The organism is Massilibacterium senegalense (genome assembly GCF_001375675.1).
GTDB classification, from domain to species: Bacteria; Bacillota; Bacilli; order Bacillales; family Massilibacteriaceae; genus Massilibacterium; species Massilibacterium senegalense.
On record NZ_LN831786.1, the window covers coordinates 1,711,851 to 1,769,521 of the forward strand.

Annotated in this window: 44 protein-coding genes and 1 pseudogene (1 of these 45 only partly in view); 10 read left to right on the plus strand and 35 right to left on the minus strand. The window is 32.8% G+C overall.

Annotated elements, in window-relative coordinates:
* Positions 1-66: 66 nt before the first annotated feature.
* The 14 genes from BN1372_RS11930 to BN1372_RS11995 form a co-directional block, all read right to left on the minus strand.
* Entirely contained in the window at positions 67-3,963 is a 3,897-nt protein-coding gene (locus BN1372_RS11930; RefSeq protein WP_062199767.1) for an N-acetylmuramoyl-L-alanine amidase, read from the minus strand.
* 179 nt (positions 3,964-4,142) lie between these two features.
* Positions 4,143-8,282 (minus strand): N-acetylmuramoyl-L-alanine amidase, encoded by a 4,140-nt coding sequence (locus BN1372_RS11935; protein WP_062199769.1) that lies wholly within the window; start codon positions 8,280-8,282, stop codon positions 4,143-4,145.
* A gap of 322 nt (positions 8,283-8,604) precedes the next feature.
* Entirely contained in the window at positions 8,605-9,954 is a 1,350-nt protein-coding gene (locus BN1372_RS11940) for an MBOAT family O-acyltransferase (RefSeq protein ID WP_147515381.1), read from the minus strand.
* 50 nt (positions 9,955-10,004) lie between these two features.
* Complete coding sequence (locus tag BN1372_RS11945; protein ID WP_062199773.1) at positions 10,005-11,060, minus strand: SGNH/GDSL hydrolase family protein; 1,056 nt, start codon at positions 11,058-11,060, stop codon at positions 10,005-10,007.
* A 365-nt stretch (positions 11,061-11,425) separates the two neighbouring features.
* Positions 11,426-12,559, minus strand: coding sequence for an O-antigen ligase family protein (locus tag BN1372_RS11950; RefSeq protein WP_062199775.1), 1,134 nt, complete (start codon positions 12,557-12,559; stop codon positions 11,426-11,428).
* An 8-nt stretch (positions 12,560-12,567) separates the two neighbouring features.
* A complete protein-coding gene (locus BN1372_RS11955) occupies positions 12,568-13,719 on the minus strand; it encodes a glycosyltransferase family 4 protein (protein ID WP_062199777.1) in 1,152 nt (383 codons plus the stop codon).
* A 64-nt stretch (positions 13,720-13,783) separates the two neighbouring features.
* Entirely contained in the window at positions 13,784-14,998 is a 1,215-nt protein-coding gene (locus BN1372_RS11960; protein WP_062199779.1) for a hypothetical protein, read from the minus strand.
* A gap of 94 nt (positions 14,999-15,092) precedes the next feature.
* Complete coding sequence (locus BN1372_RS11965; RefSeq protein WP_062199781.1) at positions 15,093-16,205, minus strand: glycosyltransferase family 4 protein; 1,113 nt, start codon at positions 16,203-16,205, stop codon at positions 15,093-15,095.
* Positions 16,202-17,050, minus strand: coding sequence for a glycosyltransferase family 2 protein (locus BN1372_RS11970; RefSeq protein WP_062199783.1), 849 nt, complete (start codon positions 17,048-17,050; stop codon positions 16,202-16,204). The genes BN1372_RS11965 and BN1372_RS11970 overlap by 4 nt, the downstream gene beginning before the upstream one ends.
* Before the next feature lie 49 nt (positions 17,051-17,099).
* Complete coding sequence (locus BN1372_RS11975) at positions 17,100-18,269, minus strand: glycosyltransferase (RefSeq protein WP_062199785.1); 1,170 nt, start codon at positions 18,267-18,269, stop codon at positions 17,100-17,102.
* A 378-nt stretch (positions 18,270-18,647) separates the two neighbouring features.
* The gene (locus BN1372_RS11980) at positions 18,648-19,583 is read right to left on the minus strand and encodes an SDR family NAD(P)-dependent oxidoreductase (protein WP_062199787.1); all 936 of its coding nucleotides are present in this window, start codon (positions 19,581-19,583) and stop codon (positions 18,648-18,650) included.
* An 18-nt stretch (positions 19,584-19,601) separates the two neighbouring features.
* Positions 19,602-20,252: a sugar transferase gene (locus tag BN1372_RS11985; RefSeq protein ID WP_062199789.1), complete on the minus strand. Its 651-nt coding sequence runs from the start codon at positions 20,250-20,252 to the stop codon at positions 19,602-19,604.
* A 165-nt stretch (positions 20,253-20,417) separates the two neighbouring features.
* On the minus strand, positions 20,418-21,842 hold the full coding sequence (locus BN1372_RS11990) for a flippase (RefSeq protein WP_062199791.1): 1,425 nt from the start codon (positions 21,840-21,842) through the stop codon (positions 20,418-20,420).
* Between the two features lie 360 nt (positions 21,843-22,202).
* Positions 22,203-23,402, minus strand: coding sequence for an IS256 family transposase (locus tag BN1372_RS11995; protein WP_062199792.1), 1,200 nt, complete (start codon positions 23,400-23,402; stop codon positions 22,203-22,205).
* A 1,124-nt stretch (positions 23,403-24,526) separates the two neighbouring features.
* Here BN1372_RS11995 and BN1372_RS12000 point away from each other — a divergent pair.
* Both BN1372_RS12000 and murJ (BN1372_RS12005) read left to right on the plus strand, forming a co-directional pair.
* The gene (locus BN1372_RS12000; protein ID WP_062199794.1) at positions 24,527-25,768 is read left to right on the plus strand and encodes a glycosyltransferase family protein; all 1,242 of its coding nucleotides are present in this window, start codon (positions 24,527-24,529) and stop codon (positions 25,766-25,768) included.
* A 14-nt stretch (positions 25,769-25,782) separates the two neighbouring features.
* Positions 25,783-27,315 carry a murein biosynthesis integral membrane protein MurJ gene (gene murJ / locus BN1372_RS12005; RefSeq protein ID WP_062199796.1) on the plus strand — a complete coding sequence of 511 codons (1,533 nt, stop codon included), beginning with the start codon at positions 25,783-25,785 and terminating at the stop codon, positions 27,313-27,315.
* 62 nt (positions 27,316-27,377) lie between these two features.
* Here the strand turns inward: murJ (BN1372_RS12005) and BN1372_RS12010 are convergent, their stop codons facing one another.
* The 3 genes from BN1372_RS12010 to BN1372_RS12020 all read right to left on the minus strand — a co-directional run bounded on the left by BN1372_RS12010 (position 27,378) and on the right by BN1372_RS12020 (position 32,053).
* Positions 27,378-27,935 (minus strand): hypothetical protein, encoded by a 558-nt coding sequence (locus BN1372_RS12010; RefSeq protein ID WP_062199799.1) that lies wholly within the window; start codon positions 27,933-27,935, stop codon positions 27,378-27,380.
* Positions 27,928-30,933 (minus strand): helicase-related protein, encoded by a 3,006-nt coding sequence (locus tag BN1372_RS12015; RefSeq protein ID WP_062199800.1) that lies wholly within the window; start codon positions 30,931-30,933, stop codon positions 27,928-27,930. The genes BN1372_RS12010 and BN1372_RS12015 overlap by 8 nt, the downstream gene beginning before the upstream one ends.
* 112 nt (positions 30,934-31,045) lie before the next feature.
* The gene (locus BN1372_RS12020; protein ID WP_062199802.1) at positions 31,046-32,053 is read right to left on the minus strand and encodes a hypothetical protein; all 1,008 of its coding nucleotides are present in this window, start codon (positions 32,051-32,053) and stop codon (positions 31,046-31,048) included.
* A 305-nt stretch (positions 32,054-32,358) separates the two neighbouring features.
* Here BN1372_RS12020 and BN1372_RS12025 point away from each other — a divergent pair, with 305 nt between their 5' ends.
* The 4 genes from BN1372_RS12025 to BN1372_RS15290 all read left to right on the plus strand — a co-directional run bounded on the left by BN1372_RS12025 (position 32,359) and on the right by BN1372_RS15290 (position 34,922).
* Entirely contained in the window at positions 32,359-32,682 is a 324-nt protein-coding gene (locus BN1372_RS12025) for a flagellin N-terminal helical domain-containing protein (RefSeq protein ID WP_062199804.1), read from the plus strand.
* Between the two features lie 107 nt (positions 32,683-32,789).
* Positions 32,790-33,410 (plus strand): hypothetical protein, encoded by a 621-nt coding sequence (locus tag BN1372_RS12030; RefSeq protein WP_062199806.1) that lies wholly within the window; start codon positions 32,790-32,792, stop codon positions 33,408-33,410.
* A 275-nt stretch (positions 33,411-33,685) separates the two neighbouring features.
* Complete coding sequence (locus tag BN1372_RS12035) at positions 33,686-34,723, plus strand: flagellin (RefSeq protein WP_062199808.1); 1,038 nt, start codon at positions 33,686-33,688, stop codon at positions 34,721-34,723.
* Positions 34,724-34,760: 37 nt separating this feature from the next.
* Positions 34,761-34,922 (plus strand): hypothetical protein, encoded by a 162-nt coding sequence (locus BN1372_RS15290; RefSeq protein ID WP_154662991.1) that lies wholly within the window; start codon positions 34,761-34,763, stop codon positions 34,920-34,922.
* Between the two features lie 107 nt (positions 34,923-35,029).
* Here the strand turns inward: BN1372_RS15290 and BN1372_RS12040 are convergent, their stop codons facing one another.
* The 3 genes from BN1372_RS12040 to BN1372_RS15600 all read right to left on the minus strand — a co-directional run bounded on the left by BN1372_RS12040 (position 35,030) and on the right by BN1372_RS15600 (position 37,292).
* Positions 35,030-35,761 (minus strand): DUF429 domain-containing protein, encoded by a 732-nt coding sequence (locus BN1372_RS12040; RefSeq protein WP_062199811.1) that lies wholly within the window; start codon positions 35,759-35,761, stop codon positions 35,030-35,032.
* A gap of 133 nt (positions 35,762-35,894) precedes the next feature.
* Positions 35,895-36,326, minus strand: a complete 432-nt coding sequence (locus tag BN1372_RS15595; RefSeq protein ID WP_062199812.1) for a Fic family protein — start codon at positions 36,324-36,326, stop codon at positions 35,895-35,897.
* Positions 36,327-37,292 carry a Fic family protein gene (locus tag BN1372_RS15600; RefSeq protein ID WP_062199815.1) on the minus strand — a complete coding sequence of 322 codons (966 nt, stop codon included), beginning with the start codon at positions 37,290-37,292 and terminating at the stop codon, positions 36,327-36,329. It lies immediately after the preceding gene.
* Positions 37,293-37,723: 431 nt separating this feature from the next.
* Between BN1372_RS15600 and BN1372_RS12055 the strand changes: the two genes are divergently transcribed.
* Together BN1372_RS12055 and BN1372_RS12060 are read left to right on the plus strand one after the other, a co-directional pair.
* Positions 37,724-38,296, plus strand: a complete 573-nt coding sequence (locus BN1372_RS12055) for a hypothetical protein (RefSeq protein ID WP_062199817.1) — start codon at positions 37,724-37,726, stop codon at positions 38,294-38,296.
* Positions 38,289-38,840 carry a hypothetical protein gene (locus BN1372_RS12060; RefSeq protein WP_062199819.1) on the plus strand — a complete coding sequence of 184 codons (552 nt, stop codon included), beginning with the start codon at positions 38,289-38,291 and terminating at the stop codon, positions 38,838-38,840. The genes BN1372_RS12055 and BN1372_RS12060 overlap by 8 nt, the downstream gene beginning before the upstream one ends.
* Here the strand turns inward: BN1372_RS12060 and BN1372_RS15300 are convergent.
* The 6 genes from BN1372_RS15300 to BN1372_RS12085 form a co-directional block, all read right to left on the minus strand.
* The gene (locus tag BN1372_RS15300; RefSeq protein ID WP_147515382.1) at positions 38,754-39,209 is read right to left on the minus strand and encodes a hypothetical protein; all 456 of its coding nucleotides are present in this window, start codon (positions 39,207-39,209) and stop codon (positions 38,754-38,756) included. The two genes, BN1372_RS12060 and BN1372_RS15300, sit on opposite strands and share 87 nt — an antisense overlap.
* A gap of 206 nt (positions 39,210-39,415) precedes the next feature.
* Positions 39,416-39,991, minus strand: a complete 576-nt coding sequence (locus BN1372_RS12065) for a hypothetical protein (protein WP_062199821.1) — start codon at positions 39,989-39,991, stop codon at positions 39,416-39,418.
* A 285-nt stretch (positions 39,992-40,276) separates the two neighbouring features.
* Positions 40,277-41,467: an MBL fold metallo-hydrolase gene (locus tag BN1372_RS12070; RefSeq protein WP_062199824.1), complete on the minus strand. Its 1,191-nt coding sequence runs from the start codon at positions 41,465-41,467 to the stop codon at positions 40,277-40,279.
* Positions 41,464-43,116, minus strand: a complete 1,653-nt coding sequence (locus BN1372_RS12075; protein WP_062199826.1) for an ABC transporter permease — start codon at positions 43,114-43,116, stop codon at positions 41,464-41,466. The genes BN1372_RS12070 and BN1372_RS12075 overlap by 4 nt, the downstream gene beginning before the upstream one ends.
* A 65-nt stretch (positions 43,117-43,181) precedes the next feature.
* Positions 43,182-44,207, minus strand: a complete 1,026-nt coding sequence (locus BN1372_RS12080) for an ABC transporter substrate-binding protein (RefSeq protein ID WP_062199828.1) — start codon at positions 44,205-44,207, stop codon at positions 43,182-43,184.
* Positions 44,204-45,172: an ABC transporter ATP-binding protein gene (locus BN1372_RS12085; protein ID WP_062199830.1), complete on the minus strand. Its 969-nt coding sequence runs from the start codon at positions 45,170-45,172 to the stop codon at positions 44,204-44,206. Before BN1372_RS12085 ends, BN1372_RS12080 begins: the two co-directional genes overlap by 4 nt.
* A 136-nt stretch (positions 45,173-45,308) precedes the next feature.
* On the opposite strand from BN1372_RS12085, the gene BN1372_RS12090 reads away from it, so the two are divergent.
* Both BN1372_RS12090 and BN1372_RS15305 read left to right on the plus strand, forming a co-directional pair.
* Entirely contained in the window at positions 45,309-46,211 is a 903-nt protein-coding gene (locus BN1372_RS12090; protein WP_062199832.1) for a LysR family transcriptional regulator, read from the plus strand.
* A 193-nt stretch (positions 46,212-46,404) separates the two neighbouring features.
* Positions 46,405-47,425 (plus strand): annotated as a pseudogene (locus BN1372_RS15305) (IS3 family transposase); the annotation flags it as partial.
* A 396-nt stretch (positions 47,426-47,821) separates the two neighbouring features.
* On the opposite strand, the gene pseG reads toward BN1372_RS15305, so the two are convergent.
* From pseG to wecB, 9 genes are all read right to left on the minus strand, one after another.
* Positions 47,822-48,910 carry a UDP-2,4-diacetamido-2,4,6-trideoxy-beta-L-altropyranose hydrolase gene (gene pseG / locus BN1372_RS12100; protein WP_074018186.1) on the minus strand — a complete coding sequence of 363 codons (1,089 nt, stop codon included), beginning with the start codon at positions 48,908-48,910 and terminating at the stop codon, positions 47,822-47,824.
* 403 nt (positions 48,911-49,313) lie between these two features.
* Positions 49,314-50,816: a murein biosynthesis integral membrane protein MurJ gene (murJ, locus tag BN1372_RS12105; RefSeq protein ID WP_062199833.1), complete on the minus strand. Its 1,503-nt coding sequence runs from the start codon at positions 50,814-50,816 to the stop codon at positions 49,314-49,316.
* 176 nt (positions 50,817-50,992) lie between these two features.
* The gene (pseI, locus tag BN1372_RS12110) at positions 50,993-52,048 is read right to left on the minus strand and encodes a pseudaminic acid synthase (protein WP_062199835.1); all 1,056 of its coding nucleotides are present in this window, start codon (positions 52,046-52,048) and stop codon (positions 50,993-50,995) included.
* 96 nt (positions 52,049-52,144) lie between these two features.
* Positions 52,145-52,699: a UDP-4-amino-4,6-dideoxy-N-acetyl-beta-L-altrosamine N-acetyltransferase gene (pseH, locus tag BN1372_RS12115; protein WP_062199837.1), complete on the minus strand. Its 555-nt coding sequence runs from the start codon at positions 52,697-52,699 to the stop codon at positions 52,145-52,147.
* Between the two features lie 3 nt (positions 52,700-52,702).
* Positions 52,703-53,437 carry a cytidylyltransferase domain-containing protein gene (locus BN1372_RS12120; protein ID WP_062201336.1) on the minus strand — a complete coding sequence of 245 codons (735 nt, stop codon included), beginning with the start codon at positions 53,435-53,437 and terminating at the stop codon, positions 52,703-52,705.
* 7 nt (positions 53,438-53,444) lie between these two features.
* Positions 53,445-54,635 (minus strand): UDP-4-amino-4,6-dideoxy-N-acetyl-beta-L-altrosamine transaminase, encoded by a 1,191-nt coding sequence (gene pseC / locus BN1372_RS12125; protein ID WP_062199838.1) that lies wholly within the window; start codon positions 54,633-54,635, stop codon positions 53,445-53,447.
* The gene (locus tag BN1372_RS12130; protein WP_062199840.1) at positions 54,617-55,789 is read right to left on the minus strand and encodes a hypothetical protein; all 1,173 of its coding nucleotides are present in this window, start codon (positions 55,787-55,789) and stop codon (positions 54,617-54,619) included. Before BN1372_RS12130 ends, pseC begins: the two co-directional genes overlap by 19 nt.
* Before the next feature lie 51 nt (positions 55,790-55,840).
* Positions 55,841-56,653, minus strand: a complete 813-nt coding sequence (locus BN1372_RS12135) for a 6-hydroxymethylpterin diphosphokinase MptE-like protein (protein ID WP_062199842.1) — start codon at positions 56,651-56,653, stop codon at positions 55,841-55,843.
* A protein-coding gene (wecB, locus tag BN1372_RS12140) for a non-hydrolyzing UDP-N-acetylglucosamine 2-epimerase (RefSeq protein WP_062199845.1) crosses the window boundary here: on the minus strand, positions 56,646-57,671 show its 3' portion. 111 nt of this gene lie beyond the right edge of the window; only the last 1,026 of its 1,137 coding nucleotides appear in the window; its start codon lies off the right edge, out of view; it ends in the stop codon at positions 56,646-56,648. Before wecB ends, BN1372_RS12135 begins: the two co-directional genes overlap by 8 nt.

The following is a 57,671-nucleotide window of genomic DNA, read 5'->3' on the forward strand; positions in this document are numbered from 1 at the left end:
ACTTAACGTAAAATTTCACTGGCTTTTTCAGTTCAGAGGAGGGTTTTGTCCCAGCCTCTTTAAACATTACTTTCTACGTAAACCAAGGAATTCTGCGATTCCATCTGCATGTGCTTTCGCTACTTGATTTCTAAACCATTCTTGTTTCATTTTTGCCATTTCTCGACTATTGTCCATATAACCATTTTCAGTTAAAATGGCTGGCATTGTTGTATTACGAAGAACAGAGAAATCAGCAGACTTTTTACCACGATCATTAATGCCGTTAGAAGTATAAACTGGAACAATATGTTTATGCATAATGTTTTGAAGTACAACGCCATTTGATTTATCTTCATGACGATAGTCTTCATATCCAGCGCCACCACCTGCATTTAAATGAATCGATACAAATACATCTGCACCTAAATTATTAGCAATTTCAGCACGTTTGATTAGATCATCCTTACGAACTTCTGCCAAATGTACATTACTTGTTCTTGTTAAGTACGTACTATGTCCAGAATAAAGTGTGTTTAAATAATACTCTACACGTTTAGCTAAATCTAAATTCATCGTTTCTTCTGCTAATCCATTACCACGAGCACCAGTAAATTTACCACCGTGACCTGGGTCTATAACAATTTTCTTTAATACTACCATAAAGATTGGTGAACCAATTGTAGATTCTCCTTTTGAAGGAGTTACATATTTTTTCTCAACATAAGCAATTTCAGAACCAGATTTAATTCGAATCCAGCGATTGTCAATATGGGCATCAATATGATAATCATGTCCCGCTTTTAAAGTTGCAATAGGTGAATAGCGAGTCGTATCTGTATATGCTTTTAAATCAGCGTAAGCATGAAAATACTTATGGTCGTTCGTAAATTCTGGATTCACCATATAACGATTGATATAGCCTTTTCGCCCTCCAAAGTCTACTAATACATAAAAGGATTCTGAATCATATGCACGAATATTACCTGCTTGTAATAGTTGACCAATCTCTTTAAATTTATTCCCTTCCTTACTATATACTTTTTGATTTATTGCGTACGCAACATCATAAAAGTTCGAATAAGCACCTGGTTTTAATAAAGATGATACAATAGAACCACCATTCGATGGAGTGACGTATTTCTTTTCAACGTAGACATTTCTATCTCCTACTTTGAGTTTTAGCCAATTATTATCAACATGTCCATCAATCCGATAATCTTCTCCAGCTTTTAACTTTGTTATGGAAGCATAATCTTTCGTGTTAGTATATGCGTTTAAATCTCCATAAACGAAAAAATAACCATGATATTTTGTAAATTCTGGAGTGACCATATATCGATTGATGTATCCTTTTCGGCCTCCAAAGTCTACTAATACATGATACCCTTCTGAACCATATGCTTTGACCATACCATCTTTCATAAACTGACCGATTTCTTTCCCATCTTGTCCGTAAACTTTTTGATTTGCTTTGTACGCTACATTGTAAAAGTTAAAATAAGTATTCGGTTTTAAAATAGACGATAAAATCGGTGCGCCATTTGATGGAGTAGTAGCTGATTTTTTTACATACGCTGTTTCACTACCTACTTTAATACGAATCCATTGATTATCTACCTGACTATCAATTCGATAATCTTCTCCCGCTTTCAAATAAGTAGTCACAGAAGATGCTGCTGTACTGCTATACGCTGGTAGTTCCGTATACGCATGGAAATAACCATGATACTTTGTAAATTCCGGTGTTACATTATTACGGTTCACATAGCCTTTTCGGCCTCCAAAATCAATTAATACATAATTCGATCCCGAACCATATGAACGTATTTTTCCATTTTTGGTAAATCGGCCAATTTCCTTTCCATCTGTTCCATATACCTTTTCATTTGCTTTATAAACTATGTTATAAAAGTTCCAATACGTATTTGGTTTTAATAAAGATGAAACAATAGGGCCACCATTTGACGGAGTTATAGCTGATTTTTTTACATACGCTGTTTCACTACCTACTTTAATACGAATCCATTGATTATCTACCTGACTATCAATTCGATAATCTTCTCCCGCTTTCAAATAAGTAGTCACAGAAGATGCTGCTGTACTGCTATACGCTGGTAGTTCCGTATACGCATGGAAATAACCGTGATACTTTGTAAATTCCGGTGTTACATTATTACGGTTCACATAGCCTTTTCGGCCTCCAAAATCAATTAATACATAATTCGATTCCGAACCATATGAACGTATTTTTCCATTTTTGGTAAATTGACCAATTTCTTTTCCATCTGTTCCATATACCTTTTCATTTGCTTTATAAGCTACAGTATAAAAGTTGAAATACGTATTTGGTTTTAATAAAGATGAAAGAATCGTGCCACCATTCGATGGAGTGACATACGCTTTCTCAACATAAGCAGTATCTGTACCTACCTTTACTTGAAGCCAAACACCGTCAGCTGTTTGTCCAGTGATTTTATAATCTTCTCCTGCTTTTAATGTTGTGATACCTACATAATTTTTCATATCGCTATATGCCTTAAGATCTCCGTATACATGAAAATAACCGTGGTATTTTGTAAAATTCGGTTTGACTATATATCGATTGATGTATCCTTTTCGGCCTCCGAAGTCTACTAACACATAATCATCTTCTGAACCATATGCTTTAACCGTACCACTCTTCAAGAAGCGACCGATTTCTTTTCCATTAGTTCCATATACCGCTTGATTTGCTTTATATGTTACATCATAGAAGTTAAAATACGTATTTGGTTTTAGTAAAGATGAAATGACTGTACTCCCATTTGATGGAGTTACGTAAGCTTTTTCTACATATGCGGTTTGTGTGCCTATTTTCACTTCTAACCAACGATTATCTACATGTTTATTAATACGGTAGTCTTCATCTGCTTTTAATGTACTTGCACCTGCGTAATTTTTCGTATCACTATATGCTTTGACGTCTCCATATACATGAAAATAACCATGATATTTCGTGAATTCCGGCGTTACCATATATCGATCAAGGTAACCTTTTCGACCACCAAAATCTACTAATACATGATAGTCTTCTGAACCATATGCTTTAATCGTACCATCATTCAACAATTGACCAATTTCCTTATACGTATTTCCTTCTTTTCCATATACCTTTTGGTTCGCTTTATACGATATATTATAAAAGTTAAAATCCGTTTGTGGGTTCACTAAAGAAGAAACAATCGACTGACCAGTGGAAGAAGTAGTATTTTTTCTTTCTATGTACACCTCTTGTCCACCAACTTTTATACGAATCCATTGATCATCGATATATTGATCAACTATATATTCGTTTCCACTTTTTAAAGAACCGAATTTCACATAGTTTGTTCCGGATTTCGTATACATTACAGCGTCAGTAGTAGCACGAAAATAAGGTGTTTGCGCATTTACTGCATTTACTACTAATACATTATTAGTAACGGTCTTGTTTTCATCAGCTTCACCTTGTTGAACTGACGTAGTTCTTAATTTTTCATCATTGTTATCCAAGGATTTTGTTTCTTTTATATCTGAAGGTTCTTGTAAGGAAGTAGAATTTAATTCTTGTTCACTACTACTTGGATTACTTAAAAAAATTTCCTCCTCACTCTTTCCTTCATCTATCGTATCGCTTAGTCCTTGTTCTTCCATAACGTTGTTTGAGGATTCCGAATTTTCTTTCGTTTGATTAGTTGTTTCATTCGTACTTACAGTTTCATTATAATTCACTATCTTCGATTCACCATATGTACTACCTATGCTATTATCATTCTCATCTATCTTACTTGAAGAGGATGAATCTTCTAATGAATTATGTTGTAACTGTACATTTTCCCCACTGTTATTGTCCGATATAATATCAATTTCTGAAGCTAAGGCAAATCTAGGAATAAAGAGAAAAAAGACGGTAAACATAAAAATGGCTATCCATGCAATATTCAATTGTTTTAGCGAATTCAATAAAATCCTCCTTTCGATGTAATTATTCACTATGATTATACCACTAATTATTTACTTTACACATAATATCCTATTAGTTTTTAGGTAAAAATACATATATAAGTAATTAAAATAGGGGTATCTTCTACTATTAAAAAGAAAAAGAGATAATCATCATTAAAATGATTATCTCTTTTAAACTACTTTCTAGATAAACTTAGAAATTCTGCAATAGCATTGACATGCGCTTTAGCAACTGCATTTTGGAAAGATTCCTGTTTCATTTTGGACATATCTTTTTCATTTGAAATGAAACCATTTTCAGTTAAAATGGCATCCATATTTGTACCATTTAATACTCGCAAGTCTATTCTTTCTCGTTTATGTCTAACTGTTAGACTATTTGCACTAAAAACATTTCCAACTTGTTGATGCATAATATCCTGAAGACGAGCAGTACTTGCAAAATTTCTGGAATAAATTATATCTTCATATCCAGAGGCACTTGAAGTAGATGAATTCAAATGAATTGATACAAATACATCTGCGCCCCAATTATTTGCCATCGCTACACGTTCATCTAACGTTGGATATGTGTCACTTGTTCTGGTTAGCTTCACTTCATGACCTGTATATAAAGTATTTAAATAATACTCTATTTTTTTAGATAATATTAAGGTTAGGTCCTTTTCCTGCAAATCATTCCCTACGGCTCCTGGATCTCTGCCACCATGACCTGGATCTATCACAATTTTTTTAATTGGTCCAGTTGGTTTTACTATAGGAGTTGGCGTAGGTGAAGTTACTATACTACTAGTTGGTTTATAGTTTAAAAAACTAGTAATATGCTGAGCAATTTTTACATGCCATGAACGGTCTGAAGCATATTCATATAGGTAGCCATTGTAAACCATTGCATCTAATGTCACTTGTTTCATCATGTTATTGTTACGAGTGGCTCTTGTATCTCCTTGGTATCGATCGTTAATCCACTTCACACCTTGAATAACTCCGTCTTTTGCAGAACTAAATGTATTCGCACAATCATAAGATGTACCTAATGAACAACGATCAACAGCTCCAATGCCAAAGAAATTATACTTACCATTCGCTAGTTTAGATGTACCCCAGGCACTTTCATGTCCAGCGTGTGCCATGATGTAAAGTGGGTTTAAGCCTGTTAACTTGCTAGCTTCTAAAATGGCACTACCCATCCCGAGCATTGCTGATGTTTCGTTAAAACGACTAGCTTGATATTGAATAAAACTATTAAGCTGGTCAGCAGTTACATTAGCTTTTGTGCGTAAATCGGTAAAAATGCCAATGTTTGATACAGTCGAACCTTGCGGATAACGAGTATCGTAACGAATTAAGTTAAATCCTTTATCATCTCGATATGGCGTATAGACTTGAGCACTAGTTTCTAGTGCTGCCCACATCCAACCTACTTGCCCGTCTGCTAAACGCACTTTTGCCCACGTTTTCGTTTTAATATTATTCGGTAAATATTCAATATCTAATACTTTTACAATGCTATTTTCTGAAACGTAACCAACTTTTGTTGCATTATCCATTGGTTGTTGACGAAGATTTCGTCCTTGTTTAACAAGCCAGTCAATCGCATTTAAATCTTTTACTAGATAATCGCTATACATCCACCCAACATTACCACTTAAAGCATCCATCACTACAGATACATAACCATCGCTCTCTAATACATTAACAGTGTTACCATAGTTAAGCATTTTCTGTAAATTATCTGTAGTAGCATAAGCAAGATAAGATGTGTTTTTAGCTGCTGCTTCATCTTTAAATAGCGGTAAATAATATGCAGCTACTTTATATGGGTCTCCAACTATTGCCGGAGTTACATAATACTTTTCAACGTATAGGTGCATATCACCATTTTTTATACGTATCCATGTATCATTAATTTGTTGATCAATCGTATAATTTTGGCCTGCTTTTAACAATGTAACTTCTTTAAATGAAGTCATATCACTATAAGCCTTTACATCTGCATACACATAAAAATGATGATGTGTATTATCAAAAGTAGGTTTTACCATATAACGATTAATACAACCTTTGCGACCACCAAAATCTACTAATACGTAATAACCTTCTGAGCCATACGCCCGAATTACTCCTGCATTCATTAATGGACCAATTTCTTTATACTCATTTCCTTCTTTGCTGTATACCATTTGATTGGCTTCGTAGGCTACATCATAGAAATTGAAATACGTATTTGGACGTAATATTGATGTTACAATTGGAGCACCGTTGGATGGAGTGACGTATGCCTTTTCAACATAGGCAACATCATCACCAATTTTAATTTTAAGCCACTTGTTATTGATTTGCTTATCAATTCGGTAATCTTCCCCAGCTTTTAAAGTCGTTACACCTTTATAGTTACTTGTGTCACTATATGCTTTTAGATCTGCATATACATGAAAATAACCATGATATTGTGTGAATTCTGGTGTGATCATATAGCGATTGATATATCCTTTACGACCACCAAAGTCTACTAATACGTAGTAATCTTCCGAGCCATATGAACGAATTTTTTTATCCCCTGTTCCATCATTTAACAATTGACCAATTTCCTTATACTCATTTCCTTCTTTGCTATATACCTTTTGAGTTACTTTGTATACTACATCGTAGAAGTTGAAATACGTATTTGGACGTAATATTGATGTTACAATTGGAGCACCGTTAGATGGAGTAACATACAGCTTTTCAACATATGCAGTTTGAGTTCCTACTTTGATTTGAAGCCAACGATTATCTATATGACTATCAATTCGGTAATCTTCTCCTGCTTTTAAAGTTGTCAACGGTTTATAACTCGTTGTATCACTATACGCCTTGAGGTCTCCATAAACATGGAAATAACCATGGTATTGTGTGAACTCTGGCATTACCATATAACGATTAATGTATCCTTTTCGTCCGCCAAACTCCACTAACACATAATAATCTTCCGATCCAAACGAACGAGTTGTTCCACCTTTCAATAATTGACCAATTTCTTTATACGTATTTCCTTCTTTTCCATATACCTTTTGGTTTGTTGAATAAGCTACGTTATAAAAGTTCCAATAAGTATTTGGTTGTAAAATAGAAGATAAAATTGGTCCACCGTTAGATGGAGTAACATATGGCTTTTCAACATATGCAGTTTGAGCTCCTACTTTGATTCGAAGCCAACGATTATCTATATGACTATCAATTCGATAATCTTCTCCTGCTTTTAAAGTCGTTACACCAACATAATTTTTTGTATCACTATACGCCTTGAGGTCTCCATAAACATGGAAATAACCATGATATTGTGTAAACTCTGGTGTTACCATATAGCGATTGATATAACCCTTGCGACCACCAAAGTCTACTAATACATAGTAACCTTCTGAACCAAATGATCGAATTGTTCCATCTTTTAATAATTGGCCCATTTCTTTTCCATCTTGTCCATACACCTTTTGGTTGGCATTGTACATTACATTGAAAAAGTTGAAATCTGTTTGCGGATTAATTAAAGAAGAAACAATAGATTCACCAGTGGATGCAGAAATATTTGCTCTTTCTACATATATTTCTTGTTCTCCAACTTTTATACGAATCCATTTATCGTCAATATATTGATCCACTACATACTCATTTCCGCTTTTTAACGTACCAACTTTTACGAAAGTTGTTCCAGACTTTGTATACATACCAGCATCATTCATAGTACGGAAATAAGGGGTTTGCGTATTTACCGTATTTACAACTAATGTATTATTGACAGCAATTTTGTTTTCATTCGTCACATTAACTTGATTTAATGATTCTGGTGTTTCTTCTACGTTATTTTCTGCTACGATTGTTTCATCTATATTTGAATTTTCTTGTATTGAAGTTGAAATTGTGTCTTGTTCATTAGGAGTTACGGTACTATCAGTTGGCTCTACTTCAACCGTACCTCCCGCAACATCTTCATTGAAACTTTGTTCTTCCAGTGCGTTACTATTAGAGTCTGAACTAGCAGAAGAAAGATTTTCTTCTTCCGTAACACTTGTGCTATCACCACTTATTAGGTTAGTAGGCGACGTTTCTTCAGGAACAACTTCATTTCCATCATTAGCAATAGTTGTCTCACCTTCTACGTTAGTAGTGTCTGAAATCAATTCTAATTCGTTATTAGAAACAGAAGAATTTTCTTCTACACTACTCAATGATGAATCTACTTCTGCAGCAAAAGTGAGATCAGGAAATAAAAAAGAAAATACAACAAATAATAAAATAGAGACCCATACAATATTCAGTTTTTTAAGTGAGTTCAATAAAATCCTCCTTTCTATGTATTTTTTACACTATGAGTATATCATTGTTTATTTTTTTTTTACATAGCCAGTAATCACACTTTAGAAAAGCTTTCTTTCATAAAAAAAGACTTCCCTAAAAAAAGTTACTTAAACGTAACATAGATAGAGGAAGTCTTTACTATAAAATGATGGATAAATAACATTTTTTCGCAATAAGAATTATTTTAGACAAACTTATTTATTAAAAATACAGAACATATAGTATATATTATATTGTTTATAAAATGACTAAAATACTACACTATTATGTGGTTGTATGTTTGAAAATATCATGTTCTTTTTAAAATTGGAAATAAATAAATGGTGATGAATTAACTGGAGTTAAAAATAATAAACCAAATAAGACAAAAAACAGAACAAAGAGACCTTTAAACGTATTTAACTTAAAATATGCATAATCTCCTAGTTTTTTTCCAATAAAATGAGCAATTACAATAACAGGTATGATAATAAATAACGACGTAGCATACCAGTTAATCCCTTCTACTCCATTCATAAAGAACATTTTTTGAATAATGATTAATGAATTTGTAAAATCCTTTGATCTGAAGAATACCCAAGCTATACAAATAAAAATAAAAGTTAGCAACCAACTAAAAAAGTTATACATATAACTTTCTTTTTGATTAGGCTGTCTAATATAATCCATATAAACCTTATGAATACCTAGTGCAACACCATGCAATCCACCCCAGATTACAAAATTCCAACTAGCACCATGCCATAGTCCACCTAATAACATAACAATCATTAGATTCATATATTGACGCACTTTACCTTTTCTGTTTCCACCTAAAGAAATATATAAATATTCTTTTAACCATGTTGATAATGAAATATGCCATCTTCGCCAAAATTCAGTCACACTTTTAGATACATAAGGCATATTGAAGTTTCTAGGAATATCAAAACCTAAACATTTCGCTGATCCTATTGCCATATCTGAGTAACCTGAAAAGTCACAATAAATTTGAATAGCATAAGCTATAACTGCTAACCAAATTGTAATAGAACTATAAATTTGAGGAGAGTCAAAAACTGGGCCCACAAATAAGGCTAATCGATCGGCTATTAATACCTTCTTTGCTAAACCAAATAAGAAAATTTGAATACCAACTTCGACATTACTCCACCGAATGATAATTTCTTTTTGTAATTGTGGGAAAAATTCTTTTGGTTTTAAAATTGGTCCTGCAATTAAGTGTGGGAAAAATGCAACCAAAAGAGCTAAATCCCAGAAATTATTAGGCGATTTATTCGTTTTACGATAAATATCAATCGTATAACTCATAACTTCAAACGTAATAAAAGAAATTCCTACTGGAAGGATAATCTCCAAATAAGGAAACCTAACTCCGAAATTATCCAACATGGTATTAGCAGATTCAATAAAAAAGTTAAAATATTTAAAAAATCCTAATATAGTTAAGTTAAAAACAACACTAGTTATTAACCAATTTTTTTTAACATTTTGTTTTTCACTATTTTCTATCTTTAGACCAAAATAATAGTTAACTAAAGACATAATAAACATCAAAAAGACAAAACGATAATCCCAGTATGCATAAAAATAATAACTAGCAACTAATAAAAAACCTTTTTTAATTTTATTTGATTTTACAAAAATCATAAAAAGTAAAACTACTATGAAAAAAATCAAATACTCTAGACTTGAAAAAATCAATCTACTAACCTACTTTCAAAGAAATTCGACAATTTCGTTGCTATCAGTTGATGGCCAATTTTATTCGTATGCCCCGTTCCTGGTGTTGTATTATGAAAACCATGCGCTGGAGTTTTATACTCTTCATAATAACTGATAAAGTCTTCTCGCATATTAATAAAATCTACATCATAATTTGCAGCATGTTTTTCCAATAACGTTTCTATTTCAGAAGGAGGAGTCTCCAAATCATAATAATTAATTTGCGGTATGTATAGCACTACAACATTAGGATATTTCTTTTTTAATTCTTCAATTGTCCATTCTACTAAAGAGTCATAATTTATAACTTCAATATCTTTTGAGTTGAAAGTAGTTGGTTTTTCGTTCGTTGTTTCATCAGATGAATCAGAAGATGAAGAGGAAGCTGCAATTTTTTGCGCTTTATCCGCCCCCAAACGAAATACAGTATACCCTGATAAATATTTTAGTTGAGGGAATTTCTGCACTAATGGGTTTGCACTTTGGAAATCTTGATTATGAACACTTTTGAATGTTTTTCCATCCTTTTCAACATAAAAGTTTCTTGTTTGATCTAACATATCTTCTACAAAATCACCGTCATTAAGTTGTATCACTGTATAATCTTGATGCAATGTATTTTGATAAAAATCAGCTAAATGAATATAATGCGCTGGACACGCACCACTTCTCCCTGCGTTTATTGTTTTTACATTAAAATTATTAACCTTTTTAAGATTACTTTCTAATTGAGTAGAATACATATATTTATCATGCACTTGAAATGCTTCTGTAAAAGAATCTCCCAAGGTCAATATCCGAAACTCATTCTTTTCTTTTTCAGTGATTTCTTCTTCTCTCATTCCTAAACTATTAATATGTGTGCGACTATATCCTTCCGTTGCATGTACATAAGTACCTTCTTTATAAATCCTACCTAAATCCGGATGCCCCTTATATCCTGTACTATCATTCACTGTATTCATAAGGATTACTTGCCAGCAAATAAGAGCAAGTATCACAGCAATACCCATTTTAAAAATAAGCTTCATTTTGCACACCACTTCCAAGTATTTCCTTTTTCAATAAACTCCTCTATTACAAACTGATAATTTTTTATCTGTACGCAATTTTTGGTATTTTATACAGATAAAAAACAAGAACAAACCTGTTATTTTCGAGGTTCTTATATCTTGGTACCTCTTATTAGCAGGTTTCCTTGCATTCCTTTTTATCTTTTATAACCATTTGCATTACTCTGTCAAAAAATGAAACATACAAAAAGAAATTCGACATGTATCGTCGAAATTTTCTTTTGCATGAATAACTATATCTTATTTTTAAATGAAAATAATAAAAAAATCTTCCGTTCATAAAGGCTAAATCCTTTATAACGTTTTTACATTAAGAATCAAATCTAGAAATTGTCTAAATATTTATTCCTCTCTGATTCATGTAAAGATCTACTAATAAATAAATTAACAGCAAACACAAACATAAAAAAGCAAAAATCAAAAAATGGAATAAATGATTCAGCAAATTGAACCGTCACCATAACAAATATAATTGCATCAGTTGGAAGTATTTTCTTAACTTTTTTAGGTACGGACATAATAATAAACATAATATACAAAAACAAACCTATTAATCCATTAAAAAATAACACGCTTACAAAATTATTATGTGGAGGCATATACGGTAAATTATATTTTTCTAATCCCTCAATAAGTACATTGCCTGTCCCAAATATGAACGTTGAAATTCCTCCAATGCTATCGATATATTCTTTCCACAAAATTGGTCTAAACGTTAAAAAATCATCTACTTTCGAAAATAGTGTAGGTGGTAAATTAACAATTACAAACACTAGTACATTCGCAAGTATCATATAAAATAATAGAACATACCGTAAATTATTATTTGCTTTTTTCACCACAAATATAAATAAAGGAAGAAGTACAAAGGCGAGAAAAGATGTTTTTCCATAACTAGCCAGCAATAATAAGGAACCTAACCCATATACAATCAACTTCACTTTTTGGGTGGAACTATTTATAAATAAATAAGTTAAATACGGAAGCATAAAAAATGCAACCACATTTTCGTTAATAATTTCCCCTCGAAGAGTGATTTTGAGATGAACAAACAGTGTAAGAATAACACCATAAACAAAATACAAAAAATATGTAACTTTTAGAGCCTGTTCAAATCGTTTTTTATCAACAAAAGCAACCATTAAAAATATTAATGTTAGGTAATAAAAGTTTCCAGTTAAACGAGCCAAAAAACCTTCACCCACATTGATATTTAATAAAGGATAAAAAAAGAATCCGATAATAAAACATGAGGCCAATACAATAATGACACTTCGCTGTCCATTAATATATTTTTTAAAATTTTGCTCAGGATATAAGTAACTTAAAGATAACGTCATTAAAGCTATAAACATAAAAGTTAAGTTATACCATGATTGATAATCCCCCATTGTAGGAAGCAAGTAACAATAATAGTATGTAAAGAAAGCTAAGACGATACCAACTACATATCTCATCCTTCTGTTCACCTGACTTTCTGATTACTATCAGCACTCTGTGTTAACATATTTTGATACACTTTTTCATAGTGCAATAATATATTTTTTAATTCATATTTTGAAGCTTCTTTTTTAGCATTTTCACCTAATTTTCTAATTAATGAGGGTTCTTTGATAATCGTTACAATGCTATTAATCAGTTGTGTATCATCATCTAAATTAATTAAAAAACCATTATATTGATCCTTTACAATATCCCGAGTTCCCCTTACGTTTGTTCCGATAATCGGTTTACCAAAACTAAGTGCTTCCATCAAACTTTTTGGAAGACCTTCTCTTTTAGATAACAACAATACTGCATCTGTATCCATTAGAATATTCGGAATATCACTTCTATACCCTAATATTTTGACATTTTGTAATTTTTCATCCTTAACATACTGATAATACTTTTCTTCATTCACACCATGACCAGCTAATAACAAGTACACATTTTTATTTCTTTGATATAACGTTTTCCAGTTCCTCAAAACATACATTTGATTTTTGTTATCATTTAACTCCGCTATACAAGAAAGAACAATGGCATCAGAAGGAATAGACAATTCTTTCCTAACCAATCCTTCTGAAACATTTTCTTTTAGTTTTTTAGAATCAATTCCTACACCATTTATAAAAAATAAATTTTTCTCATTCTCAAATCCCATTTTTTCTGCATTTTTAAAATCTTCACTGTTCATCACAATTAAACTATCTGTCCATTTTTTTGCTATTTTTTCACTTGGATAAAAAAGAAGCCAGTTGATAAAGGGAGCTCCTTTGAAAAAATGAAAACCATGAGCTGTGTAAACAACTTTCGTACTCGAATTTTTCCTTAATACAAATCTCGTTAAAAAACTAGCAATAGGAGTATGAACATGTACTAAATCGTAATGAGTGTTCTTAAAAAATGTAGATAAATCTTTTACAGCTTTAAAATGAGCCAAACTTAACATGCTACGTGAAAAATCAAAGTCATGACATACAACACCTAATTCTTCTATCTCATTCATTCTGCCTTCGTTGGAATTAGCTAAAGCATGAACTTCATATCCATGATTTGAAAAATATTGCATATATGGTTTATGAAAGTTTGCCAAATGTGTATATACAGTAGCTACAAATAATATTTTTCTCATATAAACACCTACATATTAATAATAAAATCTGCAAACATTATCCGATTTATATTTTCATTATCGTTTATTTAGCCTTATTAGAAAATGAAAATTTAAATTGGATTGGAGGATTGCTTAAAAGTATATTATACATCCCTCCGAAAAGCATAATGACTGAATATATGTTAACTACTTCTGGCCTTTGATAAATAGATGCAATAAATAAAAGAGCAAATAAAAATACCGTAAATTTGTTAAATTTATAAGCTACATATAGAATAAACCCAATCAAAAATACAAGATAAATGACACCATGAATAATAAATTCCTGTTTCCAACTATAAGATTTGGTATTTTTGAACTCTTCATAATAGTTTTCTGCACCTATGCCAAATAAAAATTTGGAAGTTGTTAAATCATTAAGATACTCTTGATATTTTACGTCAAATTCATCGGTAGTACGATTATCATTTTTTGTAAAAGGTAATTTTTGGGTAAAGTTATACCTAATTTGATGACCTAAATCTGTATTTTCTGGAATTAGCATCACGCTAAATGCTAATAACAAAATAACAATTAAAAATTTCTTTGTATTTACTACTAATAAATATAAAATAACAATAATAAAGAAGGCTGTAGAAAATGATAAAATTCCTGCAAGTAAATGAATTTTATTTCTATGCTTTTTTAATTTGAAATTATCCGCAATTAATAAAAAGGCACTACAAGTCCCTACTACACCTGGTTCATAAAACATTCCGTGAAATCGTTGTAAAATACCATAAGGTGCGAGTCTAATAACAGAACCAATATAATGGTTATATTTATTTCCGAAACTATTAATAATAGATTCGGGTTTAATATCAATATTTAACAATATTAAGATAAAAACAATTAAACCTGGTATATATGAAATAGCTATAATGGATGAAAAGAATGAGAAGATTTTTACCCAATCTTCTTTTTTAATAAATACCATCAATAATAATGATAAAGTAAAAACATTTGTAATAAAAAATGCTTTAAATCCTAGTGTAATTGTATATAATAATAACAACAAAGCTACACCAATTAACAAAGGACGATGCACAGCTAATAAATTTTTTTCACGATACACATATATCGCGATAACAGCAACATATAAAAGGAAAGCTGGCGCTAAAAATATAGTTTGATTGTTCCATATTACATATGGTTTTAAAAAAATAAATCCATACATACTAATAATGAAAGCAAAAATCACATAAAAATCAACGTTATTTTTCCACCATTCTTTATACTTATAAAAGAAATTCTTCATATAAATTTACCTCAACTTACTTTATATTCATTGCATGTACATGATTCATCTTATAAACATAAGGATTACTATGTATCGAATATGCATTGATCAATTATAAACTGGAGTACAACTCCAATAGCCTCTTTTCCATTTCATTCCATGAGTACTTGTTTTCATACACATTCAAAGCATTGTTAGACATCTCTTCTCTTAATTGTTTATTCTCATAAAGAACATGTAATGCTTCTTTTGTATCTGAAATGTTATGATAGTCCACTACAAATCCTATTTTTTCGTCGTCAACAATTTTATCAACACCAGTATTCTTTGCAACTAATAAAGGTTTCCCAAGCATCATTGCCTCATACATTTTATTGGGTGCTGAATACTTATGATTAGGGATATCTGGGTTATAAATACAAAATAGTACATCCGCCTCGTTAGATATTTCTAGTGATTTGGAGTAGTCTACTTTACCTAAAAAGTGAATATTAGGCGCGTCTTTTATATTATTTAAAATATCCTTTTCTCTCACCCCAAATCCAGCAATGTTTAATGTGAATTTTGGTTCACTCTTTACAATTTCAATCATTTCATCTAAAAAACGATCATTTTGTAAAACACCAACATAACTAATAACTAGTTGGTTTGTTTTTTTATTTATTTTCCCATTTATGGTAATGTTATCCGGTGTATTATGAATAAAAGCAATCTTCTTATATGTAGAACATCTAATTTGATCTAATCTATATTCAGTGGGTAGAATAATAGCATCTGCACTTTTAATTGCAAAACAATCTAATTTTAAAACTAATTTTTTTAACTTATTTGGTACCGGAAAAGAATCAACATAAAAATCATAAATATCGTACGTTACTTTTTTACGAAACAAAAGTTTCATCATTAAACTTGGTAAAATACTATCAAAGTTAGCAGCATGAATAATATCATATTGTTTTCGTTGTTTTATTAACATTTTTAATAAACTAAATTGCCACTTGATTAAAGGAATGAGATTTTTTTTACCCAATCCAAAATCTGATGGAATTCCCTTACGATAGACTTTGATATTTTCCCCTAACTTTCCTATTGTGTCTTGATCGCTAAATCGATCCCAGCCTATGGCAAATACATGATAATTATTTTTTTCTAAACTAATCATTTGTTTTTCTGCCCTTGGATCAGGATTAAAAGGATTGGCAGCAACAAAAACTACATTTTTCATTTTGATTTTAATCCCTTCATTTTACCTTTTAATACGACTAGATAGTACTTACTCTTTGTAAAATTTAATACTAAAACAGATTGAAGTAATCTTAAAATAGTTCTTGAAAGGTACTTCACTTTATCTAAGTAAGAAAATTGATGCTTAACCAATAAATATGCTTCACCTAATGCATAATTATATACTTTGATATAATCCATGTTGGAATAAGAAATATTAGGATATGGATGTTTTACTTGTACGCTAGGTACATACATAAAATCTTTGCTTTCTTTCAAAACCCTAATTGCAAAATCTGTATCTTCCCCTGAACCATAAATAGTGCCAGAACCAACGCCAAGTTCTTCATCAAAACCAACAATTGATTCTACTACTTCTCTCTTCACAAATAATGAAATAGAACACGTTTTTTTCATAATATTATCCATATCTAATCGGATTTGTTCATTATCAAAATAACCAACTTGGTCATTAGAAAGTGTATTCAAAACTTTTACAGATATCGCACTTTGTGCATGTTCATTAAAAAATTGATTTACATTTAATAAAGTATCTTCGCAATAAAGACAATCATCATCTGGAAAAACAACAATTTCCCCTTCTACATGTTTTAACCCAATATTTCTAGCTTGTGATAACCCTCTTGTTGTAATTTTAATATGCTTAATTATAAACTTTTTCTCATATGTTTCAATTAAATCCCTTAATAAATCATTGTTATTTTGATCTACAATAATCAATTCAAAGTTTTGGTATAGTTGTTCTTCTAACGATTTCAAAAACAATTCCAATTCTTCTTTTCGATTCAACGTGGCAACGATTAAGGACATTTTATAGTTTTTCACAAACATCATCCCCCTTTCTAACGGTTTCGTAATCAACGAGTTCATTTTATTATTTTTCTTTCCCTAATGATAAAAATTCTCGTTCTATTTTTGGAATAATATGTTCGACTGAAAAAAATTCCGCTCTTTTTTTACTTTCTAATTGTAGCATTTTTTGTAATGCTGGATTAGAAATAATTTTTGCAATTCCTTCTGCAATAGCCTCTGATGACCCTGGATAAACGAGCAATCCGCTTTTTTCATTTTCAACAATTTCTTTAGGACCTGTTGGACAGTTCGTTGCCACTGTACACTTACCTAACGCCATTGCTTCTATTAAAACTGTTGGTAGCCCTTCATATCTGGAACTTAAAACGAACATATCAGCTTTCTCCAAATATTTATAAGGATTTGATACGAACCCTAAAAGGTGGACACTATTTTCCACCGATAAATCTTTCGCTAATTTCCTTAAGTTCTCTTTTTCAGGTCCATCACCAAGAATAATTAAATTAGTTGGAATATCTGCTGTTAATAAATGATGGTGCGCTTTTATAAGTAAATCAAAACCTTTTACTTCGAGCAATCGACCTACTCCAATCAAGTTATACGCATCTTCTAAAAAAACATTTTTTTCTGTTATTGGCTCTTTAGATAACTTTCGTATCTCAGATAAATTATTTGGATTATAGATGACATTCATCTTGCTTTTGAGAACTGGGAATTGACGAATAGCAATTTCCATAGCTTCTCTAGAAACAGAAAAAACGGCATCTAATTTTCGGAAGGACCATTTACTCCATATGCGATGCTTAAATCCCCTAAATCCTTTTGGAAAATGATTATCTAAAGAAGTATGAATCCATCCAACAGATGATATATTTAACTTTCGACCAATAAGTGCTGCAAGGTAAGAGGATTCAAATTCTAAATATCCAACAACCAAATCACAATCCTTACAAAAAGAGGACGCGACTTTTGCTATCTTAAATATTTCTAATTCACTTTTGATTCTACTAATCTTTTTTGTTTTTCTTACTTCAATTTCTTGCTCATCTCGATATCCGAATACCTCTATATCTTCTGGTACTTCATTTAAATACTTTCCAAATTTATCAATCAAAAATAATTTTATGTTAAATTTATCTCTATCTAAAAATTTTAATATGTTAATTAAAATTCTTTCTGCTCCACCACCGGAAAGATTTTGCATCACAAAACAAACATTTGTTTTTTTCATATTTTTTACCTCGTAACATACAGAAATATTAATCATAAATTATCTATCTTCCAAAAATGGATAACGGATAACACGAAATACCCTATTTTTCATTAACAATAAAGAAAAACCCCCCATCAATTAGGGTTATCATTTTTCCTACACTGATAGTTAGATGAACTTATTTCACCTTTACGAAAAATTCAATTCCCCACTTAACTGTTTTACGAAGCTATCTTAATATTTTAAAATTGGGGTCTTACTCACCTTTAATAAGGGATAAAAAAACAAAAAAGGATTAGTTGAAACTAACCTATGGGTAAGATTACTTCAATAATCCTTCTGCATGTAAAATTTAAAAACATTACGTTACTTAAAGTTGTTTAAGATATCGTATCTTTAATTAATTTTTGCATAGCTCTTTTTATAAAACTCTAGTGTTCGATCTAAGCCCTCTTTTAACGTTACTAATGGACGCCAATTTAATTTTTCTAACGTTGTTGTGTAATCTAAAACACTATTTCTAATGTCTCCATCTCGTTCTTTTTTATAAATAGGAGCACATTTATTAGAGGAAGCTCCCATCATACAATCAAATAATTGATTAATGGTTATGTAGTTTCCTGAGGAAACATGGTACGTACCACTTTCGCTCGTTAATGCAGCTACGTTAGCTCTTGCAACATCACCTACAAAAATAAAATCTCTTGTTTGGTTACCATCACCAAAAATCGTTGGTTGTTCCCCATTAGATATTTTATCCGAGAAGATAGCAACCACTCCACCTTCTCCTTTAGAATCTTGGCGTGGTCCATACACATTACTATATCGTAAAACAGTATAATCAATACCGAATAACTCCTTGGAAATTCTTAAATACTCCTCTACTGTAAATTTAGAAAGTCCATAAGGGGAAGTTGGGTGAATAGGATGGGTTAAATCAATTGGTAAAAACTCAGGATTCCCATAAACAGCAGCTGAAGATGCAAAAACAATTTTCTTCACATTATATTTTTTAGCTGCTTCTATTATATTTAAAGAACCTTTAATATTTACTTCTTGATCAAAAAGGACATTATTTACAGATTCCGCAACACTTACTTGAGCCGCTTGATGGATGATATAATCTGGTTTTATTTCTTCCATAATGGTTAGAAATTTAGAAGAATCTAATATATCGCAATGAAAGAAATCAAGATTAGTTAAATTTAGATTTTCTACTTTACCAGTTGAAAGGTTATCGATGACCGCCACTTCATAACCTTTTTCCAAAAGCACTTCCACTATATGAGAACCTATAAATCCAGCCCCTCCAGTAACTAAAACTTTACTCACCTTGTATACCTCCTAAGATTATCTAGCTCCATTACCTGTAAAAACAATCACAATCGTTTTTAAACAAATTAAAAAGTCCATAATGAAACCTCTATTTTTTATGTAATACATGTCTAATTTGTATTTTTCTTCAGGTGTAATATCATATCCACCATTCACTTGTGCCCACCCTGTTAAACCTGGTTTAACTAATAACCGATTTACAAAGCCAGGTATCTCTTCATCGAATTGAGCTGTAAACACTGGTCTTTCTGGTCTTGGTCCAACTAAACTCATATCCCCTTTTAATACATTTATTAATTGAGGTAATTCATCAATTCTTGTTTTTCGAATAAAAAATCCTACTTTTGTAATTCTAGAATCATTTTTTTTTGCCCATTGCGCTCCATTTTTTTCTGCATCTATTACCATCGAACGCAACTTAATAAGGTTGAAATACCTTCCATCCTTACCCACCCTTTCTTGAATAAAGAAAGCCGGACCAGGTGACTCTAATTTAATTAACATTACAAATACTATAACAATTGGAAACGTAATGATTAAACCAACTAATGATAAAAAAACATCTAAAATCCTTTTTGTATAGTCATAAATCGTTCTATTAAGTTCAACTTCGTAGGTATGATAATTAGTTGAAGTATAAGTTTGAAAAAGATTTGTTGTCTTCAATTTTAACCCGCCTTAATAGTAAGTAATACACTGACTTTAATATTATACCATTTACTATTATATTTCTGAATAGATTTTTATTACAAGGAAAAGGTGTCATGTTTCCCATTCAACCTCTTCAATAAAAGTTACATATGACTAAATTCATAATAACAATATTTCCTTTTAGCTTTTTTTTCCACCTTTGAAATGAACTTTTCCTTTTATTTTATCAAGTCCTAATTCTCTTAATTCTCTATCTAAAACAAAAATAATCGCTAAAAAAAGGATTGGAAAAAACATTATAGATAACAATGGATTCATATCTGGTATTACTACATAATATAAAGTTATTACTAGTAAAAAACCTATGAAATTCAACATACACCCATTTACAAGCTTTTTGAATCCTTTTTTATTAAAGAATGTAAATCCAATTAGCATTGTCAACTCCACAATAACAGCCGAGATAGCAGCACCTACAGAGCCATATTTAGATCCAAAAAACAAAAAACAAAAAATACCAACAAATAATGCTACAATTAATATTTTTGTTCTTTTATTTTGGAGTCCTAAAGTTGTTAAACTATCTGCTAAAGGATAATTTATTGATTGAAAAATAATAGTAATTATTAAAATAGCTAAAACATCGGATGCTGTAGACCATTCGGAACCAAATAATAAATTGATAAAAAAATCTGCATTAAATAAAAATGGAATCGCCATAACAATACCTAACAAATTCATTATTTTTAATTCTAGAACATTTTTTTTATAATGTTCTTCAAAATCGCCTCTATTACCTAATTGGAATAAAAGAGGATAAAAGGCAACAGCTACAACCCCTGGTATTTGGTATAAAACTGCTGGAATTTTATATGATGCTGCATAATAACCCACTTCAAGAGTAGTTGATACTTTTTCTAGCAATATCGGACCTAGTTGAGGAATTAATAATACAATCATTCCACCAACTAAAAAAGAAGATATACCAATTAATATATCCCAATTCATCCTTTTCACAAATTTTATATTTTTATAAAAAACAAGCCAAACAGCAAATATACCTGTAAAAATATTTACAACACCATATAAAAAGGAAAGGGTAAATAAAGAAAATTGAAATGTTATCGATAATGTAATAACGATAACAATTAATAAACTAGTTAATGTGTTTATAATAGCTATGAATTGCATTTTTTGAATTAGTTGATAATACGCAATACCAACACCTTGAAGAGCAGCACCTAATGCGCCTGGAACAGCAATTAATAAAATAGTCCATTGTAACGCTGGGTTATAATCATAAAAAAAGGAAACAATTAAAAAAATCAAAAGGCCTGCTATAATCGAAAATAATAAACGAATTTTTAATAGTGATGAAGTAAGTAATTCAACATCAGCATTTTCTTTTGTTGCTTCTCTAATATATGTTTGAGTCAGTCCAATATCAGTGAAATAAAGTGCTATTGAGGTAAAAGCTAAAGCAACCCCAAAAACACCATACTCTTCAGCCCCCATATATCTAGCTAGAAAAATAGTCGCTATAGCAGTGATTAATCGAATTACCACATTCGATATAAATAAATATGATGCATTTTTAAAAATCATAATTAACTCCTATTTTATGAATTTTATTTTAGAATAACATACTTAATCTTAGTATTTCCTAAAATTTCTTGGATTAATTTGGTAGTGTCAAGAATTTTGTGTAAATCCCTTTTTAATAGATTAAGTTAATTGCGATATTACGATTTAAAAAATTCTTATTATGATTGTCTTTTTTACTGCGTTGGCTGCTTACTTTGAACTTATGGTCTCTTTTTAGTGAGATTAAATTAATATGAATTTAGAAGGGATTGTGCCATGGTACCATCCATAGATAAATGTAGCTCTTTCGAGCTGCACTTCAATCAGCCACCACTAATTTTTATCACAGCACTTATCGTATATCCGGTTGAGGATGGTGGATTATACTGTTACACCAGCTTCTAACTTATCAAACATCTCGATAAGTTCAGCTCTAGCTTGATCAAATCCACGATGACACCGCATTGAAAATTTTTGATTATACTCTAAAAAACGCGTGACAAGAAAGCGTTCGAGTGAATCTTCATTTGGAAACTGCTCTTTTCGTTTGACATGACGCTTTACATCTTTATTGAATCCTTCGATTAAATTCGTTGAATAGATACTACGACGAATAGCTGACGGAAAATCATAAAAGACAAGTAATGGTTGATTATTCATAATATTTCCAATGACCCTTGGATACGTTTTCTCCCAATTGAGTTTAAAAGTTTCCAAGGCTTCACAGGCAAGTTCATCGTTATCAGATTGATAAACGGCTTTAAAATCATGAAGAATTTCTTTGCGATCTTTGACACGTACTTTGGAAGAAATTTGTCTTGAAACATGAACAAGACAAATCTGATGTTTCGCTTTAGGATACACACGATGAAGGGCATCCGTCATGCCAGTTAAACCATCAGAAATAAAGAGTAATATGTGTTCAACACCACGTTGTTTAAAGCCATAGACAAGCTCTTCCCAAACATGTGCAGATTCCGTTGGTGCGATAGTAAAGTCTAACACTTCTTTTTTTCCATCTTCTGTGATGCCAACGGCAATATAGACAGCTTCTTTTTCCACTGTTTGACGTCGAATTGGGATATACGTGGCATCTAAATAGATACATACATATCTATTTTCAAGCTTACGCTCGTGAAAAGCTTTTACATCTTCAGCAACAAATTGTGACAAATTAGAAATCGTCTGTTTAGAATAATGGTGACCATACATTTTCTCGATGAGTTCTGTAATCTCAGACGTTGTGATTCCTTTTTGATACATGTGAATAACAAACTGTTCAAGTGTATCATTTGAACGCTTGTAAGGAGCGATGGTCCGTTGTTCAAATTCTCCATTACGATCTCTAGGAATCCGAAGATTTAACTCGCCATATTCCGTTTTAAAAGAACGGTCATAGTAACCATTTCGAGAGTTACCAGAATGAAATCCTTTACGCTCATAAGGCTCGTAATCAAGAAAACAAGTAAGTTCATGTTTAAGTAACTGATTGATTGCATTTTCTAAATGTAAACGAAAAACTTCTTCCATATCTTGTTTTTGAGCTAGTGCTTCGATTAAATCTGTAGTAAGATTATTCATGGGAAGACCTCTTTTCTGTGAATTTTGTCGCTAACTTTATTCTACAAAAAGGGTCTTCCCTTTTCTATGTCGAAAATGTAATAAATCTATTTACACAAAATATTTTACACTCTCATTAATTTGTATATACCAAATTAATATTATATACATTTATCATTAAAATGACCAAAAAGGTTCTTCTTTAAGTTTATATTGAATAGTAATGGAGGTAATCTATCAATAAGGTATTAATGTTCGTCTGGTAAGCCATTACAATAACCAGCTCCATTTTACCAATTATTACCCCACCTATTCTTTTATCATTAAGTACCACAACATCTTACACCATAATCCAAAAATGATAAACGAAAGAATGAATAATAATAAGTTGCGGGTAAAACAATATTAACGCTTTCGATACATTACGTTAAAATGTATTATAATGAAAAAAATGAAAATACAAGAGGTAAGGTAAACTAGTTTTAACGGATAAACATGATATTAAAGATGCCTTTGCCTCAAAAAACAATGTAACACGCATTGAATTTTTCATTTTTTCGTAAAATCTGGAACATTAACGCCAATTTCACTCATTATAATCACATTTTAATGATATTCTTTTAGGAGAAAACAATTTAATAATAAATTTAACATCCAAAAACGATGAACAACTACCATGTATAACGTTTTTTTCATCTGTTTTCCCTATTTCATTGTTTTTTTAAATAAAAAAGGACTTTCCTGATATAAAAACACTCTAATATACATATGTTCTTTCGTTTTTTCGTAAAAACCGGATGCATTAACAGTCATTACATTTATTATAATCACATTTTAATGATATTCTTTTAGAGGAAAACGATTTAATAATAAATTTAACATCCGAAAACGGTGGACAACTACCATGTATAACGTTTTTTTTCATTTGTTTTCCTTATTTCATTGTTTTTTTAAATAAAAAAGGACTTTCCTGATATAAAAACACTCTAATATACATATGTTCTTTCGTTTTTTCGTAAAAACCGGATGCATTAACAGTCATTACATTTATTATAATCACATTTTAATCATATTCTTTTATAGAAAAATAATTTAATAATAAAAGTAGTAATTTATTATTGCACTACTAAATCGAGGTGTTACCGATGAAGTCAACTTTTTCTCGCGTTTTACGTGTTATAAAAGAACGTGGACTAGCCCAAACTGTCCAATCTACTATCAACCGTTCGTTAGTCAAATACGGCTACACAAAAAGCCCAAAAAAACATATTCAACAAACAATTAACTTATACAAACAAATTGCAGCAAAAAAAGCCATTTCTGATTATAAAGGAATTGCTGTTGTTACGTCTGCCCTTGAATTTGAAGAAGTGTACAATCAACGGACGATTAACTTAGCAAAAGATTTTGCACATAAAGGCTACTTAGTTCTCTATGTCGTGTGGCAGTGGGAACCAGCTGAAAAACTGCAAAAAGCGTATCAAAACGTATACGAAAATACATATGAAATCCCACTTTACGATTTCTATCATACAATTGATCACCTTAACATATTCGAACAGGCAAAGGAAAAGTTGTATTTCGTTACGTTTCCTGCTCCTATTTTTGTTTCTATTTGTGACAAACTTAGGTACGACATGATTTATGACATGATGGATGAGTGGGAGGAGTTTCACCAAACTGGGCAAGCGCCGTGGTATGTGAAAGAATCAGAAGAACAATGTATCGTTCGTGCTTCCCACGTTTTTGCGGTAAGTAAACCGTTAGGGACGAAATTTGCACACTTAAATAAAACGATTCATGTTATTGGAAATGGATATAATCCCGCATTATCCGGTGAAAAAAATATTGCGTTAAAAGAAGCATTACCAGATGGGAAAATTCATATCGGCTATTTTGGTCATATGACGGATTCTTGGTTTGACTGGGATTTGATGTTTCAACTTGCGAAAAATGAACAGTTTGTCCTTCATTTTATCGGTTACGGTGCACCGCAACACATTTTAGATAAAATGAAGGATTATGAGAATATGCATTATTACGGAAAAATGCATCCTTCAGAATTACAAGAACAAGTGAAACATTGGCATATTGGAATGATTCCATTTAAACCGAGCAAATTATCGGAAGCAGTAGATCCAATTAAAATTTACGAATACTTGTATTTTGGCTTACCAACCGTTACGAGTGGCATTCCACATTTAAATGATTATCCATTCGTTACACATTGCGATACAGCCACTGCTTTTGAACAAACGATTGTAGATTATTACGAGAAACGAATCCACAACCAATTAAACGTGGAAGAACTAGAACAATTTTTACACGACACGACTTGGGATGAACGCTTTGCTACGATGGAGCGATTGATTCTCGAGAAAAACTAAAGGATGGAAGCATTATGTCGTCATTAAAAAAATCAGGCATTATTATTGTAATCCTTTCTCTTTTCGTGAAACTGATTGGCTTTTTACGTGAAAGTATTATTGCCAAACAATTCGGGGCAAGTGAAGTAACCGACGGATACCTTATTGCCTTTTCCGTCGTAACACTAGTCGTCATTATGACATCGGAAGGATTCAATAGTGTCTTTTTGCCATTATTTTTAAAAGAAAAACAAAAAAACGAAGCACACGGGATGCGTACTGCTAGCGCCCTTTTAAACCGAATGATTGCTGGACTAGTTGTGTTAACTGTTGTTATGTACGTATTAATCCCGATTCTAATTCCGTTGATTTTCCAAAAGGCGCCGCCTGAAACGGAAAAAGTGATTATTGAGTTAACTCAATTTTTTACGTTATTTTTAACGTTTATTAGTTTAAATGGCATGTTTGAATCGTACCTTCAAGCGTACAGAAGTTTTATCCCAACACAAATCGCCCGATTGTTCGCAACCATTACAGCAGTTATGTTTGCCATTTTATTTGCAGATATTTGGGGGATTTATAGTTTGGCGTACGGGTTTATTACGGGAACATTTTTAGGAATCTTGTGTCAACTTTACTTTTTAATCGGCAAATATAAGTTTAAATATGAATTATCGTTTTCCATGGATTCAACGTTTAAGCAGCAATTTCTAGCATTGTTTTTCCCAGCTATTTTAAGTGCAGTTGTGGGACAAATTAACGTATTTGTCGATAAAATTTTCTCATCTGGAACGATAAAAGGAGCAGTAACGTATTTAAATAACTCCTCCTTGCTGATTAGTATTCCAAATGCGATTTTTGCTTCTACGATTGTAGCGATTATTTTTACACTATTATCGGAGCAAACTGGGCAACTACAGCAATTTCAGAAAATATTTTCGCGTGGAATTAAAATTACCGCTATTTTATTAATGCCGATTACCGCTGGATTTATCGTGTTAGGATTACCGATTATTCAATTCGTATATGAACGTGGTGCGTTTACACATGCAGACTCGTTACAAACATTACAAGCGTTTTATGTGTACTTGCCACTGATTTTAATTCAAGGATTTCAATATATCGTGTTAAAAGCGATGTATGCCAAGGGACAAACGAGAATTATCTTTTTCTTAAGTACGATTACTATTATCTTAAATATCGTGTTTAACTATTTCTTTATTCAATGGTTTGGATATTTAGGGACGGCGTTATCTAGTACGATGATTGCTTTCTTTTTCTTATTAGCTAGTACGTGGGTGTTAACGCGCGAATTTGAGGCAGGTCAATTATGGGTGAATAGTAAAATCATTTTACAGTCCGCCATTCCTGCTCTTTTTATGGGTGTGCCACTGTATTTCATGCAACAACTTGCTTTTGTCGAAAACGTAATGCCGATTGTGAATATTGTCATGACTGGTCTTTTAGGCATTGTATTATACACCGTTGGATTGCGATATTTTTATAAAGATGGGTTTTTAGAAGTAATGGAACTTGTTCCTGCAAAAATTCGAAATAAAATCTTATAATAAAAAAGGTTATTCTAAAAGTGCATTGGTACTATAGAATAACCTTTTTACTATCCCATTTTTCATGAAAACAACCGAACGATAATATCCACCAAAATCAACACCATAATGACACTAATTCCAATCATTTGCATTGAATTTTTATTCTCCAACCGGTCGCTTCGAATTTTTAAATTGTACTCATACATACTCATATTATCGTGAATGCTCTTTTTCACGTCATGCAATTCTGCCGTAAACCGTTCGAAATTATCTTTCATTTCTTGTAATTGTAATGTCTGTTGTGCATCTAGCGCTTCTTTCGTTCGCTGGTATAACTGTTCATTCGCAATTTTTCCGTGGTTAATTTGGCTCGTAATGGATTGGCTTTGTTCTTGTTGTTTGTGTTTGATTTTTTCTATCCCCGCTTTCATTGCTGGGAGTTCTTTTCCTTTATCTTCTCCATCTTTTTGTTCAATGGTTGCTAGTTTTTCAACGATTTTTTCTTGTTCTGTGACAAGTTTTTCAAACGAAGCACGTAAGTCTGCCATCGTTTCTTGCCATTTTAATGTTTCTTTTAATTGCTTGGATTCTTGTTCTAGTTCGGTAATGGTTTCATTAATTTTTTTTACGTCAATCATTCCAAGTCCCTCCTACTTTCTGAATCCGTTGAATGGATTGTGTGAGAATGTAGTGTAATGTGTAGTTGTCTTGCAAATAGTCATAGATGACTTCGTTTTGATTCGGGTAAAACGAAAGCAAGACGGCGCTTAATTGTTGTTTTTGTTCTTCTTCTAATGTTTTCCCTAATTGTAACGTGTGCAACAAAATCGCCTGTTGTGTTGCTTCTGGATACTGTTGAATTGCTTGCCAAGCGGCGATAAATCGATTGCGTCCGTGGAGGTGTGAAAATTGGTGTAACACTAATCGGTTTATGCCACTAATAAAATTTAATCCGACATTGGTTCGATACGTTTCTAAATAGCGTACAAGTGGCAGCTTACTGGCCGATGCGTCTTGTGTCGTACAAAAAGCAAACCACTTTTCGTACTGATCTGGATAAGCAGCAATTTCCGCTAGTTGGTTCGTACGTTCATTCCATTGAAAATAGCCGGTGATTGTTTCGTTTAGTTGCTGTTGTTCACAGCTTTCGAGCAACGTGTGAAAGGACATGCGTTGTTGATAAAACAATAGGGCATACATCCACTTAAGAAAAATGGTGGCGATTCGTAACACGAACGGTTCGTTTTTTTGTTGATACACTCGGCTTAGTTTTAACGAAAAATTGGCATCATATTTCCTGATGTACGATAGTATCGCTTGTTCGATGCTTTCTTCCGTATAAGGATGGAACTGAACGCGAATGACGGTATCTTTTTGTCCCCATTGTTGGACCATCCAATCTTGTACGACTCCTACTAATGAAAGACGTGCCAATGCGCGCTGGATGTCGCCTACTTTTTTGTTTAATGCCGCGGAATGTAATATGCTTTCTCCGTTCGGTGTGGCGTACATATCAAAAATCGTATACATCAGTTCCGCTTCGGTTTTTACACTTGGTCGTGCCTTTAGCCATAGGGAAAATACACTTAAGATATCGCGTGATGCTTTGTATCCGTATCGATGAACGAGTTGTTTGGCATCGTTTATCGTCGTATGAATCGCAAAAAGTTTGGTAAAATCATCGTCTACCACGTCATCTTTTGTGTATAACAAATAGTGAGTAGCTGGTGTGCCTTCTTTTCCCGCTCTCCCTGCTTCTTGCACTAATAAAGACAGTGATTCTGGCAATCCGTAATGTACCGTGTAGCGTACGTTTTGTTTATTCGTTCCCATTTCAAACGGTTTCGTTGCTACTAGTACAGGGAATTGGTCCGCTTCAAAATCCAGTTGTGCTTGGCGGTTATATCGGTAATACGGCACTTTCGGGTGAAAGTTTTTCGGCTTTGATGTAGAAAAAAATCGGACGTCCGTTTGTAGGGAATCCGCTAACCGTTGTGCTAGTGCGTAACTCCCCTTTTCCCCGTTTGCATGTAACGTAAAAACGATTCCGCTTTGCTCTCCCTCTTTTTGAACCACTTCCGTTAACCGTTGCTGTTTATCTTCGTAGTCGTGTCCTGTTTTTATTACTTGAAACATCCCAGTTTGGTTATCCTCTATTCCTTTTATATCCTGATGTTCGATTTGCAATTCCATCTGTACATCTTGTAAAACGTGCATGCTCGTTGCTTTAGTAGTGGCTAGAATAACAGCTTGTTTGCACGATGTGCGAATCGTTTTTCCAATATGCAAATAAGATGTGCGGAAGTTATCGCTCCACTCTGATAGACAATGCGCGTCTTCTATCATGACAAACCCAATCGTAGCTAGTTGTTGTACATACATTCGAAATGATTCGGTTTGAAAATATTCAGGAGCAACTAATAGACCAAAGCATCGTTTATCGCGATAAGCTTGCAACATCGGTTCGTTTTTTCTTGGATGTTGATTTCGTTTCACATAATACATACGCGTTATTTTTTTCGACTCTAACCATTTGATAGCATCGTACATAAATGACGGTATTGGGACAATCATCATATGTAACGTCGGTTGTAACAACGCAGCTAAGACGTAACAAATCATGTTCCCCTTTCCTGTCGGTGTCATCCCAATCGTATGACGTCGTTGTAAAAGGTTCGTAATAACCGCAACTTGCCATTTTGTTAACGTATCGGCGTCTAATAGATTTTGAGCCAAGTACAACAATGCCGATTCTTCTAAAGCAGCATACGTAACTGGTGCTGTCGTCTCTAGTTTGAAGTGGTCTGGCTTTTGCAAACGCGCCGTTCGGATAAAAAGAACATCCGTCTCCCCAATTTCATGCCCTTCTCGCTCGACAACACTCATGTCTATTTTTATCGCACGTTCGGATTGAAATTTCTCCACATAGCGCACATTAAACTGCACTGGTTCAAATGGTTGTTGATGCAATGTACATAACGCTTCTAGCCATAGGTTGATGTCGTGTAACGCAATATCGAATGTTCGGAGATTCTCCGCCTCTTTTATTTCGATGTCTTTTTGTTCAGAGCTATGCTCTAACAGGGCAATAATCGTCCATTGCCAGCGCATGACACTCATGAAACGAACCTCATCGGCATCCACTTCCTCTAACGACCGATAGCGTGAAAGTTCTTCGTCATAACGCTTCAAATGTTGGCGTAAAGCGTGCATTTTCATTTGATAGGAAACAGATTTTTCTGTTAATTCTTCCGTTGTAAATGAAAAGACTTTTCCATCACAATCGTTTTCTGCTTTTCCGTCTAGTTCGATGATGGTATTCGTGCATTCTATATAAAATCCCGCATCGTCAGGGACGAGTAGTTTCGATAAAAATGGGTATTCCGGAATGTCTTCCGTTAATCTTGTCGCTACTAGCGACGATGGTTGATGAGCGGGAAGCAAACGAAACGGTTCTGTCGAAACGTTTGGAAATTGTGTTTTTAGATAACGGGACGGTTCCGCTGGACATCCGCGTTGTAAAATATTTTTTAAAATGGCGAGAATAGATGGGTGAAATCGAGGAGACAATGGTTGTTTCATATTTTGAATGACAAAATTATGATCGGAATCTATGTAATTAGCGGTAATATACATCGTGAACGCCCCTTTCGTTCTTCGTTTGTTATTCTTATTTTACACTATTTGTTGGAAAGGGACATGACTGTTGATACGAAAAAAGGCCGAACATATTGTTCAGCCTTCGTTTCTATTCACGTGTTTCCACGTTATTTCCTTCTACTAAAAAGTAGCCAGTTGTATTTGATTTTGTGACGATACCACCGTTTGGATGTTGGATGTTAATATTAAATGTATATAAATGGTCTGGAAGTGCTTGTACTTGGTTTTTTAAGTTATACCGAACGAAGAAATCTTGTGGTAATCCGATATAACTATACGATAATAGTTCGTTTGCTGGGTACGATGCTTTTCCTTGTTCGTTGTACGTAATTGTCGTCCAGTTGCGTCCGTCTTTAGACACTTCAATCGATTCTAGATAACCTAATAACGTTGGTTCGAATGATAGATTTACTTTGCTGTCTTTTAATGATAAAGCGTTTAATAAAAAAACTAGTTCATATTTTGTATCGACTCTCGTATTCACCGGTTGTGCATTAACAAATAAGCTTGCTTGGCGAATGAGTTTAGATTGATAAACATTCGTTACTTCATTCGTTACATGCATGTATGCATTGCTTTGTGTGCGTGCCACGATATCTCCATTTGCAAGTAATTGACGTGCGGATATTCGGTAGTTATCGACCGGAAGTGCTCCGACTGGCTGGTTTAAATGGACATCCACTGTAAATTCTTGTGGTACCCCAATCAAAGCAAAGCGAACTAGTTTATCTGCTGGGAATGAGAAAGAATGAGTCGCTTCGTTTACCATTGCTTTTAATCCTTTAGGACCTGTTACTTCGGTAACGTATGGTGCTAATTTCGGATCAAGTGTAAATTCGAAACTACCATTTCGATACGTACCAAAATGATTCCACTTATAAAACGTATTGTAACGAAGAGAAATAAATGATTGTTCACTTTTCAATCCTAGTACTTCTACATGCCCGTATTTCACATATTTTGTGTCCACGACTGCTTGGGCTGCTTGAGCCGCATTTCCAACTTGTACGCCATTTGCTAGTTCGATTCCCGTTGTGGATAGTGTAACAGCGGATGCTAAAACGACAGATGCGATGACTTTTTTCTTATTTTTCATTATTTTTATTCCCCTTCCTTCTAAAAATATGACAATAGTAATAGTATCAAATTTGGATGTTTTAAACAATATTGTGTACTATTTTTTATTAAGGAAATTTACACCTCGTTCACAAACGATAAAACTACCACTTCAAAATAGAAAGGAAAATCAACACCAATAACAGAAGACTTCTTTATGATTTCCGTTGTTTTTAATGAAGTCAAAAGTGTGAATAAGAAAGATATATAATAATGAAAAAAAGTGCCTATCTTTAGCATTTTTCACCATTGCACGGTATCGAAAAGAGAGCGGGTGTTTATGTCATGCAAGTAAACAATATTTCTATTTTTTTAAACACGTATCGTCAATTTAAAGTATCGAATGAGAAAAAAGTTCGAATGATCGAACGGTTATCGTCCGAAAGACGGATTAATCGAGCAGCGGATGACCCGAATGGATTAGCGATTTTGGAAAAAATGCGGGGACAAATTCGCGGGTTAAATCAAGCCTATCGTAACGTCTTAGATGGCTATTCGTTGTTACAAACGGCCGATGGGGTGTTAGAAGAAGGACATTCGATTTTACAACGAATGCGAGAAATTGCCGTACAAGCAGGGAATGATACCAAGAAGAATTCAGTCAATTAACGTCCGAGTTAAATCAGATTTTTTATCATGCGAAATATAATACGAAAAATCTATTAATCGGTTCGGATACGAGTATCCATTTACACAGTTCCATTCATATTGTGTACATGAAAGTATATGATTCTTCTGTTCAAGGAACAGTCGGACAATTTCAACTTATGCAACATAGCCAAGCAGCCCCTCCTTTCCTTACTGTCGACTATACAATGCAACAACAAAGCATAAAAGCAACACCATCTCAAGTGGGGATTGAGTTTAACTCTTTGTTAGATATCGATTTAGAAAGTAGTATTTTCGGGAACGGATTTCAATTTAAAATTCGCTCTATGCCGGATAATAGTTTAGGAACGGAAAACTATTGGGAAGTGAACAACCGATTAACTGGGAAATATACAGCAGAAGAATTTTTCACTGCCTTTCAAGCAGCAAAAGCCGCTCCCGCTAATACCGGCGCATTGGACGACATTACCGCTGAATTACGAACGGAAAAAGTCGGGTTACTTAATGTATATACAGTCGTGTTAACGTATGCGGGTGGAAACAATAGCATTCCTGTTTACACGGAATCGAACGGCATTCGGACCTCTAGTAACCTCAATGATCCAGTCGGAGATGCCAACACCCTTTCTGAATTAATCACCCTTCGTCCTAGCGTGGATACATTTGTGAATGGAGTCGAAGAACAACGCGGGATGTATACCTTTTCGGTAAATGAAAACTTTTCGTAGGGTTCGCTTATTACAATTGGTAGCGTATCGTTTAACGCCATCCTGTATGCGCCAACAGAAGCCGGACAATTTCAAATTGGCGCCACCGCGGAAGAAACGACGGGACATTTACTACAAGCCATCTTAGCAGATCCAACGTTAGGTGCTCGGTTTGAAGACAACGGAAGTAGCGGGAAAATGATTTCCTTAATTGAAAAAAGTGGGCGAGCGACGAAATTCCTGGTCGCTATGCTTTTACAATTACGAATAATTTTCAGGATAAAGAAAAAATCGTTGTGGCGGGACAGACGTATACGTTTCGTTTAGACAGGGCGGCGGGAACGGTAAAAATCGGCAGTACCACAGCCGAAACAGCACAATATTTACTAGCAGCTATGTTAACGAACCCACGCTTTGAAGATGACGGCAGTACGAATGCGATGATTGCCATAAAAGAACGACCGGGACAAGTGACCGGTGTTGATATCGAAGCAACCGTTCTGTTAGCCGCACCACCGCAAATGAGTTCCGTCGTGTTTAAAATGGAAAGCCCACTAGCAGAAAAAGAAGTACTGAACATTTTTGGCATTGTATTTGAAGAAACGAAAGACGGAAATGTGACGGAAGAAGGAAACATCGCACTCGATTTAAACGTCTATCAAACGACGACCGAACAAGCAACGTTTATTACAAACTATTTAAATACAATCGAAGGACTGCACGCGGAACAATACGAAGACATTATTACCATCGACATCGATTCTACTAATAGCTCTACCATTTCATCTCCATATGTAGACGAAGCAGAACGCCACCCCTTTGAAGCGATTCTTCAAGTAGGAGCCAATACAGGCCAAACGATGGCGATTGAAATTGATGACATACGCGCCATCCCGCTCCGCGTCAGCATTCCAAATCCCGATTGGAACGTGTATACGAAAGATGGAACGAAAATTCACTACGTTTCCACTCCAAACGTCACACGAGATTACGGCACGTATTATACGGAGTATTCCTTAGATATTTCTTCCGCTGAAACATCATCCGTCGCTATTACCGCAATCGATGAAGCAATTCACCAACTCTCGCACGAACGAGGAAAAATCGGCGCCTATACGAACCGATTAGGTCAGACGATGAACTATCTTGAAAACACGAGCGAAAAACTACAAGCAGCAGAAAGTAGAATTCGCGATGCGGATATGGCAAAAGAAATGATGGGATTAATGCGGGAAAACATTTTAACGCATATGCATGAAACACTTTTGGCGCAGGCGAATCAAACGAATGAAAATACGTTGTATTTGTTGCGAGATATGATTAATTGGTCGTGAACGAACATTGTGTAATGAGCGAAAGGATGACCTAAAAATGTGGAAGAACTTTTTTCAAAATAAAAGAAAAAGACTGACGGCTCGTCAGTTGCGTGAACGATATGGAAGTTTTACCACGATGAATGTTAGCATAGAAGAATTAAAGGAAGGCGTAGAAAGACAGTGGAAACGGTATAATGATTCAGAATTTCAACATTAAGAATTTAAGGAACGATTGGAGAAAGTATTCAAGCATTGACAGGTAAAAATTCTCACCTACTGAAAATGTGATGTAGCAGGTGAGAGTTTTTTTCTCTTCATCTTTCATCATTTGAAAAAGTACCATTCCCAGTATGTGATTTCCATTGGGATTCCCTTTTCATCTATTTGTTGTTTTTCGGGAATGGATTGTAACTGATTTTTTCCTAACGAAGCCGTTACAGCAAGAACAAATGCATCGACGATATCATCTAACGCTACTTGGCTTCGTTTATATGTACTTAGTGTTTGTTCTATGACACTTTCTATTGTTGGATCAAAGGAACGAAGAAGTTGCATTCGTTCTTCCAAGCCTTCTTTTTGCTTTTTATTGTATTGCATCGGTTCGTTCGCCCATTTTACAAAACATACTTCGGGATGAGCTTCTTTTAACTTCCCTATCGCCTCTTCTTCCCGCATTAACAACCCATCGACTTCTCGAATTTTTGGTGAAATATTCCACGATTGTTTCGATAAACCTTTTCCGGTCACTTGTCTGTTTTTCTCATTTGCTTCTGCGTAGTTAGAAGCATACACCGCTTCTCGTGACGGGGCAGAAAAAATACTCGCACTCCGCTTTGGTGCTAAAATTTTTCTGGCTTCTTGGTCACATTTTCGGACTGTTTGTTGCTTATTTGGTAATCCGATTGGGATATCGATTAAAATAAGAGATGCTTGTTTGTGGGTAGACCATAGACGGAGAATAGTTGGGAATAAGGAAACTTCCCATTGGTTATTCTGTTTTGCGACGGCAATCCTTCCTGCTTTGCAGCCGTCAACACCTACTGGATAATCGTTCATTTTTATCACCTTTTTAAACTTCTATATTTAACGCTTTCGTCTTACAATTCTTTTCATAACCATCCAAGCAAATTTTCACTTTGTCCACAGTTCTATCAGTACCTCAAAGACTATGTACCACATTTTTAAAACATCAAATCTTTTTCCACTTTGCACTTCTTCCTAATCCATCTACAGCAATATATTCTTCATCCTTTAATTTCTTTAATATACGATTAATCGTCGCATCGCTAACGTCAGGACAAGCTTGACGAATGTCCTCTTTTGTAAAGAAGCCAATTTTATGTTCAATATATCGTTGAACTCTATCTGCTTTATTTCCTTTTCTCGTTTCTATCACACCTACACGTTCTTCAAGCTCCTTATAGGCTGCAACAAAGGTACCTAATAAATAATTAATCCATGGTAAAACATTATTTTTATTATCATGCCATCCTACCGAAGATTGACGTAGTGTTTCGTAATAACGTTTTTTCGATTGTTCGATAGTTTTTTCTAAACTAATATAACATCTGACTTCGAAGCCAAATTGATAAAGCAATAACAATGTTAATATACGCGCCATTCAACCATTGCCATCATTAAATGGATGAATCGATAAAAAATCCAAAATAAAAATACTAATTAAAATCAAAGGTTCTACGTCTTCTTTACTCATTCGCTCCCGTAACTCTTGACAAAGCAATCGCATCATATCTGGTGTTTCAAATGCTGAAACAGGTTCAAAACGAATATGTTTCGTACCATCTAGATATGTTTTACTAATTACATTATCAACGTTTTTCCAATGACCGCCTTCGATAGAAATATACGTGTATAATTCTTTGTGCAATTGCAAAATAGTATTTGTGTTTACTGGAATCGCTTCATACGATGAGTGAATAAGCTGTAGGACATCTCGATATCCTGCAATTTCTCCTTCTGATTGGTCAATTGGATTAGTTTTACTTTCCATAATACTCTTTAAACGACGATCCGTAATCATAATCCCTTCAAGCGCATTAGAAGCCCTTGTCGATTGGATGATGGCTATATTTTTTAATAATCTCACTTTGTCATTCACTTTTAACCAATGAGACCATCCGGTAGGGAGATTGCGATGTCTCATTCCACGGACATAAAAATTAGAGTATAATTTTTCATTAGCTTCTCGACGTAATGGTTGTTCAAAAGAATATGTGTCGCTTGCTAATCGCCCTCTTGTCTGTTGCAGGATTTCCATTTTTGTAGCATTTTCATTCAAACCTAAATCGCACATGATAGCATGAAAATCCTGACGATCCGTAGAAGCTAATCGTCGATTAAAAGCTAAAAAAAGAGTTTTAGAGCGGTATGTCCTGTTTACATCAGGGAAAGCAGGGTGTAACATATAGCCATGTTCTAATACCTCTTGGACTTTTCCATGAGGTGACCCGTAATTTGTGTAAGAAAACTCATAGATATCATTACAATGAGAAAGAGTCCCTATATGATAATACAATCTATTTTCTGTATTTTGCCATACAACTAAAAGTGTATGAACTTTATTCATGTTCGTTTTCCTTCTCTCTTAACCACTCTAAAATTTTTTATCTGCGCAAAGGCACAATTGTTTTTAACCAATTTTTTTGTATGTCACTTAAAACATTTAAAGTAGAAATAAAATTAACGTACCAATCTATATCAAATGATTTGAACATATCTATACCCTCAGTACATTCTGATTTTAAATTTTTACTGATATACTTTAACAAGCTTTTAGCTTTGCATTTTTTTTATATTTATTAATTTTTGCTTAGAGGAGATTCAGGTTATTTCTCGAAGTAAACTAGTATACTTACATTACCAAATGAGGAATGCCTCTGTTTTAATTGATAAATAAAATACGTTTTGGATGAAAAGGAAATATTTTATTTATTAATCATAATTTAGATATACAACATCCTTATTTACAACATGATATTAGGATTATAAAAATAGTAGGTGATTGATATCGATAACTGTCAAACTATTGAGGTAAATGAATTAATACTTGATAGAATAAGGAATATTTTTGAAGTATCTATAAGGTATGGATTCTTTGAAATCGTGAAAAATAACATAGAAATATATTATTCTGAAGACAATCAAATGGTTTCATATAATTTACAAGTACCGAAAGCAAAATTTTTAGAATACCCTTTTTTTCAAATGAAATTAAATGAATCAGCGTTTACCACCAACCAAGATCTAGAAATAACAAATATAAGAAGCTATTCTTACCATGGCTTTCATATAGAACACAAAGATGATCCTAAAAAACATTTTATTAGGTTTGATTTTGAACCTGTAAAGGAAAAATATGCCCCGATACACATTAACGCTCCAAAACAAAAATGGGGAGATCATTTAACCTATCCTGATGGTACCAATTTAGATATTTCAAAAATATCCTTCCAAATAGCAATAAAGGTATTTTATCGGTATGCAAATGATAAAAATGATTATCCTCTTAATATGGAAACAAATAAGCCCTATGTAAAAATATTCGAAAACGGAGGCAGCAAAGATGAATAATTCAACACTTCCATATAAAAAATATATTAATTATTGTGTTAAGAACAATATTAAAAAAATAATAATCTTTATTAAAGATGAAAATAATATTCTAAATATTAAGTCCTTTTTAAATCAACAAGAATATCCGATTGAATTAATTGGCGTTACATTTCCAGCTAATGAAAAGATGTATCGATTAGAAGATGATAAAAAAATAAATACATTTATACCGGAGGCAGCAAATGGTAATAAAATCAAAAAAATATTGGAGGATCATGGCATTACATTAATTTCTAGCACAATGCCTTTTGAAGGAATTGTAATACCGGGGAATAATATAAATCCATATAAAATAATTGAACAGACGTTGGGTATCGTTCATGTTGCATTACCCAATCTTGTTCAAACGTTATTAATGGCTACAGATAATGGTGCTGTTTTACCTGGGGAAAGAGTAGTGGTAATGAATAATTCTTTAGCTATAGATGGTAACGGAACAAATACCAGATTGTTGTTTCATCCAAAAGAAGGGATGAAAATAAATAAAATTATCCAAATATAAAAAAGTAGCAAGGAACCCCTCATCGGACTCCTTGCTTTTTTCATCAATATATTCTATTGTTTCATTCTCTGCCGGAGTCTTTCTTAAATAAAGTTTTTCATCTAAATCATTATTATAAGTTGTTAGATGATTTAATTCATCTATTGAACCGCCAAATGTAATAAATGTATCAAAAGTATTTATCCACTTCTCACAAATTTCTTCTGGAATTAATTTTGCAAACTCTGGATTTTCAAAAAAATCTTTAGTATTTACATTATACATTTTTTCTAAATTTAATATTTCTTGGCGGGCAGTGTCTGGTTGAACTTTGAAGTTTTCTTCAGGTAAAAATTCTTTTAATTGTTTTAATATTGTTTCTACATTCATGTACGTACCTCCTTTTTATCAATATTATGCTTCTTCTTTATATTAATAATACATGAATTGGTATTAAAATTAAAGAAAAATGGTAATTTTCAGTGCAAAATAAAAACAGATGAATATTAGTAAAAGCGAGAGAAAATCATTAAGACCAAAGGAACCATTGAGAATCCATATTAATTTCAGAGTTCTATGATAACTACCCCGCTATTTTATATAGTCCAGTCTGTTTTACTGTATATTTTTCCGAAAAAAATCACTTGTTCAGAAACACCTTCTAACGAGTACCTTTTTTGATCTATGTTCTTCTTATTTCGTAAGCTCGACAAATCAAGATCAAATTCTAAGTAAAATGGTATTTCTCTCATGTATCTAAGTACAACTTCTAATTGTCCTATAATGAAGCTATCGGTTGATTCAAGTAATGTTTGAAAATACTCTATTTGGCTTGTTAGTATCTCGAGCAAAATGTCATAATCATCTTCATTGATATCTTTTTTTCCTATTTCAAAAATTAATGATTCAAGACGAGTATAACCCTTGTCTTTAAACCACTTTTCAATTAACTTTAATTCTTCTGTTAAGGCGAGGATCTCAATATTATCTGTACTTGCTTCTTCAATTAATTGTTCAAATAATAAGCCTTTCATTTTTACAAAAGCTAACTCAATCCCCTTTATGATGTGAGATAACTTAGATTTTAGGGTCTCATTATAATTTACTTGCGGAGAATCAACGTACTTATATTTTAGAAACATGGAAGCTTGATTTAATTTAATATTTTTCATAATAAAAGCCCCCTTATATATTGACATTTTCAATCACCCTTTTATGATTGATATACATAAAGAATACCAATCTTTACTAAAAATTAAAAGTAAAAAAACATATTTCTCCCTAAAAAAATCTGATTATATTACTAATAAACCTTATCGAATAACGCTTTATCTCCTAATCACTATCCATTATAATCTTTGTGCTTTTAACGTATTTAGCTAAGGAGTCTCCCTTTTAGCGGAACGAAGTGTGAATAGTTCCCGAAAGAGAAATAACTCCGCTCATCAGCCTTCTTCTCAATAATACAACCGATACTTCTTCTGAAACATGTCTTTCAACCTTTCATACACCGCTTTCTCACTATGAAAGAACACATTCTCCCGCGCCTGCAACATGTGCATCATCCGCTCTAGTTCGTCTTTATTTTGATGCACTTTATAAGGCACTCTCACTGCCTGCTTGGACTTTTGAAGCATCTTTTCTACTTTTCCTTCTTGTTCGATATAATCGGTGAAAATGAATTTTGTCTCTCTGTCTTCTCCTAATTGTTCGTAAGTGATCGCATGGTGTAACAACTTAGGGTCACAGATGAAAAAGACGCCTTCCTTCGCTACATCCATTTCTTCTATTTGTAAAAATTGAATGCGTTTATGAATTGTTAACCATTCCAATAGCAATCGTCCGTGTTTTTTTAAGTAATTTTCATGTTGTAAATAGTACTGAATGCCTTCAAGTAAGCGAGTATCGCAGTAAATCATTCTTTCTGTGCGGTTGGTGATGTAAGAGAGTAGCTCGATGCCTCTTCCGTACTTGGGGACGGGGAATAGGATGCGGTTTTTTCCGTTCATTTCATCTATGATTATTTGCACTTGTTCTTTTTGTATCGCTAGGTTGGCATGACCACTGTCGATGATGGCAAGGTCTAGCTTTTCTTTTAAGTTCGTTGGGTATTCTGCTTGTAAAAATAAAGATTCGCTAGAAAAGTCACCGGAATAGTAAATCAATTGATCTTCCATTTGAATCAAGTACGAGACGCCGCCGATGACGTGTCCGCTTAAAGACCATTGAAAGCGTAAGTGGTCGTTAATGATGATCCACTTTCCTTTTGTTTCGTAGGAAAAGGTGTGCATTTGAATCGCTTGTTCGTCTTTTGTGCTGTAAGGGATTTGTTCTTTCTTTTCTTGATTGTGTCGCCATTTTTTGAATGCTTGTGGAAGTTTGTTTTTCGTTTCTTCGCTCATGATGACGTTTCCTTTGTAGCCTTGTTTGTATAATAGCGGTAATCCGATGCAGTGGTCGTCATGGATGTGTGATAGGAACACAGCATCTAATGCTTTTATGTTCATTTTTTCTACTTCTGGGTATTCGGTTTTTGTGCCACGTTTAATGCCGCAATCTAGTAAAATGCGGCTGTTCTTGCCTTCTATGTAAAAGCAGTTTTTTCCGTATTCACCGACTCCGCCGATTGCTTGAAATGTGACCGTCATACGTGTTCCCTTCCCTTTTGTAGTTGATTCACGATAAGCATGACGATGATTGTAATCAGGACGGTGACAACTGCCATGGCCATGCCGAGGCTGACGTTTCCTTGTTCGAATTGGGCATAAATAAACGTTGCAACCGTTTGAACGGATGGTGGTAAGACGAGTAAGGAGCCGACTAATTCTCGCATGGAAATAATAAACGTCATCATCCACGCCGCAAACATTCCTGGTAATAATAACGGAAGTGTGATGTTAAAAATGACGCTCCTTTTATTTGGGCTAAAAATACGTGCCGATTGAAAAATTGATGCGTCGATTTGGTTGTACGATGCTTTAATGTACTGTACGGCGTACGGTAAAAATAAAACGACATATGTGACAACCGGCATCCATTTCGTATTGTAAATCGTGACGGGTAATGCCGGATGATTCCAAAGCATAATCAACCCGACAACGATGACGATGCCTGGAATTGTATTTGGTAATAGGCTCATAAAATCAACCGTTGCAGCTGTTTTTGTTTGCCCTTTTTGTACGAATAAAGCAATCATGGTTCCAAGAATGATCGTGATAACAGAAGCAGTTAAGGAAAAGAGTAAACTGTTCATAAACGCTTCGTATCCTTTTGAATCGATTTGAAAAAGTTGTTGATAATAAACGAATGAAATGTTATCAAGTGATAATCCATTTCCTCGTACTTTCATTAGCGACACTGCTAAAATTGAAAAGTACGGGATGCCGATGGAGATACCGATTAAACACAAGACGTAACCGATGCTTAACACGCGGACGAAGAACGACTGCTTTTTCTCGCGTAGCGGTGGCATTTTTCCTGATAACGTACTGTAAGAAAATTTTCGGCTTATCGTGTTTTGTACGTACCATACGAGTAAGCACGTACTAAGTAACACGAGAGACATGCTTGTTGCCATGCGGATGTCGATTGGCCATGATGAGAGTTGGGCATGAATTTCTGTTGTGAATACTTCGTAACCAATTCGTTTTCCGAAAGTGGCGGGTGTGCCGAACTCTGCTAATGTTTTAATGAAAATAAGGAGCGAGCCTAACGCGTAACTGGAAAGTAATAATGGTAACATGACTTTCCAAAAGTTAGAGAGACGTCCTTTTCCGAAAATCGTCGTCGCATCTTGAAACGATCCTTGTAAACGAAGGAGTGCATTTTTTAACATTAAGTATAAAAAAGGATAAAGATGCAAACTCATAATGAGCACCATGCCTGGTAATGAAAAGAACCATTCTGTGATGTGATGGTCTTTCTTTAATAATTGTTGTAAAAAGCCGTTTTCTTGCATAAATAAAATCCATCCCATCGCACCGATATAAGGCGGGGTCATAAAGGGGATTGTAAAGATGATATCTAGTGAACGATAACGGCGAAAAGACGTTTTGGTCATAATAAAAGCGAGTGGTAACGCAAAAATCGTCGTTCCGATGATGACTAAAAAGCCGAGCCAAATTGATTGCCAAAATACTGTTAGCATTTTTTTCGTCATGACTAATTCAATAAAACGGCCGACATCTACCTTCTGTCCATCAAAAAATGTGTAATATAAAACCATCAGAATCGGTGCGATAATAAGAACCGCTAACACGATGACGATGGTAAGAAACAAACCTTTCTTTCGTTCCATTCCTAAACACCCCAGCCAATGAGAGAGAAAAGCAAAATTGCGGGAGAACCCACAACTTTCTTCCTTTACTGCTCATACATTTCTTTGAATTTTTCAATAATTTCTGTTGTTTGTTGTTCGTTATCATTCCAGTCAAATGTGATTGTTGGAATATCTTTTAGCGGTGCACGGTCTTTCAGTGGTGTGTTTTCGTTCCCAGGTAATAAATAAGCGTCACCCACTAATTGTTGTCCTTCATCAGAAAGTAAAAAGTCAATAAATTGTTTCGCTCCTTCTACATTTTGAGCTTCTTTTAAAATACCTGCCGGACGCGGGCTCACGACAGTACCGCTTTCTGGATACAACACATCAACGGGTTCCCCGTCTGCTTTTGCTGCATACGTCATGTAGTCAACCCCTGAAATCACGATGTCTTTTGAACCAGTGACAACTGTTTCTAACGCTTCTTTATTCGCACCTGCTAACATTAAATCGTTGTCTTTCCATGCTCCAATCGTTTTCCAAGCATCAGGATTTCCTTGTGTGTAGCCATATAAAAAGTCTAACGCTGAACCTGATTGACTTGGGTCAGGGATTGCGATTTTTCCTTTCCATTCTGGCTTCGTTAAGTCTTCCCACTCTTTTGGCGCTTCTTTTACGTTGTTTGTGTTATACACGATACCTAATGCAGAAGCACTGTAGCCATAAAAATAACCATCTTTATCAGACCATTCAGGATTTATAGCCTCTTTTCCTTTTGCTTCTTTATATGCAAGTAACGCTCCTTGTTCCTTTAATCCTTCCATCGCTGGTAACGAAGCTAAAATGACAACGTCAGCGACTGGATTTGCTTTTTCAGATTCTAATCGTGCTAACACTTTTCCTGTTGTTCCTTGAAACACTTCTACTGTCATCCCGGTTTTTTGTTCAAAAGCATTTTCTAACTCTTCCGCTAAACCGGTAGGACCTGCTGTGTAGACGACAAGTTTATTATTTTTTTGCTTTTCGCCCGCTGCTTCTACTGCACTATTTTCTTCTTTTGAAGAACAACCTGTAAGCACAAACACGAGGACTGCTATCATTACAAAACTAGTCATACATACCTTTTTCATTTTAATCCTCCTACAGAATGAAAATCTTTTTTATTTGCATAAACGGAACACATTTCACCGACATGTAACCGCTTTTTCGTATACACATACCACGCTTCTTCTCCAACGTTCATCCGGATTAGGTAACGATCGCCTAAAAAGCGACTTTCACGAATGACGCCGGTAAACTCTACATCGTCCGCTCGTTTTTCTAACGATAACTTTTCTGGACGAATCATCTTCTGTTGATTCGGAAGCCAGTTCGCTTTTCCGATTAAGTTAGCAACGTACGTCGTTTCAGGCTTGTCATAAATGTGTTCTGGTGTCCCCATTTGCACGACTTTCCCTTCGTGCATGACAAGAATTTGATTAGACATCGTCATCGCTTCCATTTGGTTATGTGTCACAAAAATCACTTTACAATCGACTTGCTGAATAATATCTAAAATTTCAGATTGCAACTCTTCCCGTAAAATCGCATCTAATGCACTTAACGGCTCATCAAATAAAATCACTTTCGGATTAATCGCAAGTGCTCGTGCGAGTGCGACCCGTTGCTGTTGTCCACCGGAAAGTTCACCTGGTTTCCGATTTTCCAAGCCAGATAGCCGCACTTTTTCTAACATTTCCATCACAATCTGACGCTCTTTTTCTTTCTCTTTTTTTAATTTCAATCCAAAGGCAACATTTTCATACACCGTCATATGGGGCCATAACGCATAATCTTGAAAAACAAACGATAATTGCCGCTTATTCGGCGCGACGTTAATGTTTTCTCGTGTAGAAAACATCACTTCCTCTTCAAACGTAATCCGCCCAGTCGTCGCCTCTTCTAACCCGGCAATAATTTTTAAAAGCGTCGTTTTCCCGCACCCGGATTGACCGAGCAGTGTGAAAAATTGGCCGTTATCAAAATTGATTGAAATATTTTTTAACACTTCTTGCTCTCCATACTTTTTAGAAATACCTTCAACGCTTAAGCGCATTCGCGATCCTCCCTTCCTCTTTCATTGTAAGGGGGCAATATTTAGCAAATATTAATACTCTGTTAACAATCAATTAAAAATAATCTAATAAACTATTCATATGTATAGAATTTTTCTATAATCGTGGAGGTAATCGATGAATACAATCAAATTAAAAAGTTTCTGCTTACTCGTGGAACAGCAAAAAATGACAGACGTCGCATCCACTTTACAAGTGAAACAACCAACCGTATCATTTCATATCCAATCGTTAGAAGAAGAAATGGGAGTCAAGTTATTTCATACGCATACAGGAAGATACTTTTTAACAGAAGCGGGAGAAGCGTTTTACCATTATGCAAAAAAGATCATCCAATTAGAAAAGGAACTCTCCATCGTGATGAAAGAATATACAGAAGGAAAAAGAGGAGCATTACGAATCGGCGCAAGCGGTGTCCCCGCCTTTTATTTCATTCCGCAAATTTTTCATACATTTATGCTGAAACATCCGCACCACAAACTATCATTAGAAGTCGGAACCGCACCAGAAATCGAAGCATTAGTCGAACAACACAAATTAGACTGCGGAATTATTATGAAAGGAAAAGGAACATCATCGCCAAATTTAATTCGAAAATCTTTAGCCACAGACGAAGTCGTACTCGCCTTTTCAACGAGTCATCCCATCCATACGAGAAACACATTTTCAGTCCATGAATTGCAGAATGAAAAAATATTAGTGCATAAATACACATCATCAACGAAAGAATTACTTACCTCATGGATGGAAGAACATCAAGTGAAATTAGAACATATTATTGAACTCGATTCTTTTACAACGATTAAGAAAATGATTACGCTGGGGAATTGTGTTACTTTTATTTCACGATTAGCGATTCAGGAAGAAGTGGAGAAAGGAGTGTTGACATATCGGTCGCTTGGCACGGAGAAATCTTGGCGGGAAGTACAGTTGATTTTTCATGAAGATCATTGGAATGGAGTGATGATGGAGGAGTTTTTTGGAGTTGTGAGTGAGGTGATTAAAGGAGTGGTTACTTAAGATACTTATTTTTCGATTCAAAAATAATACTACTAAAAAATTGTTCAATATTTATTTTCATAAAATTTTTATATACTATTTTTTCTCTAATATAGTTTAAATCATTTATGAATCGATTACACTTAGTTAGACAAATATTTCAATGTCATATAAACTGAATTCAATTATTAATCGAAGGAGAATCAGTTATGACCAAAAAAAAGACAATCGAACCCCCGAACAGGAAGAGCTAATCAAATTACGCAAAGAAAACCAAAGGGTTGCCATGGAAAATGATATTTGCACCTAAAGGTATAAAAGTATCTACGCATTAAAATGCTAGATACTCTAAAAAGCAAGCCGTGCTGATCATGGGACGAAAGTAGATGTGATTCGTAATATTCGACAAAAATACTCGATATCAGCAATGTTCGAAGTCCTACAAATTCCTAGAAACACGGGCTATTATGAAGCGAAAGAACGTGATACAAAAGAAGAAGAGGAACTACCCAAGTTAATTGTGGAAATATTCAAGGAAAATAGATGTGTCTATGGCCAACGGAAAATCAAAAAAAGAACTTCAAAAGAAAGGCTGACAGGTCTCTCGTCGCCGCATCGGTAGAATGATAAAAGACCAAGGACTTGTCTCTAAGTACACAGTTATCCAGTTTAAGCCCAAAAAGACAACCGTAAATAAACCTGACGTCGGCAATGTGTTAAACCGTGCATTTATCCAGGACCAGCCATTGAAAGGAGTTGTATGTGATTTGGCTTACGTTCGAGTGCGACAAAAATGGCATTATATTTGTATGGTGGTTGATTTACACAACCGTAAAATCATTGGTCACAATGATGGTCCACACAAGGATGCAAAGTTAGTTCAACGCGCCTTTGCGACAGTACCATACAACTCAAATCACCTTGAATTATTCCATACTGACCGTGGAAGTGAGTTTAAAAATCAATTAATGGATGAAGCACTAATTACGTTTGGCATCGACAGATTATCAAGCCATAAAGGCACGCCATATGACAACGCAGTTGCTGAAGCAACCTTTAAAACAATTAAAACAAAGTTCGTCAAAGGCACCGTTTTCTCTAGTCAGGAAGAGCTTGATCTCCAATTGTTTGATTACGTCAATTGGTTTAATAATATTTGTATTCATGAGTCATTAGACTATTTGACACCAAGGGAGTACAAGCTTCAGCATCAGTTAGAGCAGACCACTATCTAACTTCAATGTGCCCACTTTACTTAGAGAGATGGGCGTGATAGCCTTATTCGGCGAGCCAGCGTGTTTTTTTAATAAGCTGGTGTCCTGGCGATTAAATCACACCCGTAGAGGTTCAAAGTCAAGTGACAAACTATGCACTCTATTTTTAGTAAGGAGCAGTTCATTCAACACCATAAAGCATTTATATTCCTTAAAAATATTGTTTAGTTTAGTGTTGACATTCCACTTTTGTTATGTCGATGACCTCCGTGTAATTTTCTCTACCATACCACGTTAACCTCATACGACATCTATCATAACAGAAGGGGTATCCATGTATCTATACTTCAATAAGTAGGTTTCTTTTTATATGAATTTATTCATTAACTAAAATTTGTATTATGATGATTCGAAAAATCAAACTAATTTATCAACTAATACATTAATTCCTTGACCATCGATTAATTCTAAACATTTTTTTTGCTTTAAATGAAATGTATATTCATCTTCGTTCACTAGCATTTTTTTTAAGACCTTTATTAAATTTTCCTGAGAGACATCTGAATACATCCCTAAATAAGTGTCAATCTCATAAATTTGTAATGATTCAGCTATTGGGATTTGATTTTCTGCTGTAGCTATTACAATACCTGGCAATCCTAAACAATAACGTTCCCATGTAGTTGATCCACTTGCACAAATAGCTAAATCCGCTCGTTTCATTAATTCAGCCATATAATTTATATTGAAATGAAAATGTATGTTTTCAAATTTACTGCAAATATTTTTAATTTCTTCTTTCATTTGATTATTTATTCCAACCACAACATCTACTTCTATTTTTTCTATTTTATATAATGTTAATAATTTAAATGACTGTAATATCTTCATAGTCTCGTTAGTATCGTCACTTCCACCAAAGAATACAAGCAAATGTTCTATTTTACCATTCTTATGAGGCAATGAATGTCGAGCTTGAATAAATTCTTCACGTAATATTGTGTACTTAGGTCCTAATAATTTTAAAGCATCTTTATTCACTAAATGATTATAACGTTTTTCATAATTATAGGTAAAGTTTTGATCTAATAAAATATCACAATTATGCTTTCGATTTGCTAAATCATCAATAACTAAAATACGATTAACATGTTTTTTTATGATTAATTCCCAATTCTCATCAATCCCATAATGATCAACTATCATCCAATCAATTTCTTGTTTCAAAGATTGAATGATTTTCATACATTCATAGACATCATTTTCTATTGTTGCTCCAATCCATGTCAAATAGTTAAAGCGTTTTATTTCAATTAATCTGGGTAAAAGATATACATCAAATCCTTGTGACTTTATATAATCAGCCATATGTCCAATATGTTTTCTACAAATAAAAGAAATACGATATTCTTTTTTTTTAAGTGCATGTGCTAAAGTTAAACAACGCATAACATGACCTGTTCCGATATTTGTTGCTGCATCAACACGAATTAAAACTCTTCTCAATTTAATCACCTTTTTGAAATTAATCTATTTTCAATCAACATAAATTTTATTTTTACTAATTCTATTCGGTTAATGTATTTTATATTAAATTTTGTTACAATTTGTTAGTTTTTTTATCTGCGTTGATTAATTGAATAATTGCTCTTTTAAAAAAAATAACAGAATAACAGTGTTTAAAAATAAAATTTTTATCATGCCTTTGAAACAATTGAGTATTTATTCTATCAACAGAAACATTTAAGTATCATAAAAAAGTGTTGCAAGAATAAAATAATATACTATTATTGATAATCATTATACAAGATTTTTTGGAGGTACTTCCTTTATTATTTTTTTAAATTCATTAAAATTATAAAGTATTGAATTATGAAATTCACTCATATTATAAGGATTAATGAACCTTTTACAATTTTAATGCTTTCATAATAATCTTTATCTCTTTTATTTTAAGTAAATTTCCTACAATAAAATAGACAAAACATCCTAGTATAAGTGAGAGTATGAGTGAGAAGTTACAATCAATACTATTAATTAAATATACATATGTATATTTTGAGATAATACCCATAATAATCGAAGCAATTAAAATTTTCAAAAAAGAAATAACGATATTTTTGAAACCAAATGGTCCTATTTTTTTCCTTAAGCTCAAAAACAGTAGTAATGTCGTCACAATGGCAGATATACTCGTAGCTAATGCTAATCCACCAATACCTAAAAATTTTGATAAAATAATATTTAAAATAATATTTAAAATAACACCCATTGTTGCATTAATCATTGGTGTTTTAGTATCCTGTAAAGAATAAAATGTTCTAGATAATACCTCGCGTAAACCAAAACCTATCATTCCGACAGCATAAAAACTCAATGCAGTAGATGTCATATATAAAGCATTAGAATCGAAGGCCCCTCTACCAAATAATAAGTTAACTACTGACTCAGCAAATATTATTGAAATAAAAGTAATGGGGATTACTAACAAATTAACCAAACTAATTGCTTCTGAAACTGTTTTTTTCAAACCTTTAATATTATTTGCACTAGCCATTTTAGTTATCAGAGGAAACATAGCAGTTGAAATAGATAAAACAAATATACCCTGCACAAATTGATTTAACCTATCAGCATAATTAAGTGCTGAAATTCCACCTACGGCTATTTGAGAAGCCAATGTTTTATCTACTAAAATATTAATTTGATTTATCGATACCCCAAATATTATTGGTAAAGCCATATAACCCATCTTTTTTAGATGCTCGTCTTTGAAATTAATTGTAAATTTATGCACATATCCTTTTTTTATAATAAATGGAATTAATAGAATGAGTTGTGAGGCAAAAGCTATTACACTTCCAATTGATAATACTATAATATTTATGTTTGAACTTAAAAATATAGATAAGATAACAAAAAAATTTAATGGGATACCTATTAATGCAGGTATAACATAATTACCCTTTAGTTGAAGAAAACCACTAAAAATATAAACCAAACCAGTAAAATATATTCCGAATATACTAATTCTTGTAAATTGTATTGCTAAATTTAATGTTTCCCCCTCAAACCCTGAAGCAAAAATCTTTATTATTGATTCCGTGAATAATAAAGATAATATTACAATAACTGTACACATCAATATTAAGACACCTACTAAATTACTTGTAAATCTATCTGCTACTTTTTTTCCATTTTGTTTTTCTATCAATGTGTACATTGGGATATATCCAGTTGAAATACCTGCACCAATGATGCCGAATAAAACGTTTGGAATAATAAGAGATATTAAATAAACATCACTTATATTTGATGCACCATAAAAATATGATAAAGAAATATCCCTTAAAAAACCAAAAACTTTAGAAATTATAGTTACTATCATTAATATAACAGCTGTTTTTTTCATTGAGATTACCTCATTATTTTTTGTATTAGACTATAATTTTTAATAGATTTTGCAAACTCAAAAAAAATAATTCCTTTTTTTAAAATGCATTTACACAGATATGACAATCAATTTTAACCAAAAAATCCAAAGAAAATTTTTCTTTGAATTTTTAAAGAATTACTGTTATTTATATATTATAAAATTGAATCTAGCCTTATAGGTGTTCCAATTTTTAGGTCTTTTTTGCTTTGTTTACCCAACAAATCTTCATAATATTTTGGTTCTAACCCATACCCTGGTCTTATTACTTTAATATTTTCTTTAGTAAACTCTTCCCCAGCTTTAATATTTTTTACTGCATAAATAGATCTTCTAAATTTTAAGGAGTCCTTTTCCTTTTCAGTGGGACCATATGTTATTTTCCCTAAAGATTTCCAAGCCCTTTCTGTTTCTATTACTAAAGATTTCATTTCAGCTGGTTCCATTGAAAATACAGAATCTACTCCACCATCCGCTCTATCTAATGTAAAATGTTTTTCAATTACCGTAGCACCTAGGGCAACACTAGCAACCGCTACACCAGTTCCCATTGTATGATCAGATAATCCTACTTGGACATCAAATAATTCTCGCATATGAGGAATTGTAATGATATTTGTATTTTCTGGCGTTGCAGGATAAGTACTCGTACACTTTAATAAAATTAAATCTTTACAACCATATTTCCTCGCTGTTCTAACGGTTTCATCTAGTTCTGCTACAGTTGCCATTCCAGTAGAAATAATCATTGGTTTTCCTGTTGAAGCAACTTTCTTAATTAAAGGGATATCCGTATTTTCAAAAGATGCTATTTTATAAAGTGGAACATCCAATTCTTCTAAAAAATCAACTGCTGTTTCATCAAACGGACTACTAAAAGGAATCATACCTAATTCACGAGCTCTATCAAAAATAGGCTTATGCCATTCCCAAGGTGTATAAGCCTCTTCATATAGCTTATATAATGATTTCCCTTTCCAAAGACTATTTTTATCTTTAATAAAAAATTCGCCTTCTTCAACATCCAATGTCATTGTATCAGCTGTATATGTTTGAATTTTCAACGCATCTACACCAGCCCTAGCAGCTGCTTCAACAATTTCAAGTGCTCTATCTAAAGATTGATTGTGATTTCCTGACATTTCTGCAATAATAAATGGCTTATGGGTGCTCCCTACTACTTTATCTAAAACTTTAATTTCATTTAACATTTTAAAAATCCTCCAATTGAACATAGTTATTAATTGGACATAAAAATAATCATTATAAATATATAACCTACTAAAAATTAATACTTATAAAAAATATTAATAATATTCAATTTCTAATTTTTCATAATCATGATTTGTCTTTTCAAATTCCCATTCTTTTTTTAAAATCCCCATACGTACGACGTTGAAGTATTCTCCATTTTTATAAATATGTTCTTTTAATACTCCTTCGATTTTTGATCCGAATTTTTTATGTATATTTATTACCTTTTCATTAAATTCAAATACTTCGCACCACAATTTATTTAATTTCAATTCATCAAATACGTAATCATACATATTACATTCTAAAATTCTCCCCAAACCTTTACCTCTTGCAGCTATACTTCCAATGTAGTAGGCCCATGAAGCTTGTCTATTTAGTATATCTATATTATTTACACTCATTACTCCTACATCTGTTCCATCATTTAATTGAATAATCCAGTATTTCTCAACATCACTTTGTTGATTAATTTTTTCATACCATTTCTCTTGATCTTCCAATGTTAATTTAGGATCTGTATACATGTACTTTGTTACTTCTGGAGACATTCTCCATTCCATAATCATTTTTAAATCAGATTTTTTAATTTTTCTCAACTTTACCATTTTTCATTCACCTAATTTTTTTTGCTCTATGGAACAATTAATATTTTGTTTTTCAGGGTGTAACTCTACTAAATAATAAACAAGATCTTTTAATTTAAATTTTGGATTTTTAGAATATAAATTAATGAAAATATCTTCTATTAACAAAAAATCTTCTTGCGTATCTACAGTTAATCGAAGAAAACCATGGTTATCTTCATTACTATAGTTTCCTATTTTAAATCTATCAGGATTTAAATAAAGATATGGAGTTACATGTTCACGCTCTATTGATTGATTTGCTTCATTATACATTTGTTTTAAAATTGCATAAGAAAATACTTCTGTATCCATACCTCTAGGGAAAGTTCGTTCAATTGTATTAGATACATAATCATAATTACCATCTTGATATTTGTCTACTACTCGATCAATCACTTCTGGATCGATAACCGGACAATCAGAAGTTATTCTAACAATAATATCTACCTTGTATTTTGTTGCTGCTTCATAATATCTTGCTAATACATCTTCTTCTGAACCGCGGTAACAAGGAATAGAAAGTTGTTCACAAAACTCAGCAATTTGATTATCTGCTTTTTTTGTTGTAGTAGCAATAATAATTTCATCAATTGTTTTTGCACGTTTTACCCGTTCAATTTGATATTCCAATAATGGTTTTCCCATTACTTCTTTCATAATTTTCCCTGGAAGTCTTGTAGAGCCCATTCTAGCTTGAATTATTACTCCTACTTTCATACTAATCCTACTTTCTATAATAATTAATAATTTTATAAACTCCATTAATTACATCATCAATATCTTCATCAGACATCGCAGGAAATAAAGGGATGGTAAGCATGCAATTATATAATTCTTCTGCTCTTGGGCATAATCCTTTTCCATATCCTAATTTTTGATAATATGGATGCCAATAAACTGGTATATAATGTACATGTGCACCTATATGTTCAGCAATTAAAGCATTATAAATTTCTTTACGAGTTGCCTTTAAATTTGGTAAATCAAGCTTTAAGACATATAAATGATTAGACGCATCTGAAAAATCAGCGTTTTTTTGTAGAATAACGCCTTCTAAATTCTTAAAAGCTTCATTGTATTTTGATACTATTTCTTTTCTTCTTGTAATAAACCAATCTAACTTTTTCATTTGACTTATACCAAGGGCGCATTGAAAATCTGTAATACGATAATTATATCCTAAATCAAGTTGTTCGTAATACCAGCCTCCACCATCTTTGTTATGAAGTTGATTAATATCTCGAGTAATACAATGGCCTCTAAAATTCGTTAATTTTTCATAATAATTCTTATTATTTGTAGTAATAATACCACCTTCACCCGTTGTAATTGTTTTAACAGGATGAAAACTAAATTCAGTCATATCTGTTAATCCACCAACACGAGTTCCCTTATATTTTGTACCTAATGCATGAGCTGAGTCTTCTATAACAACAATATCCGTACCTTTAACTAATTCATTTATTGCATCAATATCAACCGCTTGTCCAGTAAAGTCTACAGGAATAATTGCTTTTGTATTTTTGGTAATTTTTTTAGCGATTTCATTAGGATCTATATTAAATGTATCAGAATTAATATCTGCAAATACAGGGGTTGCTCCCATGTATAAAGCACAGTTAGCTGAAGCTGCAAAGGTTATCGGCGTTGTAATAACTTCATCTCCTGATTTAACCCCAGCTGCAAAACATGCTGCATGTAAAGCTGCTGTACCATTTGAAAATGCAACAGCAAATTTAGTTCCTACATAATCCGCTATTTTTTCTTCAAATTCCCTAGCTTTCGGTCCTGTTGTTAAAAAATCACTTTTTAATACATCCGTAACTGCCTTGCAATCATCATTATCTATATATTGTTTAGCATAAGGTAATGGTTTTTTTCTAATTGGTTCTCCACCTAAAATTGCTGGTAACATCTTGATTCCTCCGTTTTATGTGAATTATATTTTAATTTAGAAACAATAAAACTACTCATAGTAAAAAAATAGATCAACGGATCGAAAGGACCATGAAATGCTGCTATATCAGTAGTAATCCGAATTAATAATATAGTAAAAAGCAGTGAAAAAAGGTAATTTTTTATTTTAATATATTTATAAAAAGTCTTTACAATTAATACAAAAAAAATCAAGACACCTACAATACCAAAAAAAGAATGAAGCCTTGCATAAGAATTATGCAAATTATAACCAAATAAAGAGAATATAAAATTATCATATAAATAAAAGCCGAAGAAAAAGTTGTCAAATGACAACAATGCAACTCTTAAATACTCTTCATTTATTGCGAGTCTAGAAGTATCTTTCATTCCTAAACGTGATGTCCTTTCTACTGCACCATTAATAAATCCATAAAAATAATTTATAAAAATATAAAATAAAGATAAAAGTAAAATTATTAATAATATATTTTTAAAAACTTTTTTTTTATTATATATTTGTAAATATAATAATATTCCTAATAACAAAATAATTGAAACTAAGATACCGCTTCTTCCAATAGCCCAAATACATAAAATCACAAGAATAATAGATGGATATAATTTTATAGGAAGATTATTCTGATACATCGAAATATACAATAGAACAACTTGTAATATCATAAATACTGATATATTATTTCTACTTACACTAAAGATATTATCTGGGTGTGTACCAGTAACTATATGATATATAAAGAAAAACACATATAAAAAAAAGAAATAGGATATAATTTTATAATTTAACTTATACCTTATTAATAGTAAACCTATTCCTATATATTGAAGAAGTAAAAAGTAATCTTGAAACCTATAATTATTGTTATAGAAAGAAGATATTAATCCAAAAAGAAATAAAACAAAGATAATGAAAATTATCCTGCCCTTATTTTTAAATCTTTGACTAATTAATACATACATAAAACTAGTTATTCCTATAATAAACATTAAGATTGTAGATATCAAAAAAAGAATTCTAGATGATTGGGCTATCATTTTAATAAAATAAAAAAAATAAAATAAAGATATTATGATTGTAGCCTGCATACTATATAATTTCATTTTCCTTGTTGTATCATTTGTATTTTCCATCAAATCATTCCTTCAAAATACTAGGTGATTCTTACTATTCAATACGATATTTTAATTTATAATTACATCTTCAATATTTTTTTTCTCATAAGCATCCAATAGACTATTCGTTGTTAAATTAATAATAGATATATTATTTGCATCTGCATACTCTTTTAAAGAATAATGGATAGAACTTACAATGGAATACTCTTTAAGTTCTTCACCTAAAGTTCTACTTCTTTTAGATATTATTTTTTGGTTTTCATTATCATAACAATGTTCAACATTAATAGACGCAAAGGAATTGAAGTCACAACCAAGTAAGTAAATTTCTGTAAAACCCATATACATAGCTATCTTAATACATTCTGGCACAACATTAAACGTGGCTTTAGAATTTTTAGCGATATCATTTTTTTTATATTTACCAACAGGATATAGTTTTGAATACAAGTAATTAACATTAACTGGAGCATGTGTAGATGTGTTGAAAATTGTATAAGTTTCTGTTCTTAAAAAAAAAGTTGTCTCTTTCATTTCTTTAACAAGCTTCTTTGTTATATTACTATGTTCATTTAAAAATTTATTATCCACTAAACAGTAATATGTAGGAATAATATATTTAAGTAATTCACTTTTATATAAATGATTTACCCCAAAAGTAATTTCACCTTCCAAATATTTTGGGTTAACATTTTTCAATGATGGACCTGTACCTAAAATAAAACAACGTTTATTTTTATGGATATCTTTAAATTTCATATTTTTCCGAATAAGTTTTCTATCTTTAAATTTAAGCGTTAAAAAAATACAATCAGAAAAAATATTATATGCATAATAAATTAGCCCCTCTATCTTTTCTTTTATGCTAAATTTACTCATAACTTTTCACCCATACCACTCGATTGATTACTTTTGTATAACTTTGTATAATTTTCAAAACCTTGATTGATACATTAGTATCTGTATAATCAGTAGCGATAACTGTTTTCTCATTATTTTTCCACATCATTCGGCTTAGTTCAACTGATTGAATAATATCTTTTTGGTTAATTCCACCAATTATTATAGTACCCTTATCTAGTACTTCTGGTCTCTCTGTAGAAGTTCTTATTAATACTCCAGGAAAACCAAGAATTGCTGATTCTTCTGATAAAGTACCACTATCTGATAAAACACAAAATGAGTTTAATTGTAACTGATTATAATCAAAAAAACCGAACGGTTTCAATTGTTTAATTAATGGATGAAATTTAAACCTTCTCTCTTCAATCCTTTTCCAACTACGTGGATGGGTTGAATAAATAACTGGTAATTGATATGTTTCTGCAATATTATTTAAAGCATTCATTAACGAAAAGAAATTTTCTTCATTATCAATATTTTCTTCACGATGCGCTGAAACAAGGATATATTTACCTTTTTCGAGTCCTAATTCTTCAAGTACTTTACTATTTATAATATTATCCATATTTTTATAAATTACTTCAGTCATTGGTGATCCAGTAACAAAAATATGTTCTTTACGGATTCCTTCAGACAACAAATAACGGCGACTATGTTCTGTATATGGTAAATTAATATCTGAAACATGATCGACAATTTTTCGATTAATTTCTTCAGGAACATTTTGATCAAAACATCTATTTCCTGCTTCCATATGAAAAATAGGTATTTTTAAACGTTTCGCAGCTATAGCTGACATACAACTGTTCGTATCTCCTAAAATTAATAAAGCATCTGGCCTTTCTTTCACCAAAACTTCATATGACTTTGCAATAATATTCCCTATTGTTTCACCAAGATGGTCACCAACAGCATTAAGATAATAATCTGGTTCACGGAGACTAAATTCCTCAAAAAATACCTTATTTAATGTGTAATCCCAGTTTTGCCCAGT

Bases quoted from the DNA above. Each gene is read 5' to 3' on its own strand.
- BN1372_RS11975 (WP_062199785.1), bottom strand. From the start codon at position 18,269: ATGAAAAAAACAAATGTTTGTTTTGTGATGCAAAATCTTTCCGGTGGT.
- BN1372_RS11955 (WP_062199777.1), bottom strand. From the start codon at position 13,719: ATGAGAAAAATATTATTTGTAGCTACTGTATATACACATTTGGCAAAC.
- BN1372_RS15595 (WP_062199812.1), bottom strand. From the start codon at position 36,326: ATGGCGCGTATATTAACATTGTTATTGCTTTATCAATTTGGCTTCGAA.
- BN1372_RS12120 (WP_062201336.1), bottom strand. From the start codon at position 53,437: ATGAAAGTAGGAGTAATAATTCAAGCTAGAATGGGCTCTACAAGACTT.
- BN1372_RS15300 (WP_147515382.1), bottom strand. From the start codon at position 39,209: ATGAATGTAGAAACAATATTAAAACAATTAAAAGAATTTTTACCTGAA.
- BN1372_RS11960 (WP_062199779.1), bottom strand. From the start codon at position 14,998: ATGAAGAATTTCTTTTATAAGTATAAAGAATGGTGGAAAAATAACGTT.
- murJ (WP_062199796.1), top strand. From the start codon at position 25,783: ATGTCGTCATTAAAAAAATCAGGCATTATTATTGTAATCCTTTCTCTT.
- pseH (WP_062199837.1), bottom strand. From the start codon at position 52,699: ATGGTAAAGTTGAGAAAAATTAAAAAATCTGATTTAAAAATGATTATG.
- BN1372_RS12075 (WP_062199826.1), bottom strand. From the start codon at position 43,116: ATGGAACGAAAGAAAGGTTTGTTTCTTACCATCGTCATCGTGTTAGCG.
- BN1372_RS12060 (WP_062199819.1), top strand. From the start codon at position 38,289: ATGAATAATTCAACACTTCCATATAAAAAATATATTAATTATTGTGTT.
- pseC (WP_062199838.1), bottom strand. From the start codon at position 54,635: ATGTTACCAGCAATTTTAGGTGGAGAACCAATTAGAAAAAAACCATTA.
- BN1372_RS12135 (WP_062199842.1), bottom strand. From the start codon at position 56,653: ATGAGTAAATTTAGCATAAAAGAAAAGATAGAGGGGCTAATTTATTAT.
- BN1372_RS11990 (WP_062199791.1), bottom strand. From the start codon at position 21,842: ATGATTTTTAAAAATGCATCATATTTATTTATATCGAATGTGGTAATT.
- pseI (WP_062199835.1), bottom strand. From the start codon at position 52,048: ATGTTAAATGAAATTAAAGTTTTAGATAAAGTAGTAGGGAGCACCCAT.
- BN1372_RS12130 (WP_062199840.1), bottom strand. From the start codon at position 55,789: ATGGAAAATACAAATGATACAACAAGGAAAATGAAATTATATAGTATG.
- BN1372_RS11995 (WP_062199792.1), bottom strand. From the start codon at position 23,402: ATGAATAATCTTACTACAGATTTAATCGAAGCACTAGCTCAAAAACAA.
- BN1372_RS12085 (WP_062199830.1), bottom strand. From the start codon at position 45,172: ATGCGCTTAAGCGTTGAAGGTATTTCTAAAAAGTATGGAGAGCAAGAA.
- BN1372_RS12070 (WP_062199824.1), bottom strand. From the start codon at position 41,467: ATGACGGTCACATTTCAAGCAATCGGCGGAGTCGGTGAATACGGAAAA.
- BN1372_RS12025 (WP_062199804.1), top strand. From the start codon at position 32,359: ATGCAAGTAAACAATATTTCTATTTTTTTAAACACGTATCGTCAATTT.
- BN1372_RS12040 (WP_062199811.1), bottom strand. From the start codon at position 35,761: ATGAACGATTATCCAGTAGGTGTTGACGGCTGCAAAGCAGGAAGGATT.
- BN1372_RS15600 (WP_062199815.1), bottom strand. From the start codon at position 37,292: ATGAATAAAGTTCATACACTTTTAGTTGTATGGCAAAATACAGAAAAT.
- BN1372_RS11940 (WP_147515381.1), bottom strand. From the start codon at position 9,954: ATGATTTTTGTAAAATCAAATAAAATTAAAAAAGGTTTTTTATTAGTT.
- BN1372_RS12020 (WP_062199802.1), bottom strand. From the start codon at position 32,053: ATGAAAAATAAGAAAAAAGTCATCGCATCTGTCGTTTTAGCATCCGCT.
- BN1372_RS11945 (WP_062199773.1), bottom strand. From the start codon at position 11,060: ATGAAGCTTATTTTTAAAATGGGTATTGCTGTGATACTTGCTCTTATT.
- BN1372_RS12015 (WP_062199800.1), bottom strand. From the start codon at position 30,933: ATGTATATTACCGCTAATTACATAGATTCCGATCATAATTTTGTCATT.
- BN1372_RS12090 (WP_062199832.1), top strand. From the start codon at position 45,309: ATGAATACAATCAAATTAAAAAGTTTCTGCTTACTCGTGGAACAGCAA.
- BN1372_RS12030 (WP_062199806.1), top strand. From the start codon at position 32,790: ATGAAAGTATATGATTCTTCTGTTCAAGGAACAGTCGGACAATTTCAA.
- BN1372_RS11950 (WP_062199775.1), bottom strand. From the start codon at position 12,559: ATGAGATATGTAGTTGGTATCGTCTTAGCTTTCTTTACATACTATTAT.
- BN1372_RS12080 (WP_062199828.1), bottom strand. From the start codon at position 44,207: ATGAAAAAGGTATGTATGACTAGTTTTGTAATGATAGCAGTCCTCGTG.
- BN1372_RS11965 (WP_062199781.1), bottom strand. From the start codon at position 16,205: ATGAAAAATGTAGTTTTTGTTGCTGCCAATCCTTTTAATCCTGATCCA.
- BN1372_RS12010 (WP_062199799.1), bottom strand. From the start codon at position 27,935: ATGATTGACGTAAAAAAAATTAATGAAACCATTACCGAACTAGAACAA.
- murJ (WP_062199833.1), bottom strand. From the start codon at position 50,816: ATGAAAAAAACAGCTGTTATATTAATGATAGTAACTATAATTTCTAAA.
- BN1372_RS15290 (WP_154662991.1), top strand. From the start codon at position 34,761: ATGTGGAAGAACTTTTTTCAAAATAAAAGAAAAAGACTGACGGCTCGT.
- BN1372_RS12000 (WP_062199794.1), top strand. From the start codon at position 24,527: ATGAAGTCAACTTTTTCTCGCGTTTTACGTGTTATAAAAGAACGTGGA.
- BN1372_RS12065 (WP_062199821.1), bottom strand. From the start codon at position 39,991: ATGAAAAATATTAAATTAAATCAAGCTTCCATGTTTCTAAAATATAAG.